This window comes from Haloarcula sp. HT12, from assembly GCF_055271655.1.
On record NZ_JBUXKW010000006.1, the window covers coordinates 1 to 57476 of the forward strand.

The following is a 57476-nucleotide window of genomic DNA, read 5'->3' on the forward strand; positions in this document are numbered from 1 at the left end:
AGGATTCTGCCAACAATCCTGTTCATGAAACTGATCGGTTCGAGCATATGCATTGAGATTGCCAGTCTCAACTACTGATGGTGTCTCAACAGGCACAGGTTCGGAGGATGGCAGAATACAAAGCACTAGCGGAGCGATACGACGGATTATCGTCACACTCAGTCGGGAGCGGCGTCGGCATTCCGTATGCCGACGCCACAGACGGACGTCGCGGTGGATGCCCTGGTTGAACAGGCTGAGGAACTATGCACGCTCCACGACCACATTACGCGCGTAATCGCCGCCCTTGACGTCTCGCAAGGATCGTTTTCCGATCGGTATGGACGGACTAGCACGACCGACTTCGCCTTCGAGTCGGTCGTGCGGATGTTCATCTACCAGTACGCGCGCGGATTCAATGACAGCGAACTCCACCGCCGACTGAAAGGAACAGCCTACGTCTTCATCCGGTTCGAACTCGGCCGAGCACCGACCCAGCAGGCGATCAACTACATGTGGCGACGCCGGTTAACTCTGGGTGACCGCCAATCGATTGAGGCCACCGCCCGCGAGATACGGGCGGTGGCCGCCGACCACGACATCATCTCAGATGGAGAGCCACGTCTCGATCCCGGCGAAGTCAGTGACGAGGGCGTCACTGACGAGCACATCATGCAGGCGATCCGGACTGCCCGTGACCGCGGACTCGACGCTTTCGAGACCGACCGCGCAGCCAACGCACGGTATCCCGATGACCTCTTCTTCGAACGTCAGGCGTACCTCAACCTTGCCGACGTGGGGACGACGACCCCACGTCGGCGGTTCGATCGGCTCAGCGACTGGGACAAAACACCTCACGGCGATACACACCTCCGCACGATGAAACAGATTTCAGCACCCGCCGAACAGACGACGCTCCCCGACTTTGCAGACGGTAAGCGGCCCCGCGACTGGCAGCGCATCCGTGAGGCAATCCTCGAACCGTTTCACACCGGACTGGAGTGTCTGCTCGAAGAAATCGACGCGACTGACGGGCTCCGCGAGCCCGTCATCGCTGCGGTCGATATCACTCACTGGAGCTTCTACTCCTCACCCTACAAAGACGATGAGGACGTCGAACCAGACGACAACGTCGTCATCGTCAACGACCAGGAGAAAGTTCCAAAGGAGGAGTTCCCGGAGATGGTCAGCGGCGATAAGGAGGGACGCAGCTACAAGTTCGCGACGCTAACGATCATCGGCCAAGACACGCCGATCGTCCTGGGAATCGAGCCCGTTCGGGAGGCGTCGGCCTGGGAAGGCGACGCCTCCCAGATCGAGAACCACTCGAAAGCTGATCTTGTCCAAGGGTTGCTCGAACAGGCTGAACAGCACGTCGAGATCCACAAGCTCTTCGCCGACCGGGAGTTCGATGCCATGGAAGTCCGCGATGTGATCGACCGCCACGACATCACCTATCTCATTCCGCGGCCGGTCTACGCAGCCGATATCGACCAGATCGAGAAACTTGAGGATCACCCGCTCGCCGACGTAGCCGTCGAGCGAGCGGTTACCCTCTCGGTGGACGGTCGCTCACACGAACTCAGCTTCATGTACGTCCCTTCGACCGAAGAAGACGGCAAGTATGCTGTCTTCACCACGAACCGTGACGTAACGCCAGATCAGGTGATAGGACTCACCGCCCAATACAGCTGGCGCTGGCAGATCGAAAGCGAATACAAGACTATCAAACACAACTTCCTCCCGACCACAGCCTCCACCGATTACCGCGTCCGACTACTGTACTTCACTCTGGGCGTCGTCATGTACAACGTCTGGCGCCTCACGAACCTCCTGCTTCGTGAGGCGCTGTCGGTCAACCTCGGCGAAAAGCCACCACTCCGTGCTGGCGAAATTGTCGAACTCGTCGGCTTCTGCCTCGCTCCCCCAGACTGACCGCCGAACAACCAAATCGAACCGACCGGACCGCGGGACTCGGGAGTGACAACGCCCTCCCGAGTCCCGCTCTCTCACTCCAACTCTCCAGCTTCTAGGGTGTCCAACCGACCCATGCATTGATCCTGTCGAACCATCACTCCTCTCAACCTCAAACAACGACTCTCGCCACCATCTCGCTTGTATTTTCGACATCCTCCGAACCTGTGAACAGGAGCCCGAGTACGAGCCAAATACTGTACTTGACAGAGACTCCAGTAAGAATTGAGTGACCTGCATCGTACAAGAGTTTGAGTCCGAGAAGAACGAGGACGCCGCCAACGAAGAGCGCAGAGAGCGGTTCGAACCGATTGTGTCCATGCGGATGTGAGTCGTCAGCATCGTCGAAGGCGGATCGGCCCCAGATCAAGACGACACCGCTTGCGAGAAGATCGGCGACAGAGTGCGCTGCGTCAGCAGTGAGTGCGAGGCTCCCGGTGAGCAGTCCGAGTGTGCCCTCGACACCGATTTTGAGAGCATTTAACAGAACATTTGCCCAAGAGACTTTGAGAAAGGCTACCCGTGAATCCGCCATAATATAGTGGTACTGCTACATCCACATAAGAGGCCTCATTAGGCGCGTATAATCGAGTTTTTGATTCAATCTAAACTTTTCACGGTGCGCTGAGAGTCAACGGGTAACCAAGAGGCTCTTTATATAACTGTACCTACCTATGCAATAGATAGTTGACCCAACGTATCCAAACGAGAGCCCACTGTGACCTTGAGCGACTGCACCGCTCTCCCCGAACAGCATTAATATCGATGCATCTGTACCCCCAGTAATGGCCGTTCGACTGAGGTCGGTATCCACGTTCCGCGGCCGAGGCTGTCCCTCTTCTCGCCGGTGGTGATCAGCAATGTCTCCATCTCATTCATCACCTGCCACGTGCGCGCTCTGTGGTGGCGCTGTCCCCAATGACCGAGTCGCGGATGAAGACGGCGGCGTCTACTGTTCTACCGGGTGTCGGGACGTCCTGCGCGTCCTCGGTGACGAGGAGCATTCCAGTCGCCCGAAGACGACACACGGACCCACGGGCGGGGCCGGCGCTGACGATGACGCTGGTGAATGCGAAACAGACATCCACGGGGAGCGGGCCGAGTCACGGGTTTTTCTCCAAGTAGAAGGGATGCACTGTGCGACGTGTGAAGCTTTTCTGGAGTCGATTGCCGAAGACTGTGCAGGAGTCACCGACGCTGCAGCGAGCTACGTAACCGAGACGATTTGCGTTGAGTACGATCCCACGAGCATCTCGGCGGACGCCCTCTGTAACGCGCTGAGTCCGCTCGGCTATACGGCAACGCCTCGTGACGGTGGCAGTGATGGGGCAGCGACTGCCGTCGGCCAGTCGCGGCGGCAAGACGAGACGGGTGGCCGAGACATCGACGAGGTGCTCGGGTTTCGCTACGCTGCGGGCGTTATTTTCGGGACGTTCATGCTCCTGCCGTACGCGGTGCTCCTCTATCCAGCGCAGCTCTCGTCGTTCTTCGGCGATGGGACGCTGGACATGTACGCGAGTGCGTCCGGGATCGGCGGTGGAGATGGCCTGTTGATCCTGCCGCTCTTTCTCGTCCTGACGGGTGTTGTCTTGGTGTTTACCGGCCTTCCACTGTTACAAGGTGCGTATGTCAGTCTGAGGATGCGACAGCCGAACACCGACCTGCTCGTCGCACTCCCCGTTGTGAGTGCCTACGTGTACAGCACGATCGCGTTTCTCCTCGGGCGGATCGACGTCTTCTACGACCTGACGATCGTGGTTGCCGCGAGTGTGGTGGCTGCGATCTTCTACGAATCACTGAGCAAGCAGCGGGCGATGGACCGCCTGACGGACCTCACCATCTCGCGGGTTACTGACGCCCGACGATATGACGCCGATGGGACCACGACGACGGTCGACGTGAGTGATCTCGAACCAGGAGAGAGCGTGCTCGTCCGCGAGGGCGAACGTATCCCGGTCGATGGAGTCCTTGCCGAGGGCGAGTGTACGGTAGACGAGGCAGTCGTGACGGGCGAATCGCTCCCGGTGCTGAAGCGAGCGGGCGATGACCTCGTCGGCGGCGCTGTCGTCACGAACGGCGCCGCTGTCCTCACGGTGAGTGACAGTGCATCCAGCAGTATCGACCGCCTCATCACGTCGGTCTGGAATCTCCAGAGTGGGGACCACGGCGTCCAGCGACAGGCCGACCGGTTCGCGTCGTTCGTCATTCCAGTCGTCGTGGGTGGGGCTGTTCTCGCCGGCGGCTGGTCACTCGTGGAGGGGGCTGGCGTCCCGCTCGCCGTCCTGACGGCGTTGTCAGTGCTCTTGGTCGGGTGTCCATGGGCACTCGGACTCGCAACGCCGCTTTCCGTCGCAACGAGTATCGAGGAAGCAGTAGACCGCGGCATCGTCGTGTTCGACGAAACCATCTTCGAGCGCCTTCGGAACGTCGACGTCGTCGTCTTCGACAAGACGGGCACCATCACGACCGGTCGGATGGAAGTTCTTGAGGCGGATGCACCGGCAGATCTGTTGGCCGCCGTCGCAGACCTGGAGCAGCGAGCATCGCATCCGGCGGCGGACGCGATAGTGACCGCATTCGCTCAAGAGGGGCAGGCTGGCGAGGGTCCCAGAGCCGATGGTGGGGTCGCGAATGAAGACGACCGCGAGCGAGCACGTAACGTCTCCGAGTTCACGAGCCACGCGACCGGCGTCGAAGGGGTTGTTGACGACACGCGAGTTCTCGCGGGCAATCTCGATCTCTTTGCGGATCTAGAGTGGTCGGTGAGCGACGCCCTCGAAACTCGGGCGACAGCGGCCCGTGACGTCGGGCAGCTTCCGGTTATCGTCGGTCGTGATGGTCGTGCGGAGGGTGTCATCGTCGTGGGCGACGAGCCACGAGCGGGCTGGGACGACACGCTCACGCAGTTGAGTGCCCGTGATATGGAGATCGTCGTCCCGACCGGCGATGACGAGGCCGCCACTGACTTCCTCGGTACTCACCCCGGAGTCGACCACGTGTTTGCAGGGGTTCCGCCGGCGGGTAAGACTGCGGCGATTCGGCGGCTACAGTCCCGTGGACAGGTCGCGATGGTCGGTGATGGAACGAACGATGCTCCGGCCCTTGCGACGGCCGATCTGGGTATCTCGCTCGGCGGTGGGACCGCGCTTGCGTCCGATGCCGCGGATATTTCTATCGTCGATGACGACCTTGCGGCGGTGGAGACGACGTTCGACCTCGCAGATGCAGCACGTCGGCGTGTCAAACAGAACAACGGGCTAGCGCTGCTCTATAATGGGATCACGATCCCCCTCGCGGCGACGGGGTTGCTGAATCCAGTGTTCGCGATGGGAGCGGTCGTGGCGACTGGTGGTCTTCTCGCGGCGAATTCGTTTCGAGCCCTGCTTACCGAGTAGCGACTCCAACCCCGCAAAGGGGTAGATACCTGCTGTAGCCGGGTGAAGACGGTTCCTATCGAATCATTCGAGAAATTCGAAGGCACCGAGGCCCGCGTACCCGACCGCAAAGCCCGCGACGATGGTGCCTCCAGAGAGGATCTGGTAGAACGGGGTCGACGGGAGGAAGCCGGTTCCGAGTGTGCCGACAACGATCAGTACCGCTGCTAGTCCCAAAAACACGTACTGTCGACGTTGCCCCTTCATATCTTGAGACGTTCGCTCAAACTGTGTTCTCACGGCAGATCCGTCATTTCAGTCGGCCGGGATGATGGCAGCCGATTGATCGGGCTGTCGGGCTGTTTGGACCGAGTAGAGCAGACTGCCAGTAAACAGAAGCAGGCTCCCGACGATGAATACTGCACTGAGCGGCGAGGCCGAATCGACGAACACCCAGTAGAGGGGGGCAGCAATCGATGGCCCGGCAGCAAGTACCACGATCTTCGCGACGAGTGGCCCGCAGCACCCACAGGTACACGTCCCGACGATTGCAGCACTTCCGGCGGTCCCTTCGGTCATGCCGGCTCGTTCCTCGACGCGCCAGTGACGGGCTATGAGAGCGGCGTTTAACCCGATGAGTGCGCTCAGCATCCCGACGACGATGACCTGGCCAGGTGACAGGGCCAGGAAGAACGGGATATGTATGAACGGGAGATGCGGAATCGCGATTTCGAGCGTCGGCCACGATACGAGCTGATAGATTGCGGGCAGAACGACGACCGTCACCTCCTCGGGGAAGCCTTCTTCGGGGAAAAACGAGAGGTAGCCCGTCACGGTAACAAAAAAGAGTGCTAACACGACACCGACGCCGATGCCGAAGCGACGCGCAACCGGATCACGCATGACTGCGCGAATGACACTCCCAGCATCCTTCCAGATGACATAGCCGATCAGGATTGGCGTGCCAAGGACGATAGCGTACCCGAGTGGATGCGTATCGCTTGCCAGACCTGGAAGGAGATAGGGGTACGAGATCCACAATCCCATGAGAATGCCGAGGAATGTGTACCGTGGTCGCGATGGCCAGCGAAGCCACCCAACGACGAAGCTCGCGACCATGATGCCCAAGCCACTCAGCAGCGCCAGTGGCTGATACCACGCACGGGGAAACGGCATCGAGCTCGCGGTATATGTCGGATCCGGCGAGAGTCCTTCGAAGAGAACAGCTCCGAGTGCAGTGATTGCGATCCCGACGAATACACCGTAAAGAGCGGTTGTCGGCGTGACTCGATCGAACCGTTTGAGGAGGACGAATCCGCCGAGGATAACGGCACCGACGAGAGCAAGAATGAAACCGTGTCCTTGCGAGAGTCCACCGCTTCCGGTTGTCCCGTGGGCGGACGCAACGGGAACCTGAGTGAGCGTAACAATCACTGCGAGAAGTACAGAGAGTGGCCGAATAGATCCGATTCGAGAGGTCTGTCCACGGGGGGTTTCCTCCCGAGGTGGACGCTCTTCCGGAGACATTATTCAGTCTTGGACAGGGAGCCACTTCTACCTGACTGATTCACCTCTCTATCCTGGATTTGACTGTCGTTGGATCATGCTGGGTGTGGAAATATCCTCCTCCGAACGTATGACCGGCACGGTGAATTCACTCGCCGTCCAGAAACACGAGGAACTGTATATGCTTGAGGAACCAGACTGGAAGAACGGCCCCAACCCCTACAGCGAGTAGGAGATTATTCGACACTGTCCACACGATTTGCCCGAGGACGGTGCCAATAATCAAGACGCCGTTGTATGCGATCGCATTCACCGCTAAATCGCCTCTCGACTCAGGCCGGGGCCACTTGATGAGACTGGGCTTGACTGCTGATTTCCGTCCGGAAGCTACTGCGACAAGCAGTCCGAGTAAACCGGATACAAACCATCCGAGGACAGCCGGTGGCCAGCTGTATACGACCGTTGCGGTGGCAAGAATAATCAGACACGGGCTGGTGATTGCACAGATCTCCACGGAGACATAGCGGGTTAAAATGTGTTCCTCGGTTTCTCCTTGTGCGGTGGCCATCTGTGTAGGGTATGAGTGGAGCAGTGGAACGGATGGGGAATGCTCCGTCGAGGATTTGAACCTCGGTCCTCGACGTGAGATGCCGAGATGATTGGCCGAGCTACACCAACGGAACATCCTGTAGTTGCTAGCGAACCCAGTTAAGCCTACACACTTCGCGAAACTGAACTCGACACACACACCGACACTACGTGGTGTCTCCATCGGGAGCAACCCACTGTTTGATGAGTTCGTTCACGTTGTAGAAGAGGATTCCAACTGAGACGAGGGTTGTAATGAAATAAATAATCAACCCTGGTGGACCACCGATCGATGTACCAATTGCACCTCCTCCAAACCCGACAACCGTGAGTTCAACCCACGTCACTACGATTCGGGACAGCAATCGGGGTTCCGAATTTGACTGTGTTGATGTCACCGTCTCAGATCACCATATTCACGAATCGATGTTGATTTTCCATTTGGCTCTGTCCCTGCAACCTAACGACACGCTGTTGTCTGATGATGTGTCTCATCCGTAGGTTTCCTCAGTATCGACTGGACCGCTGAACGCGGAATAGAGCACGACAAAGTACACGAGCACGATTGGGAGCAGCACGCTTGCCATAATCGACATGAGATTGAGCGGAAGCGTCGAGATGATCGCCTCTCGGATGGTGAGTCCTGCGGTCCGATCGACGAAGGGGAATAGAAGGATCGCGACGAGTCCTACGAATCCGAAGACGAGTGCGGCTGTCGCCGCGAACGCGGCGTAGTACCGATGTCTGCGAAGCGCGACGACATAGATTCCCGTCCAGGTTGCAGTGAGCATCACAAGTGCGACGATGAAGGGTGATCGGAACGAGGAGCGCAGCCCTGGTTCGGTCACGTATATCGCCCCGAGAGTACTGATCGCCACCCCAAGATAGCCCACAGCAGCTCGGATACCGTAGTTTCGCATTTCGCCTCGGAGCGTGCCGCGGGTTTTCAATCCAAGGAACGCCGCACCGTCGACGATCGTGAGGATAAGGACTGTGATACCCCCGAGGGCCCCCACGGGAGTGATTAGGTTGGTCGATCCGACTAGCCAGTTCGTGACGAACAACCCCAGCAGAAACGGCGTAACGGTGCTCCCGATGACGAACGAGTAGCCCCAGAGTGTCCGCCAGCGGCTGTCTTCACGCTCCTCGTACATTTCTGGGGCGAGCCCCCGGAGACCGAGTGCGGCCAGAATCGCGAACATCAACAGATAGTACCGGCTGAAGAGGTTCGCATAGACTGACGGAAACGCCGCAAAGAGTGCCCCACCGAAGACAACGAGCCAGACCTCGTTCCCGTCCCAGAACGGCCTGACAGCCGCCAACAGCTGTTCCTTCTCGTGGTCTTTGTCACGAGTGGCAAACAGGACGCCCACACCGAAATCGAAGCCGTCGAGAAAGAGGAACATCCCGAAGATGAAAAACAGCAACGCGAACCAGAGTTCGGCGAGCGGCAATCCGAATAGCGGCTTTGTGGCCAGCGATTCGACGCTAGTCACCGGACGTCACCTCTGACTCTGTAACGCGGGCAGGATCAGTCTTCGTGAGTTCGTCTTTCGATGGCGGCCCCGCGCGGATGATACGACCGACCACGTACGTGTAGAGGCTCAATAACAGGATGTATCCGGTAACGAACCCGAGGAGCGTGAACGTCGCTTCGGCGCCTGTGAGACTCGGAGAGACGCCGGCACTCGTCTTCATTACCCCCTGAATGACCCACGGTTGTCTCCCGACCTCGGTGACGATCCAGCCGACCTCAACGGCGACGAATCCTAAGAGAGACGACGCCATCAACGCTTTGTGCAGCAGGTCGTCCTCGAAAAGTTCCCCACGCCACCATCGATAGACGCCCCAGACGGCCAGCAGAATGAACCAGAAGCCGAGCGCGACCATAATTCGGAACGCCCAGAAGACGATCGCCACTGGTGGGGCTTTCGTCGAGAAGGATTCGAGGCCGCGTATAGTCGCCTGTGGGTTTCCGCCACTCGCGAGCCAGGATGCTCCTCCTGGGATACCGATGCCAAAGAGATCTTTCGTGCGCGGGTTCAGGAGGTCGTTGACGTCTGTCGGGAACGCAACGATATACTCGGGGACGTAGGAGTCTGTCTCCCAGACGGCTTCCATCGCGGCGAATTTCTGCGGTTGGGTTTCAGAGACGTGCCTGGCATATTCGTCACCCTGAATCACCTGTAGTGGGGCCGTGATGAGCAAAACGACGAGCGCAATTTTGAGCGTCTTCTCCCAGACATCGATGTGTTCGATCGGGTAGCCCCAGACGTGGTGCCGGAACACGTAGTAGGCGGCAACGCCGGCCATGAAGAGCGCGACCGACTCGACAGCGGCGTTCTGCATGTGGATGAACATATAGGGGAACCTCGGATTGAGATAGGCCGCAAGCGGGTCGGTGAGCTTCACGATTCGCTGGCCGTTCTCCACGACGATTTCGAACCCACGCGGCGTTTGCATCCAGGAGTTCGCGATGAGGATCCAGACGGCCGAGAGCCACGTGCCGAGTCCGACGGCGATACTCGACAGGAAGTACAGCCGGTTCGACACACGCTCACGGCCGAAGACGAAGATGCCGAGGAACGTCGCTTCCAGCATGAACGCCATCATCCCCTCAAGGGCGAGTGGACCACCGAACAGTTCTCCGGCGGTCGTCGAGAACGCGGCGAAGTTCGTTCCAAATTCGAACTCAAGAACGAGCCCGGTCACGGTCCCGACGACGAAACTCACCGCAAATATTCGTGTCCAGAACCGACGGAGCTGTTCGTACACCGGCTGTTTGGTCCGAATCTCTTTCCATGTGAAATAGATGAGAAACGGTGCAAGGCCCATACTCATCACTGGGAAGATGATATGAACGATCGTGGTGAGCGCAAACTGGAGTCGGCTCGCAAGAACGGGATCAACCACCGGTCTCACCTCGACAGATGTCGCTATTGGTCTGAACGATGATTCGCAGATCGGGTAAAAAATGGACCCCTGTCGGATAGAATGCCATCACTCCGACTTTGCGACTTCGGTACGTCAAATGAAGGCGGTGTCCTATGTATTGGGAATCCGCCTTCGACCCTTATACCGGGGGATTTGATTAGTGAGTATGGAGCGTCGACAGGTCCTCAAGACAGCCGGAATTCTCGCAACAGGTGGCGTAACCAGTCTCGCAGGTTGTAGTTCTGGAAACGGTGATGGTAGCGGTGAGCCGACTACGACCGATACAGAGGAGACGACCGGCGGTTCGGGAGGAGAAACGGCCGACGGCTCGGGGGGCTCGAACACGGTTATGATGGTCACCGAAGGGAGCGAGTATTATTTCGATCCCATCGGTCTGTTCGTCGAATCCGGGGAGACAGTCACGTTCGAAATCCAGAGTGGGAGTCACTCGGCAACTGCCTACAAACAAGGAACGAGTTCAGCAGAGGTGACGCGGATTCCCGAGGGAGCTGAAACGTTCAATAGCGAAATCCTGAGTGAACAGGGCGCAACGTTCGAGCACACGTTTGAGACCACGGGCACGTACGATTATTTCTGTATCCCGCACAAGTCCCTGGGGATGGTTGGTCGGATTGTCGTTGGCGAACCCGGCGGTCCTGCGGAGGGGAGTATGCCGCCGGACGGAGACGTTCCCGAAAGCCAGACCATTGTCGATCAAGGCAGCGTTTCGTACAGTTCCTTCTCTGGGTAGGCGGCCGCGTACACTGCGAGCTGTGCGCTCTGGAATCACTTGTACACCATATGGCCGACACTGACTGTGCTTCGGACCGACAGTATGGAGACATACGCTGTCGATGACGTTCGCACAAGGCTCGTGGCCGACATACACGGATGCTGCCCTCGATAGGGTTCGGCGAGAACGACGCGAGATCGAACGCGAATGTCAAGCTTTCCAACGGTTTCGCCAGCGTATTCAGACCGTCGACACACAGACTCCTCGGTTCGAACGGTCCGTTGTTGGAGTGAATCAGAACCTTACATCTGAAGAGAAGTCGATCCGTGATACGATCGAGCCGTGGTATCAGGATACTGTGATGGCGGTCGACCACTACGGCGACGTGTACGGTGGTTCGTTCGAGGCGAGCCTCAGTGCCGAATTCGGGGTCGATGTGCTGGTTCTAATTTCAGAAGGGACTACGTTCTCACCGCTCATCAAACAACGACTCCTCGAGGCCGCACAGCAGTGTATTGACAACCGCCGGGTCTTTTTGGAGACGCTCAAGGATGAATTCACTACCCTCAAAGACGCGCAATCTACAGTTCAAGAGAGTCGAGAGGCGATTGCAGAACTTGATTCTACGGAATTACAGGGATTCTCAGATACCGAACTGACCGACCGATACGAAACGCTTCACACGTTGAATAATGAATGTAAGAGTTGGATTCAGCAACGCCAGAAGGAAATCCACACACATCGAATAGAGCGGTCGGCAGACTGGGATTCCTACACCGATCTTTGTTCGTATCTCTATGAGGATCTGGGGGTTGATTATCCGGTATTGGCGACGTTTGTCGACATCTTGGATATCATCTCCCACTATGAGTAGTTCTCTCTTTCACCTCCTACTCAGTCTTGACGTCTTCCCATGGCTGAGCCGTAGTTGCTGATTTGGCAGCGATTGGTGCTGGCAAACTCGGCGATGGAATCGAAGAACCCCGTGCACCGGGTGCACGGCTCTCAGAATCGGCGTGAGTGGGCGTCGAACACATCAGCTAATCGACTTCAGCAGCTACTATGAAAGGGTGGGCTTCCGCTCGCACCGTGTCAGTGCCGGCTTCCAGCAAATCTACTTTGTTAACGGTTTTGTCTATCCGGTCACAACTGTACATATGGAATTCGACTTTGTGCGCTCGGTGGCCCCCCTCGTCGTAATTGTCGCCGTCGCGGCGATTGCGCTCACGACCGTGATGACCTCCTCGACGGTCTTTATGATGGTTCTGCCCTCGATGATTATCTTCTCGGTCATCGCGTTCTTCCTGGGAATGAAACATGGCGAGTTCCGCGCCAGTCCATAATAGGCCGACTCAGTAGCCGAAGTCCGCTGGGTTGCGGTCCATGCTAGCCCCCAGCTGTGTTGATTCAGATTTATTTCGATGCAACAGGAGTCCACCAGAGCCGGGTAACCCCTATCGTTCAGTTAGATCCAGTCCTAGTCGTCGCGTAGAGGGTCTCTACGTGGAGTAGCCGGCGTACTCCATAAGCTGGTTGAAGATGTCTGTATCCATGACGGACCGATAGACCACGCCGGTGAGCATCCCGCCGGGATAGAACGTGCCGTTCATCACGTGGTTGACCTTGTGGCAGTGCATCAGGTAGATGCCGGGGTCTGCATCGGCAGTAAATTCAATCGTGTGTCGTTCAGCGGGGGCGACGTTCGTGACGTCCATATCGTGGCGGGCAGCCTCCGGAATCGTCCCGCCGTCCTTTTCGACACGCTGGAAGCGGTGGTTATGGATATGCATCGGGTGCGACATGTATCCGCCGTTGACGAGGTGGATGCGAACTGAGTCGCCCTCGTCGACGATGATCGGTGACCCTTCTTCGGGGTGCAGCGTTCGGGGTGCGCTCTTCCCGTTGACGGTGAACACGTCCGGATTGCGGCTGGCCGAATTGTAGGTAAAGTCAGCCTCACCGGCCCACTTCCGCGGAACCCGCGAATCCCAGTCTTTGACCGTCATGAAGTATTCGCGGTCCGCTGGTTCGTAGCCTTCGGGATCGACTCGGTAGATCCCGTACATGCCCATGTCGATATGCCGGTGGGTCTGGAAGTGACAATGGTAGAAATGCGTCCCAGGGACGTTAGCGGGGATCTCGTAGGTGTGTGTCTCCCCTGGCGGAACCTGAATGCCGGTCGTCGTCGGGACGCCGTCGTTCTCCCACGTCTTGCGAACCCCGTGGAAGTGAATCGTGTGGGGACGTCGGCCATCTGTGTTGTCGAGTGTCACCTCCATCGCGTTACCCTCGGTCGTTCTGAGAATTGGGCCGGGGACGCTGGGGTCGTTGTCGTCGGCCTGGAACGCCCAGACGCGGGGGAATTCGACGGGCCCACCCATTGTATCGAGTGGGTGGACGGCGTGGCGGGCCTGCTGAGTCCGCATCGTCACTTCGCCACCCTGCTCGTCGACGTTGACGACTGTTGGAGGGCTGGTGTAGGGGAGATCAGGCGAGTCAGTTTGTGTCTGCGTGGGCGTATCGCTCGTTGCTGCTGGCTCGTTGGCTCCGCCCGCAGAACACCCTGCTAACGAAGCGATACCGGTTGCGCCAGTTGCCGCGAGAAACTCCCGCCGGGACAGTCCGGTTCCGGGTGCGCCGAAACGTGTAGTCATGGTACACTCGGCATTTTGGTTGGCCTAAACATAGGCCGACTGCGGTGTCCCAATTCACGGGACAGCACGTGGATATGTTCGGCAAAAAGCGAATGGAGATGGCGGCTTTTCACCGATACTTGGTCGCCGTTAGGAGTCAAAAATTGAGGCGACAAAGTGGTCAGTTTTTCAGAATCCGCCCGTCGCCGTCAGATAAGCCCCTGCGAACTGCACCGCGTTATACGTCCCGTGAATCACAGCTGGCACTGTGAGATTATCCGTATACTCGTACGCTGCTCCCAGTACTAAGGCTAGGACGAATGCGATACCGATGTACACCAGTTTGCCTTCCCCTGACAACGAGAAGAGATGGATCGATGCGAACAGAGCGCTTGCAAGGATAATTGCACGAGCCGGATGGAGACTTTCACGGAGGGTACCCTGGACGAGCCCCCGGAACAACAGTTCTTCTCCCGGACCGACCAATAGGAATTGGAGGGGGATGAGAAGAAGGAATACACTCGGATTTTGTCGCCCGACTTCGACGATCTGATTCTGAGCCGAGTTCAGACCGAGGGCTGTGATTACTGAGGACGCTACAAAGAGCAACCCTAAAATCGTTATACTCCCGCCAACAATCACCGCCCCATCACGCTTGCCGGGTAGACGAACTGGAACGAATCCAAATCCGAGATCACGGCCTTTGAGGTAGAGGACGGCGATGCCCCCAAACGTCACTCCTTGGAGGAAGAACGTACTCACAACCAGTCTGAGGGCTGGACGTGACGTGAGGTCGACTCCGAACAACCCGACGACCGTCGCGACGGCAAGGATTACGATAGCCCCCGCGACGTATGATCCATACGTGAGACCAATCGCCGAGGCGACAGACCGGAAACGAGATATCGACGACATTAATCAGATGTGAGCGTAGGGCTCCACCCTACAAGCTGGCTTCGATAGGTCGATTCCGGTGCTATTCATTCCAAGACATCCCATGATAGTGATTTTGTTCATAGCTGACGTTCAGGTTCGACGAGGTTTGATCCAGCGAGGACGGTAATCGTCACGAGCACGAACGCGATGAGTGAGAGATTCGGAATCGTGAGTCCGAGTACTGGTGCCTGCCACTGGACGACTGCACAGGGGCCAGCAAAGGTGCATGAGGCCGTTGTTGCTTGGAGTACGGAGTGATATCCCGCGATTGAAGCTCCCACCACGGATAGTGGCACGACTGTTCGCCAGATTGTGTTGTGGCTCTCGAGGGCGGCAACGCCGAGAACGACGACAAGCGGATACATGAGGATACGTTGGTACCAGCAGAGGGTACACGGAACGAGACCGAGGCCGAGACTGAACCAGAGGCTTCCGAGGGTCGCAACCGCCGCGACGCCTGCCCCGCCTGCAAGCCAGAATCGTCCTTCGGACAGCCATGACTCAGTTTGATCCAGCTGCATCATCGATCAACTGTTTTGTTCGCTCTTCGTTTCCGAGTGGATTGACCGTCGTGCCATTGATGAGGAGCGTGGGTGTGGCGTCGACACCGGCATCGCTCGCAGCCCTGTCAGTCGCCCGAAGCGCGTCGTCGTACTGATTTTCTTGGATCGCCGTGCGGATCGACGCTGTCTCGGAGACGCCTGCTGCCTGAGCAAACTCGACCAGCCTATCGGCGGTCGCCCACTGGTCGCTTTCGGGCGGCTGATTCTGGAACATGTATTCGTGAAACGGCCAGTACGAGGCTGGGTCGGTGTTCCAGACGGCTAATCCGGCCTGCCCGGCTGCCGGTGCATCGGGGCCCAAAAACGGGTCGCCACCGATATATGCGAGATTGCGGAACTCAAGCGCGATTGTTCCTGGTTTCACGTAGTCCGTCACGAGCTGTGAAAGCATCTCCGTACTGAACTTGGCGCAGTAGGGACACTTCCAGCTCCCGAAGTACGTAACCGTGACATCGGCCTCAGCGGATCCCATCGTCGCATAGCGGAAGTCTCCAGGCGAGTCGGGAATCGGGGCAGTGGTGACGGCACCCGCATCACCTCCAGCATTCGTGCCGTCATCCGGTTCAGTACTCGTATTGTTAGAGAGAGCGGTGGCGCCGATCACGAGACCGGCAGTGGCGGCACCACCACCGGCGAGGAGAAGTTGTCGGCGGGTCGCTCCTCCGACAGCAGCTCCAACACCTCCCTCGGAGAGCCGCTCTGAGAACGTGAGTGAATCAACGGCTGTCTCAGCCCGTTTGTAATCCACACGTGAGAGGTCGTCGGGGTGCGCGACGAGCCAGTGTCTATAGAGCTGCTCGTCAGTTTCGTCACCGAATTGTTCACCACAATAGTGGCATGCGCTGTGAGCGTTCCATGTGTGGTCGCGCGCTGCTCCCGCTGTTTCGAATTGATCTGTACAGATCGGGCAGGTATGGGCAGTCATTCGTGATCACTACTCCAAGTGTAGATTTCATAGGCTCCGTGTTCTGCTCTCATAGTGAGCTGAATCGTCGGTATCTGTGGCATTGTGTTATACGCAAGGGGTCATCAGCGGCGGAGATATGCGACGAGGCAGGTCGTCAGGAGACAGAGGAGAATAAGAATTGCCACGCCGAGATGGGTCGTCACGATGATCGGTTGGAGATCTTCTGTGACGGTCAATCCTCCGAGGATAACCTGTAATGGAAGGAGGACGAGAGCGGCCGTGGCCGACCATTTGATAATCGGGGTATTACGGTATGTCACCCACGCTCCAAGGGTCGTGGCGACGATTAGAACTCCGGCGGTCATCGCTAGCCCACGGTGAGCCCACTCCGCGAAGATTTGGAGTGCAGAGTATGGCGAGTTAGCAATGATATCGGATTGGAGGAAGGGAACCCACGTCCCGTAGCAGGTCGGCCAATCGGGACAGGAAAGTCCAGCACCGATTGCACTAGTGTAGGCTCCGAGAAGCATCACGATATACGTCACTAGTAGCGTGAAACCGGCAATATGCCTGTACCTGACCGGAGTCTTTGAAATCGTGGTTCGCAAGTAGTGCCAGCGAGCTCGGGATTGAGACATAATATTGGGTAGGGACTCCGATTCGCGGTGTGATGAGTTGATGACTTAGAGACAAAGTGTTAGGCCGGATTCCCAGTGAGTGGGACACCGCCTGCTATTCATTGAGGAGCCGTCTCATGATAGTGTTAAGAAGACCCACGGTTTGTAGGGAAAATCCCTATACGCCGATATTATGATGTCTCAAGAACATACCCAGCAACGGTCGATAGATGAACGAGACCGTGAGGTGAAGTCTGCTAACGACAACACCTGTCCCGAGTGTCAGGGCCGTGTTACCCGGAATGGCGATAGCGGTGAGGCGACCTGCGAAAGCTGTGGGTTGGTTTTTGAGGATAATCCAATCGACCACGGCCCGGAGTGGCGTGCATTCACGTCGAACGAACGCGATGAAAAGAGTCGGGTCGGTGCTCCGACGACGCAGCTGATGCACGATAAGGGTCTGAGTACGACTATCGGCTGGCAGGATAAGGACGCCTACGGACAGGCTGTCTCCGGTCGCAAACGTGCTCAATTACAGCGCCTCCGAACGTGGGACGAGCGGTTCCGAACGAAGGATGCCCACGAGCGGAATCTCAAGCAAGCGCTCGGAGAGATCAGCCGTATGGCGTCCGCCCTGGGACTTCCGGAATCGGTTCGGGAAACTGCAGGCGTCCTGTACCGGCGTGCTGTAGAGCAGAACCTGCTCCCCGGTCGCTCGATCGAAGGAATGTCGACGGCGTCGTTGTACGCGGCTGCCCGACAGCACGGAATGCCACGGCCGCTGACTGAGTTCGCCGACGTCAGCCGTGTCGAAAAAATCCGGATCCAGCGAGCGTACCGGTATCTGTCCCGAGAACTCGGGCTGGAGATCAAGCCGGAGGACCCCACGCAATATATCCCGCAATTTGCGTCATCGCTTGACGTGAGCGACGAAGCAGAACGGCGCTCTCGAGAACTGCTTGAGGTAGCTACAGATAATGCCGTCCACAGTGGGAAAAGTCCAGCCGGGTTGGCGGCTGCCGCGCTGTATGCTGCGACCCACCTCACGAACGAGCAGCTCACACAGGAGACGGTGAGTGAGGTCGCCCACGTGAGTCGAGTCACGATCCGGAATCGATACCAAGAGCTTCTCGAGGTGTACGCGCAGCATGACTGATCGGTCGGCCTTTGCGGGCGCAATACAGCTACGAATATACCAATGACACGTTATCTACTATGACCGAGTTCTCAATACAGACCGAGAACGAAGTATTGGAGGTGCTCGTTGACGAGTCACCTTGCCATGTGATGGAGATCACTAATATCGTCGATGGGCACCCGATCACTATCGATCAAGCGTGTGCTCATCTCCACAGTGAGGGCTGTATTGTTCCGCGCGGGAGGGGTCTCTACGAGATTACCGACGCCGGCGAACAACGACTCGAAACTCAGCCCGAATCATAACTCGTCATAACTGTGTCACTATGTTTGCCCTCATTGGATGGATCAGCCATCATCACTTCCCAGCCCGGATCCGCAATGAATACGGGGTGCCGATGGAGCCTCTCGTCCATAATCGGACTCCATTTCCCGACGAACACGTATTCTCGAATAATGGGAGATAATTCAGTGTCTTCCGAGGACCCTCCGGAGCTGCAGGATGTCCTCGATGCGCTGGCTGATCCCGCGTGTCGGACTATTCTCCGGGAAACTATCGAACCAATGACTGCGAACGAACTCCTCGACGCATGTGACATCCCCAAGTCGACGCTGTATCGAAAGTTAGAACTACTCAGTTCCGCTTCCCTCGTTCGAGAACAAGAGACGATCAACCCTGGAGGTGGACGGGTTACCTACTACGAACGGTCGTTCGAGGACGTCACGATCTCTATGGATGACACAGGTACGTTTTCAGTGAATGTCGATCGGCCGCCGCAATCTACCGACGAACGGCTTGCAGATATCTGGTCGATGATGGGGGACGAAGTATGAACGGCGTCATCACGGCGATTGCAGTCGTCAAGTTCGTAATCCTGCTTCTCGGTGGCGGGATTACCTACATTGCATTTAAAGCCTATCGACGTACGGGTGCGGACTCGCTCCGCGTCCTTGGTGTCGGGTTCGGTATCATCACACTCGGGGCAATCCTGACTGGCGTGGCCAACCAGTTCTTTTCTGTCGGATTGGCCCTCGGCGTGCTCATCAACAGCCTGTTCGTCGCCCTTGGCCTCGCGGTCATCATGTACTCGCTGTATATCCAGAAATAAACCCCGTTCCTGATCTCCGTCGGGGTAGCTATCTGATCCTTTTTCGCGTGGTCTCAGTGAGGTTCTCGTTCGTCTCGTCCAACATCTCGAACATTCGATTGGGTGCTGTGTGGGACATCGTTAGTGGGAGTGATTCGTAGTACCGACAGGGGCAGTATCGGGGTCGGTACGTCCGACAAGCTCGACGGTTGCGTGGTCGATTCCTCGATCCGTGAGATGGTCGTGGACCCGCGACTGGATCGTCCGTTGCTCCTCAAGTGTGGTCGCCGTATCTGTCAGCCGGACGGTTGCCACGGTGAGTTGACTACAGACTTGCCAGACGTGGAGATCCTCGATCTGGTCGACACCATCGAGTGTCGTCAATTCATCCCGGAGTTCTTCGGACGACACCGGGCTCCGTTCCAACAGAATTGAGGTGCTTTCCCGGAGGACGTTCCCAGCCGAGGCGAGCACCAGCAGCCCGATAAGTACGGCCGCCACAGGGTCTGCGATGGGGAGGTCGAACACTGCGACAGTGGCTGTCGAGACGATTACCGCAACAGAGCCACCGGCGTCACCGAGCAGGTGGTAGAACGCTCCGCGCTCGTTGAGACTCATCTCACCACCCTGTAACACGTACACGGAGCCGAGGTTCACCAGCAGGCCACCCGTAGCGATGATCAGCGTCAACTCTGGATTGATCGCCACTGGTTCAAGGAACCGCTGGTAGGCCTCCCAGACGATGTATCCGACCATTGGAAGGAGCAAGACTCCGTTCAGGAAGGCCGCAACCGGCTCCAGCCGGTGGAGACCGTACGACCACGCCTCGCCACCCTCGAACCGTTCAGCGGTGTAGCTCGCGCCGAACGCCATCGCGTATGCAAGCATATCGAACAGCATATGGAGTGCATCGCTGATGAGAGCGACTGACCCGAACAGGAGACCACCAGCCAATTCGACGACGAATCCAAGGAAATTGACGACCGCGACGAGTGCAAGCCGGCGCGTACTGCCACCTGTTGCAGACGCGGGTTCGTGTTCTGCCGTATCTTCTTGTGTATGCTCGTGGGGGCTCATACATTCACTTTGGAGGGAGAGCTATTTCGAATCTGAGGACTCTGGGTTTTCTTTAGTAGATTCCTTCGACCTATCTTCGGTCGCCAACGGCGAATCCTCCGCCGATGATTCAGTACCGTCCGAGGGTTCGGTCTCGCTATCGCCTTCTTCAGGTGCTGTGTCGGACTGTTCCGATTCCTCGGTGAGCGATGTATCCTGGGCGGAGGAGCCACTGAAGTCGAGCGGACGCAGCCAGATGAACCAAACGACAAATATGGTTGTGCCATAGCCGACGATCCACACGAGATCAGCTACGGCAGAGAGGTTCGCCTGTTCGAGAGTGTATACCAATAAACCGGGGCCGATGAGCCCAATGAGCACTACGAGGACGGCAAACTGCGGAGACGAGAGTCCGAACGGGTATTCTCGCTGGTCGGCCTCCATATGGGAATTTACAGTTTCCTCGTTCTCTGTCCCCATATTATCCCTCCAGAGCGATAGTTTCGGTGTCTGTCTCCGGCGTGATTCGAGAGAGTCGCATCGCATTCCCGGTGACGGCCGTCGTCATCCCGGCGTCGCCAGCGAGGACAGCGAGCCAGATAGGGACGTATCCGAACGGGACTGCCATTGCCAGCCCGGCTTTTACAGCGAGACTCGACCAGATGTTCTGCCGGATGACGCCGTTCGCATCGTTTGCGAGTTCGTAGAGGTACGGGAGCTTTGCGAGGTCATCGCCCATCAGAGCGATATCTGCAGTCTCCAGCGCCGTGTCGGTCCCGGCTGCTCCCATCGCCACGCCGACTGTGGCGGTGGCGAGCGCCGGCGCGTCGTTGATGCCGTCCCCGACCATCGCAACGCCGTCGTACTCGTCGACGAGCTCCTCGATCGCGGTCACCTTCTCTTCGGGGAGCAATTCGGCTTGGTACTCGTCGACGCCGACCTGTTCGGCGATCGCGCGTGCAGTCCGCTCGTTGTCACCCGTCAGCATCACCGTTCGGGAGACGCCGAGTTGCTTGAGTCGCGTGACCGTTCGCTTTGCCTCCGGGCGGATCTCGTCGGCGACTGCGATGACGCCCTCGAGCTCGTCTTCGGTTCCAACGAGGACGACAGTCTTCCCTTCAGCCTGGAGTTCGGGGACGGTCTCTTTGAGGAGGTCGAGACAGTTATTCCGGTCACACATCTGCCGGGCTGTCTGTGTCACGACGCCACCGTCGGTCGTCGCGTGAACGTGCGAAAGGTCGAACTCTAACTCCTCAAACAGACCCGGTTTGCCTGCGAAGTGAGGAGTCCCATCGAGATCGGCACGAACACCCTTTCCGGTGATGCTCTCGAAGTCATCGACCTCGCGCTCGGTGACCCCTGCGCTGCCGGCTTCGGCGACGATCGCCTCGCCGATGGGGTGTTCACTCCGTTGTTCGAGTCCCCGTGCACACCGGAGCACGTCCTCCTCCGAGTTCCCGTTCAACGGAACGACGTCGGTGACGGTGAGCTCACCTTTGGTGAGGGTCCCCGTCTTGTCGAAGGCGACGACGTCGACGGCCCCCATCGCTTCGAGGTGGTTGCCCCCTTTGATCAGGACGCCATTCTTTGCGGCACTCGTAATTCCCGACACGACGGACACGGGTGTCGAGATGACGAACGCACACGGGCAGGCTAGGACCAGTAACGTCAACCCGTAGACGACGGCCGTGGGCCAGGTCGTGCCGAGAACGTACGGGCTTCCCACTGTCGTCAAAATGGCGAAGGCAACGACGACTGGCGTGTAGTACGTTGAGAAGCGTTCGACGAATTGCTCGCGCTCGGTCTTGTTCGACTGGGCATCCTCGACCATCTCCACGATTCGCGAGAGCGTGTTATCACCGGCTTCAGAGGTAACTTCCACCTCGAGATAGCCCTCTTCGTTGATCGTGCCGGCGTACACCTCATCTCCCATCGTCTTGTCGACGGGTACGCTTTCGCCCGTGATAGGTGCCTGATTGACGGCGCTTTCACCGTCGACGACGGTTCCGTCCATCGGGATCTTCTCCCCCGGTTTGACGACGACCACGTCGCCGACAGCGACCTCATCGACAGGAACTGTCTCCGTGCTATCGTCCCGCTTGACAGTCGCCTCATCGGGTGAGAGGTCCATCAGCTCTCGTAGCGAGTTCCGGGCGCGATCCATCGAGTACCGCTCGAGCAGCTCGGCGATACTGAACAGGAACGCGAGGGTGGCCGCCTCGAAGTAGAGCGCCTCACCGAAGGCGAGGCTCGCAACGAGTGCTCCGAGGATAGCCACCGACATCAGGAAGTCGATATCGAGGTTCAGATTCCGAGCGGAGTAGTAGCCGTTGCGGAAGATCTCCTGACCACCGGAAGCGACGGCAACGAGGAACAGTACGTCGGCGACGAGCAGCTCCGTACCGAGAAGGCTTGCAAGCTGTACATTCTGCCCGGTCAGGAAGAACTCGAAGAGCAAGCCGAGAGCGACGAATCCACCGCTGATCCACGTCTTGAGTGCTCGTGGACTCGTCCAGATGCTCTCGCGTTCCTCAGTCGGTTCCTGCTGTCCTGATTCGTCGCTCGACGTGTCTGTAACCTCGTACCCGGCACGTTCGATAGCGCCGATGATATCGGCTTCTCCAGCCCTCGAAGAATCGTACGTGACGATGACGGTTCCGGTCGTCGGCTGGGTTTCGTATGTTGTAATTCCCTCGATCCTCTCCAGAGCGTTCTCGATTTTGCCAGCACACGACGGGCAATCCATTTCCGGAACCGTGAATTTCGAGGACACTTCGCCGGTGTCCTCCACGGTATACCCGGCCTTTTCAACCCGGTCAGATATCGCGTTGGCACTCGTTTGCTCGCCGTCGTACGAGACGGTCAACGTCCCTGTCGTCACTTGCGGGTCGACGCTACGGATTCCGTCCAGTTTTTCGACGCTGTTTTCGACCTTTCCTGCACAGGATGGGCAATCCATCTCCGGGACCGCGAACTGTGCAACGTCCCCTTGGTCTATGGGTGGAGAAACGTCGTCGACGCCCTGTTCTGCGTGTTGAGCGTGTTCGTGATCGCTGTGGTCGTGGTCATGCGTGTGACTATGCTCGTGGGACCCCTCTTCGTGTTCGTGGGTACGATCCGGTGGTTCACCACTCCTGTTGTGGGAATCGTCGTCAGGTGAGGTCATCACTCTACCCTAGCCACTACATATTTATTAAATCGGCTGCTATAAAACGCCCCTTTTATGCTAATACCTAATAAAAAACCCAGCCTATATTATTAACTCGGGCGTTGCCTCAGCTCAAACGCAGACCTAGGAACGGTTTGCTCGATACTCACCGTGTTTGATCTCGAGGAAGGGCGTAAGGACTCCAAACACAAGGAGGCCGACGCTCACCACCATGACTGTACTTGTGCTCATCGGACTCATCATCGTCCCACCAATTATGATGGCGAGCAGGACCACGAACGCGATTACCGTTTTCGTGTTATCGAATTCCATCGCTAGTTTGTTACTGAAACTCAATCAGATGTTGTTTCCGAGGTCTCCGCCGTCGACACCGTGGCGCGAATCTTCTTCCGGACGAAGCCAACCCAAAGAAGTGCGCCAACAAGACAGAGGGTGCCAGCGATTGCAATCGATTGACCACGGATCGTCGTCCCGGTCTGGTTCTGTGTGATCAGCAAGATACCGATGCCGACGAGGACGAATCCTTGAACACCTGTTGCTTTCGCTGGTCCAGCCATATACCCCGCCTCTGTGAGAATGCCAGCAACAGACCCTACGAACAACAAGAGTCCCGCCACAGATACGGGACGGAGGCCGAGAACGACACCGACCTCCGAGAGAGCAAATCCAATAGCGACAAAGAGTGGCCATGGACTCGCTCCCGTGAAGGTTGAGTCCGAGTCTGATGAATCGCTCATTATCTCGACTTGAGGACCGGGTTATAATAAATCGGCTGCTATTAATCCCCCAATTTTTAATAGAATATGCCAGTCTCACAGCAGTCAGTTAATACTCTCGCGGTATGGAGCACTCTCCTGAGCCGAGGGGGCGCTCTTCAAATATTGAACCAGAACGGTTTCAACGCTGACTGGCTTACGGCCGAGTAACAGACTTCGAGTTTATGTCATACGAAGGCACTACGATTCCACGGAGTGACGCACCCGCAGGTAAGTGTGATTACTGTGGGCATCCGTTTCCAACGACCGACCGGCTCGTTCTCCACAAAGGCTTAGAACATCCCCAACAGCTGGATGACGACGAGGAGGACGCATTCCTCTCTGCTCGAGAGGACGAAGAAGACGAGTTGCGTACATTACGTCTGAAAGCCCTTGGAGCCCTCGTGCTCCTGTACTTCGGTTTCTTGATGCTATATGCCATCGTTGCCTAACTCAGATACGAACACCGAGACAAGCGAAGAGGAACACACAGAGTCATATTCCAGGTCGAGGCTTCGTAATTGGGTCGTATCGAACACGAAGCTCAGACTCTTGATTCAGTTTGTAACCTGGGTCTCGATACTGACACTGTTTACTGAAACAGTCGCTGCCGGGAACGGAATGACGCTCTCGAAGCAGCCTCGGGATACCCTAGCCGTCCCTCGGTGGCTGTATCTTGCCACTGGCGGCGCCACGATCGGCGCCTCCGCCCTGCTTGCGAGCTTCGTCACCGACCGGGCGTTTATCCGTTATCTCCACAACTGGTCCCTCCCCGGTCCGGCGGTAGACGACTGGTGGACACCGCTTCGATGGGGCGGACGGAGTCTTGGAGTTGTCGTCCTTGGACTGGCAGTATATCTCGGGCTGACCGGACCGCAGCTCCCGACGGCAAGCTTCACCATCCTCGTCACCTTCGTCGTCGTTCGAGCGGGCCTGCCGATGCTTACGTATCTCGGAGGGAACGTCTGGCCAGCACTGAACCCTTGGCGAGGGATCGCTTCACTACTGCCGACCGGATACCGGATCTACCCGGAAAAGTTAGCGCGGTGGCCGGCTGTCGGTGGCCTACTCCTCCTCGTCTGGGTCGAGGTTGTGTTCCCTGTCAGTACGATTCCAAGAGTACTTTCGATAGCGATTTTCGGTTACAGCGCGCTCACCGTCGCGGGCGCTGTCCTCTTCGGGCCCGACGCGTGGTTCGAGAACGGCGATCCGTTGTCTGTTCTGTTCCGGTTCTTTGGGGCCGTCGCCCCCGTCCAACGACGGGATCAAACGCTTTCCGTAAAACTCCCCGGTAGCGACCTAACGGACTCTGATTTGATCACTGATACGTCCGATGTCGCGTTTGTCATCGCGCTCATTTGGGAGCTCACGTACAGCGGGTTTATCACGACACAGACGGGCGCAGCGACTATCGAGACACTCGTCAACCTCACCAATATTGGCGTCGGAGCTGTACAGATCCGCGCGATTCTCGTCTACACACTGCTGTTCGTCGGTGGCTACGTTGTTTTCTTCATCGCGTACTGGTATGCGGGCATTCGCTCTCGTCGGCGGACTGGGACATACATCACCGCACAGCGAATCGCCTTTCGATTTGCACCCTCGTTATTGGCCATCGCAGCGGGATACCACCTCGCTCACTACACCGGGTTGGCCGTGTCTCTCAGTCCGGCTCTGGGGATGGCGATTGCATCCCCACTCTCGCCACCGGCTAATCCATTGACGCTGTCTCCACCTGGATGGTTCGATGGGTTGAGTATCGCGTTCGTACTCATCGGGCATCTTCTCGCAATTTGGGCAGCGCACGCGACCGCCTACGAACTCTTCTCGAGCCGACTCGTCGCAATCCGAAGCCAATACCCGTTCATCGCCGTGATGATTGGCTACACCGTCATTAGCCTCTGGATTCTCTCTCTGCCAGGTGCGACGCCCCCATATCTCCCCTAACTGTGTATTGATTTTGAGAAAAATAATCGATGACGCCCAAAATACGCGATCTGACCACGAGAGGAGTCACTCGACAGTGAACTCTATTGGGTCCATATCGATAAACGCGGTTTCGTAGCCATCGTGACGTGCCAGTTGTGGTGGCGTCTCAACGGTGATTCTGACCGTGTCGCCCGACCTAAGTTCATCAAGCGCCATCCCATAGATGCTCCCGATATTCGGGTCAAGGGTCGCTTGAAGTGGTCCTTGGGCGATTGTGTCCCCGCCTCGATTGATTGTTGCTGACAACGCCATCCGCGGGAGCATCACGCGGTTGTACGGCGTTCGTGGGGAAACGAACAGGTAGGGACCCACTGCATCGCTAAACCGATGGTCACCCTCGACGAGAGTCACGGGCATCGTCGCATCACCAGACTGTCCCTCGTGGAGTAGTCGACCTGGAAGCTCAGATGTTGGTGGGACCACCGGTTCAGGAACCATCTCCATGTCCATGAGATCGACCGTCCCCCGGGTGCCCGCCTTCTCGCCCAGTCGACGGATTTCCAAGTTGTACGTTTCACTCGTATCGAACGTGAACTGCATCGTCGCTGACTGTCCCTGTGTAAATCGGTCTTTGAGCGGGTCAGTACGGGCCGTATGCAGCGGGCCGACCTGAAGCGTCACATCATACTGGCCTTCCCCTGGAAGGGCAATATTGTCGCCGTAGTGGAATCCCATATTTGGCGAAATCATCGGCCAGAGGTTGGTAGAAGACACCTGGCTGCCGCTGTTGCTGATTTCGACAGAGATGTCGACCGGGAGAATCGTCTCCGTCTCGGTGTCCCAGACACTCGCCATCAGATGCACCGAATCATCTGATCCAACGACGACTTTCGTCTTGCGTGATCCGGTGAGGTTCCAGAAGCGGTGCGGGAAGGAATGCATCAGCGCAAATCCAATGTCGCCGGCCGTCGTCGTTCCGTACATCCCCATCCCTTCGATGATAGCGGGATAGTAGACGGCTTCAGGCCGATCCTCCACAAGCGGTGGATCACGCCACGCAGATTGCGTCTCGAATCCGAGCCGCCCCAGGCAACCAGACAGCAGCAGGCCACCTGAGAGTGCGGCCCCCTGTTTGAGAAACGTTCGTCGATTCATTGTCTCATCTGAGGTGCTGTGTTTGGTTGGTTCATATTGATTCGACTCCGCTGTCGTCAACCGGAGGTATCTGTAACTGCCAGCCTCGGATTCCCGGTGAACCCTTACACCAAGCGAACGACGAATCCGGTGAGTACCAGTAGCGAGACAACGCCGAGTAACGCCGCCAGTAGGAGGTGCTTCTCTTCCATGGGTTTGGCTTTGATTGGAATTCTAAAGACACCTTTGGAACTACAACGTCACCTGCACGTCCGGCATATCAACGAAGGCTGTCTCGTATCCTTCATGGCGAGCCGTTTGTGGGGGCGAATCGACCGTGATCGTCAGCTCATCTCCCGTCTGTACGTCTGCGACCATCGTCCCGTAGTGATAGCGGAGATCTGGATCGATGGTTGCCTGCAGAATTTCGTCGAACACCGACGTACCGTCGCGTTGCAGTGTTGCCGACAGTGACATCATCGGCAGCATCGTTCGGTTGTAGGGCGTGCGTGGAGAAACAGCGAGATACTTCTGCTCCTCGTCACCACCGAAACGTGATGCATCATCGAGGACCGTAACCACGAACTTCGCGTCCCCACTCGTCCCCGATCCACGAACGTCCCCGGGGAGCGCGTCCGGTGTCGGCACTTGCGAGTTCGATAACATCTCCATGTCCATCAGGGCGACAGCACCCTTCGTGCCTTCCCTGTCGTCGGGGATGTCCGTGTACGAGATCTCGTTAAGCGTCGATTCGCTGAACTCGAAGTCGAATGTGAACGATGCGTTCCCCTGATTCTCGGCCAACGATCCCGTCCGTCGTGTTGACGGCCCGCCAATGCTGACCTCGATAGTGTATGTGCCGTCGCCCTGGAGTTGTGCGTTATCGCCGAAGTGAAAGCCCATCGGCTGGGAGAGCATCGGCCACGGCGCGAACTGGTCGACTGATTCACCGTCCTGCGTGATTGTGAGTTGCGGGTTGACGTCGGGTGGGATAATTCCCGTCTGTGTCTCCCAAACGACCGGCATGAGATGGATCGAATCCTCCGGTTGAATCTCGACCTTCGTGATCCCGTTTGGCTTCATCAACCAGAAGCGGTGCGCATACGAGTACGTGAGTGCACACTTGTACCCGCCCTGTTCCTTCATCCCGGGCATTTTCATACCCTCATAGTGAGTCGGATAGTAGACGGCGTCCGGGCGGTTCTCGGGAAGCGGTGGTGCCTGCGCTGATCGCGTCTCGAACAGGCTGGTACACCCCGCAAGTACAACGAGTGAACTGCCCCCGACCATCCGAAGCACGTCACGACGATTCATGCGTCACCTTCTGGGCGTTTTCGACCGGTCGCGCAGGCGGCAGCGAACGCAACGACCGTGGGGGGACAAGGAAATTACCGCGACGTTCCGTACGGATGTACTGCAGGATGCCGTTGTTGTTTCGCTGACCGACGGCCGACTGCTCGGTGACATCAGTGCCGTTCATCGCTTCTCTTGTCTCGACGAAATCGGTGATCTGTCGCTGGAGCGCTAAAAAGTGAAGACTAGCGGTTCCATCGTCGGTAGAATCGAAGTCGCGCCGAAGGATGAGAGGCGAGTCATCGTCATCGCGAGCACGGGCGGATTTCTGGGAGTGGCCGACGACGCCCATCTCGCGGGCCGTTTCATCCGTCGGCTGACAGTCGTCGACTTTGCTGCTGGTACCGAGATTGTCTCCAGCGCCCTCGATTACGTCGTTCTCGGCGTGGTACGGACAGAACATTTTCGCCTCACGCTGCCAGCGATCGTCCTGATTGTACCACTGATTGAGATTGAGCTGGATCTTGGAGATGTGCTGGGTCGTTCCACCGGCGAACGGTCCCGACCGGATCGTAACGCGGTCTTCACTGGCCTGGTTCTTTTTGAACCCCGACTTGAATCCCATAAACAGCGGCGCGTCTTCGGGGACCTTATCGGCCGGAACACCCTCCGCATCGTTTGCATTCTTCGCCGGGAGTCCATCCCCGATAAATCCCGTTCGCCGGTCGGCGATTGAGAAGACATCGGTCAGCGTAGCATCAGGCTGATCAACACCGTTGAGCGTCGATTTGTTTCCTTTGAGGGCTTCTTCGGCACCGAGCACCACCTGTGCTGTGTTACTCGCGAGATGGACGACTGCATCGGGCGTATCGAACTCGGGATCCTCGAATGGCGCAAGTGCTTCCGGATCAGGGAGGTCAACGTCTTCGGGAAGCGATTCGTCGAATCGGTCGAAGTATGCTGGGGAATAACTCACCGTGAGCAATAACCCGCCCCCGCTTCGCTCGTAGGCGTGTTCGATCCCACGGAGAGCTGTTTCAACTTGGTCACGGTCGTCTTCGTTCGGGGGCCCGTCTCGTCGGTAATTCAAATAGAGGAGCACACGATGGCTCGGAGCGATGACGTTCCCATGGTCGTCCCGTGGGAGGACCTCATTCCAAGCGTGTTGACGTTGTGAATACGACGAGAGATCATCCGGGCCCGTCGGGACATCGACCTCTTCACGGCCTAGACAGGCACTAAATGCCGCTGCTCCTCCGATAGCGACGGCCGACTTGAGGAATTCTCTGCGAGGAATCCCTCGCTCGTCAGTCATTACCCGGTAGTTAGGAAGTCAATTGAAAAGCGGTTCTGGTAGAGTTCTCGAATCCCCGCTCAAGGTCGATAGCGGACTATCTAGTGATGAGCTTCTTTACCAAGTCCCTCCCGATAAATCGGGGGGTCCGTTCGCGGTATTGCTCATATTCCTGGCCATACTGCTCTCGTAGCCACGGTTCTTCGGCAAACGGGAACAGTGCGTACACGAGGATGGTCAAGATGCCGTGTACAGCCAGTTTTCGGGAGTTCACTGCGATGATCGCGCCGACGATGAACGTAATGAATCCTACACTCTGTGGGTTGCGCGTGTACTGGTAAATACCGTCCGTCCGAAGCTCCCCTTCTCTTCCACTGCTTTCCATCCAGCCAAGTTCGAAGAGTGCTGAGAGGGCAAATCCCATCCCGAGTGCGGCGATACCGCTCCCTGCGAGTTTGCTCCATCGTTCGGTGACAATGAATGAGTCCCGATCGAGCGCGGCAAGCACGGGAAATCCAGCGAACACCACGGAGAGCGCTGACCAATTGAACCACCACCGCCAGGAGCTGTCGCCGATGGGCCACACTCGACGGTCGGGATGAACCGCGCTGATGATGTACCCTAGAATCAGTGTAACATCCGCGGCGACAGTCGCCAGGAGCGCACGATCTGAGAACGAGGACATACGTGTATGTCGTGATAGTGAAGGACAAAAAAGTGAGACAATCGTGGTTCGCACCTGGAGCCTCCTCCCTCTGAAGAGGTTTGGAACCACCGACCACTCTCTACAATTCTAACATCCGGGGTAACTCGAATCGACGTTGTCAGGTAACTGCGTTTCAAATTCAGCCCACATGGCGGGATTTGTCCCACTCCATAGCGAGTTTACCGGTGCGCAGTCCCTTCCGTTGCTCGCGGTGATCACCGCCGCGGCTGCGGGTACAGCGGTACTTCTGGGACTTGCGATCGGCGCGTTCGTTCAGCGCCAATCCCGTCCATATCTGTTAATCGTCGCTGCGCTGGCTGCCCTTCTTGGACGCTCTGCGGTTGCAGGGATCACCATCGTAGGTGTGTTCTCACAAGCCGAGCATCACCTCCTCGAACACGGACTTGATGTCATTCTTGTCGCGCTCGTCATCGCTGCGGTCTATCACTCCCGAACCATTTCGAACGAGACCAAATTCGATACATGACACACCAACGTGACCGGATTCACGAGTATATTGCCACCCACCCTGGAGAACACTTCAACGCACTCACGCGGAGACTTGACCTCGCACCGGGACAGGTACAGTACCATCTCAGGGAACTCCAGAACCAAGGGAGGGTGGTCGAACTGCCTCTCTATGGTAGGACCCACTATTACACACCTGAATATGATGCGTGGGAGCGGGGAGCAATCGCTGTCCTTCGCCGGGAAACAGCACGCGACATTTTATTCTATGTTCTCGAACAGGGGCCATCCAGACCGAACGCTGTCACAGAGTCCCTCGGGATTGCTCGGGGGACCCTCGAGTGGCATTTGAATCATTTGACGGAGCAGAACCTCATCGAGAAACACCGAGATGCCAATAATCACGTGACGCTGGTCGCAGCCGAGCCGACTGAGACCGCTCGTCTCCTCGAAGAGATTACACCCTCGCTGTCCGATCGGATGATCGACCGGTTCACCCGCCTCGTCGATAGTCTACTGGCGGACGGGTCCTAACGAGTTTGCGGATGTGTTGCGTCGGAACGAGAACTTGCTTGTTCGATTACTTCACTCGAACAGTCCCGGTCATTCCAGAACTCTCGTGGGGGATACAAAAGTACCCGTACGTGCCTGGTTCCTCGAACGTGTGCTTGTAGTCCTCGCCCGGGGCGATGAGCCCTTCGGTGACCCGGTTCCTCGCAGCCCGCTCTGATTCGAAGCCACCACTTGCGAAGTACGCGGCCTCGTCTGGAAGCTCGTCTTCATACGCTGTGACTGTGTGGTCGATGTCGCTCTCGTTCGTCCACGTTACCGTCTCCCCTGTTTCGATCGTCGTAGTCTCCGGCTCAAACGTGAGGTCGTCGGGCATCGTGACGGTCTGGATTGACGATGGCTGTCCGCTCAAACATCCCGCGGTGCCGACAGTAGCCAGGGTGGCACTGCTAAGTCGCAACACCGCCCGTCGATCGTAGAATTCGAGTGACATTGTAACAGAAATGGGTGGTACCTATTAGAGCGCCACGAAGAGGTCGGTCAGGTACATAACGCCGAGACCGAGCAGGAACGCAAGCAGATTCGTGGCGCTGGCCACGCGACCGCCTGCATCCCGAACCATTCGCGCAATCTCCCAGTTGACCTGCAGGATTGCACCCACCCCGATTGCGAGGAAGAACGCACCGATCGTCGGCGAGTAGGCGAGACTGCCAATCCAACCACCGAGGATGACGGGTGCGCCGGCGATGACGCCGAGCGCGATGAAGTGCTTGAGCGACGGGCGTTCTCCCCGGGCGACCGGCGCAACGACAGCCGGGCCTTCCGTCACGTTGTGGAGCATGAATCCGATTACGAGGAATGCGCCGAGTGACACACGCCCGAGTGCAAACGAACTTCCGATCGCCAGCCCCTCTGCGAGGTTGTGCAGGCCGATTCCGACTGCGACCAGATAGGCGATCCAGAGACCGCTACTCGCCCGACTATCGCCAGCGGCGACACGCCCCTCACGCCACGCGCTAATCGCCTGGACGAGGAGGAGTGCGCCGAAGATCCCGAAGACGACAAGGAGGTTGCCCTCGTATGCGCCGGGAACCCGCTCGGCGAGTTCGAATGCTTCGAACCCGGCGTCGAACGCCAAGAATCCCAGGACACCGGCCGCGAATATGAGCACGGCATGCAGCCAGCGATCGCTCATCGTCTTGATGTAGGGGAACCACAGCATCCCTAATGCGACCGGGATCACGCCGACGAACAGCCCGATGACTGCAAGCGTCCCAAGCAGACTGAGGCTAAATCCAGGTGACTGACTCGGAGCGACGATCGTATTATGGAACGTCGCTCCGTCAGAGAGGACAAGAGCGACTTCGAGATCCCACCCTGGATTCCAGTGATAGGGGATCACGATCTGTGCGCTTTCCATCGGGGCTAGTGTTCGGTCACCACCTGCCCCTTCGACACGGAAATCCCAGTAGGCTTCATCGACCAGGACCTGGGATATCGTCACGGATTCGGGCCCATTGTTCGTCACGTGCAACACGACCGTTTCGTCGCTTGGAAGCGTCGTGTGCGTGACCGTCACGTCGGGAAGCGGTTCACCACTCTGGACGCCGGCGAGCGGTGACGTGAACGCGAACACGCCCAAGACGAGCACAAGCAACACGATCGGGAGTACCGCGCTAACCCATCGCGGAAGCCCGAGTGGTCGTGTGATTTCGTTCTCGGCTGTTACACCACCGTCCGTCGTCGTGTCTTGTGTCTTGTCCGCCATGTTAAACCACCTCGAAGAAGCTCATCCAGCCGAGTTCAGCGAACTCCGACTGATGGGCGTGGAACATATACAGCCCCGGCTCATGGTCAGAGTAGTCGATCTCAATGATACCCCGCTGGGCTTGACACTGCATGATAGTGTCCACAGTCTTGTTCGTCGGCGTCAGCGTCGTCCCGTGGTCGTAGTAGTCGAAGAACTGCGAGTGCGTGTGGAACGAATTGATAAGGTCGAACTCTGTCGCATTGGAGAGGTACACGCGCTGGCGTTCGTTTTTGTCGATCTGGATGGGGCGTTTCGTCTCGCCCGCCGTCCAGTTGCCGTTGCCGTCAGTCTCGCCGACGCCGTACGCGAACGCCCGCGTGTTCGCCGCGTAGACCTCATTGCCACCGTCGAAGTTGGTATCGAACGAGTTCATCACCATAACCATCTCGTTGACGGCGTCGTTTTCGGCGTACTCGTGGTTCCGGCTCTTCGCCTCCTCGACGAGTTGCGCTCGAAAGTCGTCGGTAATCGGGCCCGGGTAGTTGACGTAATCGCGTGGATTTTCCCTGACACGTTCGGGATCCGGATCGACGATGATCGTCCCGTAGAGCCCACGATGGATGTGCTCTTTCAGCGGTAGCGAGTGGCAGTGATAGAAGTGCGTACCAGCGGGTTGGGCGAGCCATTCATAGGTAAAGGATTCACCCGTATCAAGGACGCCCGGCCCGTTCTGGGGGATCCCATCCATTCGCGGGTTGAGGTTCTTCAGGTGCGGATGAATCGTGTGCGCGTGCCGCCCCAGGTTGGTGAATTTGACGCGGATCAGGTCGCCTTCAACGGCGCGGATCGTCGGACCCGGCACCTGGCCGTTGTACGCCCACGCCTGGAACTCGACGCCCGGCGCGATTGCTATCGTGGTGTCGACGGCAGTGAACTCGAACTCCCGCACGGTCCGGCCATCCTCCTCGTAGACCTGCTGGGGAACGTTATCCTGGCCGCTGTCCCCGGTATTGAACGCGGTGAGGAACTCGTGGGGGTCGAAATCCAAATCCCGGTATTCGCCAACCGCACCGAAGTTACCGTGTTCATCCTCATCGTCGTGATCGGAGGCGGCACTTGCCCGAGAACTCCCGAGTCCGACGGCTGCACTCCCGGCGACACCGAGACCGCCGAGTACCGTGCGGCGACTGACGCTCGTCTCACCAGTGAGTGAGTCGACCAGTCGCTCTTCGAGCTGTTTTGTGATGTCTGCTGCACTCTCGTAATCTATCGATGGCATAATCTCCTCCGCTGGCCGGATCTTCGGATACCCATATGCGCTAGTTGAGACACCCAATATATAAATTAGACCCATCTAAACTTTGAGTGAGTCTAAACTAATCAGGGGTGGTGGGGGCTTTCGAGCTACTTAGTTAGTACTCTTAGCCAGAGATTGGGTAGAAATAGAATGTGCAACTTCTTCGGGTAGTGCAACCAGGTCGTCTCCACTACCAGGGTCAAGTGTGACCATTCCAAATGAAGTTGTCTCGACAATGGTCACGACAATTCCGGGGTGAATCCCGTGCTCGGATAAGTACCGAAGTAGATCTGGATCTTTGTCCGGTACCCGTTCGATTCGAACGCTTTCGCCCATTTGGTGATCAGCAAGTGTGTCACCAGGTTTTGCTTCCGAAACGTCCAGATCCGCCGTAGGAATCGGGTCACCATGCGGATCAATCGCTGGATCACCTAGTTGCTCTGCAATGCGGTCGGCGAACTGGCTACTGATATGATGTTCGAGACGATCTGCTTCGTCGTGTACCTCTGCCCAATCATACTCAAGGTGGTCCGTCAGATACCGTTCTAAGAGCCGGTGGTGGCGAATGATTTCGAGAGCGACAGGAATTCCAGTATCGGTGAGTTCGACCCCCTGATAGGGTTCGTAATGTACGAACCCACGCTCTGACAGCTTTTTCATCATACTGGTAACCGTCGGTTGCTCTACATCCATATACTCAGCGAGAGGTGAGGTTCGTACCCGGTCGTCCGTTTCGTTCTGGAGATAATAGACCGCTTTGAGATAGTCCTCCATGATCGTACTCAGCATTGGAGAGAGATTAGACGTGGCTAAATTTATAATTTGCTATAGCCGAGTTTCCTACATATCGCGTTGGAGAGCGTCTTTCCGCTGTTCCTACTCTTTGCCTTGGAAATGATACGCAGGTACGAGAAGACCACCGTTGGATAGTTGACCTGCCGTCTGCAATCCGGGCTGGGGTGCCAGACAAATCAAGCGCCCTTCTTAAACTCGCAACGATATCAGCGATCAGACATGAGTGATCTGCCCCCTTACGGCGGAATCCAGCTCGTGTGGTCGCGGAGCGTTGTCTCGGGAGTCTCCATTGTCGCGCCGCACTTGGGGCAGTAATCTTCGATCGCATCCTCGTCGTAGAGGTAGTGATCGCACTCGGGAGGGCTGGCCTGGAAATACACGTCGTCCCAGTCGAGATCAGGCTCTCGACCGTAGAGACAGAATGTACTGTGTCCTGAGCGTCCTCGATGGTTCGTTACTAACCGAACGGGGCAGTACATACACTCACGGAGTTCAATTAACGGCTGGTCGGAATGGTTCGTCCAGAGCGTTTCTCGCCGCCCCCATTCATGAAACCCCTTCGGCCCCCGACAGCGCTCTATCTCAGGCCGTGTCGCAAGCAGCTTCTCCACCTGCGCGAAATGGTACTGGCTTCCTGCCCACTTCCAGAACGGGTCCCGGTCGTATTCTCGTACAATCGCATTCTTGAGCGCTTTCAGGGGAAAGTCGGGGCCGTACTCCTCGCTCTCGGTATAGGTGTAACTGCCGTCGGGTTCGTGAAGCCGGCGTAGCTCGCAACCCTGGCCAGCGCAGATATCGTACGTGATCAGGTCATCCTGCCCGCGGGGGTGGGCATAGGACGGCACCCGCTCCCACGCGTGCTCGCCGTTGTACAGGAGCGCTTGACAGTTCGTAAATCGGCTAGCTTTGCTCGTGCGTTGGGCGTATCCAGAACCGTCGTCTTGCTCAAATTCGGTACCGATCGTGTCGTAGTCAAACATATCGAGAAGGACTGTTGCCGCGCGTATCCAGACGACCGAGTACCCAGCGGCCAAGTAGTCATGCGTCACCTGATGGACGTCCTTGTCCTCGTGGCTGTGCTGTACCTCAACGGCGAGGCCTTCCCCGAAGTAAGGGTTCCAATCGTCAAAGGCCGCGAGTGCGTCGGCCCGGCGTTCGGTCACAGGTGTCGGCACCTCGGACAGGTCGACGTCTACCTCTGTCTCGATGCGGGCGTTTTCTCCGAATTGCTGGTGCAGAGCGACCTCGACACGGGCGACTGCGCGTTCGTGTGTCTCTGACTCGCCGCCATTCGAGCAGCGCTGGCCGGCGTCGTCTGATACGTGGTAGAAGTGTCGAGACTTGCCCGGCGCCGATCGCGGGTACATCGTCCCACCGCATACCGGACAGGTGACGGCTTCTCCATCGTCGATAATGGCGGGGACGACCGGGCGACCGTCACGACGACCGCGGAAGGGCATATCGGCAAAGAACATCTCGGTAAGCAAATAATCTCTCCCAGCTGTAGGTCAGTGCAAGACGGAACTGGTTAGAGCGGGTCCTCAATTCCGCAGGAGATACACTTCATGCATCCGTCCTCACGTTCCCAAATGTGGTCGCAGTACTGGGGGTCTGTGGTCGTCATCTCAGAGAAGTCCTCGAACGGATCATTTGAGATGATCTCCTCTCCGTTGTGCTTTTTGAGACGGGCCCCACACCGGCACCGATAGCGGTTCTCTCCTCGCGGTTCCCAGACGTGTTGATGGTCTTCTTTCTTCTCCTCCTTTTCTCGCTGTTCAAACGCTGCTTGAGCAGCTCTGTCAGCAAGATCTGAGCTCGTCTTGATGGTCGACTCATCAAAGATATAGGCATCAACAGCTCTCTCTTTCCAGCGCTCAAGCCGACAGTGTTTACAGAAATCCCGGTCGTGGAGGTCACTCCCTCCGTATTTCCAGGTATGATCACAGTCCGGATTCGGGTCGGAGAATGTTAGGGAATCAGCGTTCACGAACCGCTCGAGATACTCCTCAGGTGGATCTACCTCTGGAGGGTCTGCCCACGAAGCTGCGAAGGCGGCCTCAGCCCGTTTGTCGAATGCGACGACCATCTCCTCAATACAGAATCGGTCGTTCGTAAAATCCTCAGGGCTGGCCCAGTAGACGCTATATCCGGCCGAGAGATAGTCGTGCGTGACCGCGTTGAGGTCTTTGTCTTCGTTTGCGTATTGTACCTCAACGATCAATCCACGCCCAAGGTAGTCGTTTGTGTCATCAGCGGGAAATTCGACGAGGGCATCTGCCCGGCGGGAATTAGCAAGCGTCGGCGTATTGGGGGACGTCGACGGTGACCTCGGGTCCGCAACGGACGTATTGGTCAAACCGCTGCCGCAACGCCGAGACTGCGAGGGATTTCATCTTTCGGTGGGGATCCGACTCTCCTCCGGAGCAACTGACCGTCAAGGTCTTCGAGCCCGCAGTGACGTGGTAGAAATGGCGGGCACGGCCATCATCAAATGGGCCCCGTGGTCGCATCGTTCCGCCACAGGCTGGGCACACGACGTCAGTACCATCCTCTACCTCTTCAGGAAGGACTGTCTCTCCCTCCTCGTCTGTAGAAGACTGTGCGAAAAATAGCATCTAGGTCGGCGTAGTGACCTCTTCTGTAGACTCGATATATTCGTCTTCCCACTCTCGACGTGCCTCAATTTCGCGGGAGCCTCGTTGCGTTAGCGAGTACAGATTGGTCCGCTTGTCGAGTTCGCCTTTCTTGAGGAGCCCTTTCTCGACGAGGTCGTCGAGATTCGGATAGAGCCGGCCGTGGTTGATCTCCTGTTCGTAGTAGTCGTCGAGTTCGGCCTTTACTGCGAGCCCGTGCGGTTCCTCGAGCCCGGCGATCACGTACAAGATGTCCCGCTGGAACCCAGTTAGATCGTGCATCCGTCCGTTCCCTATTTTTGAGGGGTGGCATATGTTCTCTCTGGTGCGCAAAGGCCATTATTCGATACGACGAGGTGAGAACCCGGCGTGAGAACTTCGAACCTTTATATGGTGGACAAGAGAAGTCCGCGATGGAATGTCTGACCTAATCGTCAAAGCAGCCGTGAAGGATGCACTCTCGGACCACAACGTCTCGGCAGATTTCTACGACGCTCTCAACGAAGAGGTCGCCGAACTGCTCGACGATGCCGCAGAGCGTGCCGAGGCCAACGACCGGAAGACGGTCCAGCCGCGCGACCTGTAGGCCTGCGTAACGCAGCCAACCCTGTCACTCGAACGTAGCTTTTTGAGGTTCCTGTTCAGAAGTTAGGAAACGGAGATGGCGGACGCACCGGATACCGAACGGCAGGCGGTCGAACCCGATGCGAGAGAGGTCCTTAGCGTGTCCCAGCTGAACGATCGGATTGCGTCGGTCGTCCAGGACACGCCTGCCCTCAACGGCGTCCGCTGTATCGGGGAGGTCACTGACCTCCACAAGAACAGTACGGCGCTCTACTTCACGCTCACCGACGGCGACGCCGAGCTCCCCTGTATGATCTGGGCGAACCGTTACCGGGAGATGGACGCCGACTTCGAGGACGGGACCGAAGTCATCCTTGAGGGCGATATCGACTACTGGGTCGAAGGTGGGAAGATCGACCTCAAACCGTGGGAGGTGATCGTCGTCGGCGACGGCGACCAGGCGGCCGCCGTCGAGCGACTGCGAAGCGAACTCGAAGAGCGTGGCTGGTTCGAGGACGAACAGAAACAGCAACCGCCGGCGTTCCCGGAGCGGGTCGGCGTCGTCACGTCCCTTCGAGGAGACGCCCGGTACGACATCCAGAACGCGATTCACGGACAGGACCCCACCGTCGACATCCTGGTGAAAGACGCAACCGTCCAGGGGTCGAACGCGCCGACGTCCATCGCGAACGGAATTCACCATCTCGACCGCTCGGAGGACGTCGACGCCATCATCGTCGGCCGCGGCGGTGGGAGTGATTCGAACCTCCAAGCCTTCAACACCGAACGGGTCGCGGAGGCGATCTTCACCGCCAATACCCCGGTGGTCACCGCGATTGGACACACCGATGACCGGCTCATCGCAGATCAGGTGGCAGACGTCGCGACGATCACGCCGACAGCCGCCGGCGAGTATATCGTAAACTCTCGCCAAGAGTTCCTTGGGAGTAAGATCGAGCCGCTGGAGCAACAGCTCGACGCCGCGTACGAGACCTTCCAGCAGGAACACGAACACGAACAGGAGCTCGCTGAAGCAGTCGATGAAGCGACCGCACCCGAGGGCCTCCCACCGATTTACTACAAGGTCGCCATCGCTGTGCTGCTATTGCTGTTGTTGGTCATCACCGGGCTTTGGCTGGGGGTGATCTAACCGTGGCTAAAGATGCCGAAATCTACGATCGGGTGAGTCGCGTCGAGGAGATTATCCAGCAGCTCGACGCGGACGAGTGCGACCTCGATGAAGGTACTGCACTCCACGAGGAAGGTGAGGAACTCTTGGCCGAAGTGCGAGAGATCCTCGACGAGGGGAGCGGCGAAGTTGTGGAGCTCGAGTAAGCGAGCTGATTCTCGGTCTTAACCAACAGACTCCCCACCGCACTCGGCAGGTGTTGGTTAAGTCTTTTCTACGAGGGCAACAAGTAATTTGGTTATAATTTACTCAACAAATTTGCAGTTATTGCTGGCCAGAAAGCATTTAGGTATCATCCAGCTACCGCGCCAATATGTACCGGGACTCAGCCGGTGCATACCCATACCCGCATGTATGATCACGAGGTCAGTCACCATCGAGGACATCGATGACCTGTACTTGATGTGGAACGACCACATCAACGCCTCCGCCCTCTATCGCCGCGCCCTCCGCGAGGAAATGGAAGTCCGCGGTGTTGATCCAGATGAACTCCGCGACCTCCTCGAACGGGCCCGCGAGCAGGGCTACACGCTCGAAGAGATCGCAGAGGACACCAACCGATTCGACGACCTCCAGTCGCTCGTCGAAGAGCAGCAAAACCAGCCGACGGCTGGAGACGCCACCGATGATTAACCCGCTATGTCACAGGACCAAACTCCCTCCGACCCTGAGCGTAGCGTCGAAAACCAGTCACCGCTGACCGGGAAGATCCCTCGACAGGCAGCGCTCACCGTCGTCCTCCTGAGCCTGTTCGCTGTCCAGCCGGTCGCCGCCCAGAGTAACGCGGTCTGTAGCGCAGACAACCTCCCGAGCATGATTGAGGGGTTCTTCCAGCTGACCACCGCGCTGGGGATCGTCGGCCTCGCCATCGTCTGGCAGGCAGACTCCCTCATCGAGATGTTCACCCTCAATCCCGAGCAGAAGAAGGGCCTCAAGCGCCACAAACGGTCGGCGATGAAGTCCGCGGTCGTCCTCGTCGTGCTCGGCCCGCTCTATACGGTTGCCGGGTCAATGATGGGCCTCCCGCTGGCGCAGTGCGTCGACCTCGTCCCCTGGTAACCACTCCGCAGTCCCCGTTGTGAGCCCTATGAACCATCGAGAGCTCTCCGTGCTCATGGCCGGCTTGCTCGCGACGAGCCTAGTCACGGGTATCGTCGCCGCTGACCCGCCGCGACCGGGTACGGAGGGGAACGGGCTCACGGAAAACGAGTCGGCGACACTGTGGTCACGTGATGCGGACAACTACATCACGCAAGCGGAGTACCGCCAGCGCTACGGCGAGAACCGCTCCGCTGTCCATCAAGTCGCAAACGGGACGGACATTACGTTCAAACGGCCGCCCGCGACAGCGGCGACGTGGACGCGGAACGACTTCGAGGACCTCGACGCCGGCGGCCCAGATACGTCCGTACATCCACCGCACGCAGACCTCGAGGACGGCGTCTTCATCGAGGATGCTCACGCGACGATCTTCGCGGTCCAGCCCTCTACTCGTGGACACCTCGAGTCCGGTGAAACCCCACTGTACATCGCACCGAATGGGACGATGCGCGGGTTCGTTGATTACCGCGTTCGCGTCCCCAACGGGAGTTCCTCCGGGAACACGACTATCTCGTGGTCGCTCACGGAGCACGAGATCGAAGAAGTCCGGTTGAAGAAGGACGGCGAGACCATCGCCGAGCGTGACGGAGCCCATACGCCAGCCCTCGACTACCAGATCGAGGACGACTGGAGTGCGAATCTCACGCTGGAAGCGGAGATTAGCGTCCGGCTGAAGAAAACCGTCAGGACCGACCTGGGTGACCGAACGGACGTCGACGTCACCTATCGGACGGAAACACGGAACGTCTCCGATTCGATCGCCGTCGAGATCTACGACCTCTCGGCGTACCCCTACTACGCCGAGTATCCGAACGGCGATGCCGGCGTGGCCATCTTCCAGTCGCGGCCGTGGCAGGGGTACACGCTCACGGAGGACGGTGAGGCACGGGTCCGTGGAATCTGGCGGTTCTACACCGCTCGGAACACCAACTGGGACATGCTCGTTCGGTCGAATCGCACGGATAGCGCCACCGTCGAGTCAGACGCGATTCCGGTGTACGTCCACGCCTATCCCTCGCGGATCGGACCGCGTGCCGAGCCGGTTCGAGACGGACCGGAACTCATCGAGACCTGGGGGACTGACCGCCCGTCACCAGTCGGCACCATCGGTGAGAACATCAATATCGACATCGTCAACCAGTCGTACACGACGACGTACGGCGTCGCCGTTCGAGCTGAGAACGTCGATCGAGAGGCGCTGCACGTTGCGGGAATCGTCCGGGGCGTGAATGCGTCAATCGTCGAGCCGGACGCCGGCTCCGAGCGGCAGCTCCGCCGCAGCAATCTTACTGTTGAGGTCATCCATCAGAATCAGTCGCAAGCGACGCTTAGGGTCGAACTGCGGGATAATCAGACCGGCGCGCCGATCGGGCTCGACGATAGCCGTCAGTATCCAATCGGCGGCACCACCCGAAACGGGTACATCACGGTCGCGGATCAGCGCGTTGAGACCAACGCCTCGGGGGTGGCGATCGTGACCATCGACGAACCGGGCATCTACACGGCTCGGTACCATCCGGGCTCGTGGCTCGGTCACGACCCGGCGTACGTGAGTGATACCGCGACGGCCCGGTGGCACCCACTCGGGACGATCGACGGCTGGTTTGCGCTGGTGTTCGAGGTCGGCTGGCAGCTCCTGCCCTTCTTCGTGATGTTCTACGCTGGCAAGCGCCTCCTGCGGATGCTCGGCCCAGAAGACATCTTCGGACAGAAACCATGACTCAGGACAATCCCCACCTCAGTAGACGGACCGCCCTCCGAACAGTTGCCGGCGCCGCTCTCGTGAGCGTGGCCGGCTGTCTGGATGGCAACGGAAGCACCGGTCCTAACGGTAGTTCAAGTCCAGGAGACGGATCTGGTGTGTTCCAGCAGGTGACTGTCGAAGGAACAGAACTCATCGTCCAGTTCGATTCGGACTCGGAGTTCGACCAGATCAACCTCATCCAACCGGACGGCGAACTGTTCGGACAGCGGGAGGTCGCTGCAGGTTCCCAGCAAGTCTCATTTGACCTCGGCACAGCGTACGCTCCTGGCGAGTACGAAATAGTAGCCCTCAGCGGTGAGGAAACAGTCGGTGAAAGCTCGCATTCTGTCCAGCCAAACCTCGGGATCATCGAGATGGGCATCGGTAGAAACCAGCCTGAAGAGATGTGGGATGGACCAGAAAGCGAAATCGAAGAGGAGGCCTTCGTCACCCTCGAAAACCAGGGGACTGGCCCTGATGCGGTTACAAAATTGCTCTTCATTGGTGATGTCCCCTATCCGTCCGACGAAGAGGGGACGAACTATGTCGATGATGAAGACGTAAGCGGGATTTACGACCCGGAGTCCGACTCAGAGATTGAGCAGGTCATTATCGACCCGGGGGAACAAATTACGCTCTATAGTTCACGCTCGCCCTTCGCTTTCGTTCCTGGAGCAGGCACGTCTTGTTCGAAGGAGTCGAAGACTGGCGAGTTTGAACTAATACTTGAGACGCGAGTTGGCGGGGACCGGGTCACCAAAACGTACAGTATCCAGTATTCAGGCTCCCAAGAAACCGATAACTGCGATATTTCCATCAGTGAGGCTTAACCATGGTTGATCTAATCGACGTCGTCCTTGAGGGATTCAAAGAGGTCGTCGATTGGATTGTCGGCCTCTTCATGGACGGCCTGCGTTCCGGCTATGAGACCCTCACCGAGGAGATGTTCGGGACACCAACGCCGGAGACGGATGGTGCATTCGTCTTCGGAGAGCCCAGTAATGCTCCTTGGCCGTCAATTCAGGACGCGCTTGTAGGGGGAGAGATCATGTTGATCTCGCTGCTGCTCCTCGTGATGTGCGTTCAGGGCCGTCACACAATCCGTATATTCAATATTGGAAGTGCATACGAGGCCAGGCGCACCAAGAAAACAGCTTGGGTCGGCGCGTTTCTGATTATCAGCTGGTACTGGGTCAGTATTCTTGGACTCTACATCGTGGACGGGTTCACTATCGCCCTGATGCCGAGTCTGGGTTCGCTGGGCAATGCGATGCTCAACTTGCTCGAAGTCTCAATCACAAACCCTGGGCTTTCACTCGTATTCGCACTGATTGGAGGACTCTCAATGTGGGCTTTGGAGGCACTCTACTACATTCGCGAAGTCTTGCTCTACGTCTACGTGTATGGGATGCCGATTGCGTTCGCGCTGGCCTACGGAAACGTCCCCGTGCTCTCGGATATCGCGATGGGGTTCAGTAAGAAATTCGTCCCGTTAGCGGTCCTGCCTCTACCTGCAGCGGTGGTGTTCAAAGGATACGACTTGCTGTACTCTCAGAACGCCATCGCTCCGAGTAGTCCGTTTTTGCGGTATCTAGTCGCGGCATCGCTCCCGCTGATCGCACTCTACCTAACCTGGAAGACGTTCAAATACGCAACCCCACTGACGGCGAAGGTTCTCGGTGGTGCGACGAAAGGAGCGGCCCTCGTCGGCGGTGTCGCCGCTGGGGCCTACATCGGCGGCGCCGGCGTCGCGACGACCGCGGCCCGGTGGGGACCGAAGGCCGCAGCGGGACACGCTGTGGCGCAGAAAGCGGCAGCCCGGGGCGCGAACAGCGACGAAGACAGCGGGACGCCGTCCTACCGGCGGACCGAGAACGACCCTGGAGGCTACTAACAATCCATGTCCATCGACCAAGACGCAGCCGCACGGCGCATCATGGACCAGTTCGGTGAGGAGAGCCGCATCCCCTACCTCAACATCGAGGAAGGCGACGTCGGCGTCCTGATCGCCTTCCCGATCGTCGGCCTGTTCATCGCCGGCCTCACCGGCATCGAATCACTCGCCCTCCCGTTCGTCGCAGGTGGGTTCGGGTTCGGCGTCGCGATCGTCTACGTCTCGCCCGACCACCTCAACGCGTGGACGTGGACGAAAGACGTCTATCGCTACGTCAAACGCCCCCAGATCACGTTCAGCGCCCCGGAGGACGCCGACAGTAGCACCAACGAGACAGAGCGGAACGAGGGCGGGCTCGCGAACTACACACCGTTCAAGCCCGACGAGCGGACGCAGGACCTCACGAACATCGAACGGGCGTGGCCGGGGGCCGGCGCGATCCAGCGCGCCGACGGCACGATGGAGGCGTTCATCGAGATCGATCCCGGAAACATGGACTTCGCGATGTCCGACGACTGGGCACAGCTCCAAGACGCCGGCGAGGAGTTCGCCAACAAGGAACTGGACTCGAAACTCAAACTCCACGCCACGACCCGCTCGTTCCCGGTCGAACAGATCACCGAGAACATCGAAGACCGCCTAAACGACGAGGACGTCAAAGAGAACCCCATCTTCCGGGAACTCCTTGAAGAGTATCGGGAGACGCGACCGAAGGAGATGCGCGAACGGGGCATCCAGCAGATGCGGTACTACATCGGCGTCCAAGTTACCCCGCTGGAGGTCTATGACCGCTTCCGAGACGAGGGGACACCGGCCGAGAAGCTGACGCAGTTCCCCGTCATCGGGTTCCTGTTCAACCCGTTTGTAACCCGCCGCGAGGACCTCACCGACGTCGAGCGCCGCGCACAGATGTTCGAAAAACTCGATAGCCGAGTCAACGACGTGCGGTCGGAGTTCATCCAGCAGGCGTCGGGCTGGTCCGCACGCCGGCTCAGCACGGTCGAGCTCTTCGTGTTGAATATGGACTTCTGGAACGGCCGCGAACACGAGTACGACGACGCAGAGAGCGTCGTTCGCGAACAACCCATCATCGGCCACTCGCGCCGGGAGGATGACCACGATGCGTAACCTCGTCCTCCAGACGGGCAGCGGAGCCGTCGGCCAGCTCACAGAGTGGGTCACGAATCCGACCTCAGCTGAAGGTGCGGCTCTCTACATCCTGCTCGCGGTACTAGTCGGGATCGGCGGGAAACTCCTCTGGGACTGGTACACCGAAGACGACGAGGAAGAGGTCGAGTTCTCGGATCTCCTCGACGAGGAGACCATCGAACAGGGCGCGGCCGAACGCCAACTTCTCGACGACATCGCCGAGTCACACAAAACGGTGACCGCGCCGGCGGCGATTGAGTGGGAAACGCGCGCGGCACGGGTCGGCGAGCAGTGGACGACGACGCTGTACATCGCTGACTACCCCGACTACCCCAACGACGGCTACCTCTCCGAGCTCTTCGAGATGACGGACGTGCAGTTCGATTTGACGGCCCACATCACGCCGAAGAACCAGGAGCGGGCGCGGAACGAACTGCAGGATATCGCTGACGACCTTCAGGTGGACGCTGACCTCGAACAGAGCGTGCGGAGTGCCTACCTACAGGAACGCGCCAACGAGGCCGCAGCGACGTACAAGGCCGTCGAGAACGGCGCGAACGTCTTCGACCAAGGGATGTTCATCACGGTCAGAGCCGACGAGAAGGAGGAACTCCGCGACGCCGTCCAGAAGGTCAAGAGCGCGCTCCGCGACGACCCGGCGAACCTCACGCCGAAGACGGCGATCTGCCGGCAGGATCTCGCCCTTCAGTCCGCCGCACCCATCGGTGACAACGAATTCGGTCGTACGTCAATCGCGCTCGGCGGCGCCGTCGGCGCGCTGCTGTCCTCGCCGCACAACGCGACGATCCTCGAGGAGGGCGGCGTCGAGTTCGGGATTCACAAAGACAACCAGAGCCCGGTCGTCATCGACCCGTTCGCGCGGGACAACGGGTACGCGATGTTCACCGTCGGCGACACCGGCTCCGGGAAGTCGTTCAGTTCGAAACAGAACTTCATCCGGTCGATCGAGCAGAGCAAGGACCGTATCGGCATCATCCTCGAGCCGTTGAACAACTGGGCGGGGGTCGCCGAAGCGCTCGATGCCAAACGCATCACGGTCGGCGGGACGCTGGGACTGAACCCCTTGGAGATTCGGGAGACGCCCGAGCACGTCCAGCGGGCGATGGGCGAGGACGCGAGCCCGTTCAACGAGAAGCTCGACGACGCGATGAGCTTCCTCACCAACTTCTTCGCGCTGCGGGGCATCTCGCTGGGTGACCGCCGGACGACGCTCGAACTCGGGCTCAAGCGAGCGTACAAGCGCAACGGCATCACCGACGACATCTCGACGCACGACAACCCGAGTCCGACGATCCAGGATATGATGGACGTCTTCGAAGAGATGGTCAACGACCCCGAGGAATTCGTCGTCCGGTCCGACGAGGAGGCGGGGAAGATCAAAGAGGACGCGACGTGGCTCCTCGACCAGCTCCGCCCCTTCGAGGACGACGGTCGGCACGCCAACCTCGGCCAGGAGTCCGACTTCGATATCCGCGACGAGAAGGTCATCTACCTCGACCTCGCCCAGCAGGAGGGCAGCGTCGACAGCAGCACGGCGCTGACGATGCAGCTACTCATCTCGCTGGTGTACGAGCGGGCGAAAGTCTCGGAGAAGGAGGTCGTGTTCTACATCGACGAGGCGCGCTACATCATGCAGGACGCCGCGAGCCTGGCGTTCCTCGAGACGGTGTTCCGCCACCACCGGCATCACGACCTCTCGATTCGACTGGTCACGCAGACCGTCGACGAGTTCTTCGAGCACGCCGAGAGCGAGGCCATTCTGGACCAGTGTGCGGTCAAGCAGTTCCACCGCCTCGACGGGATGGACGAGGAGTGGGCCGACGAGTTCGGCCTGAACTACGCACAGATGCGGTTCGTCCAAGATGCCGTGCCGGGCAACGAGGACGCCGGCTTCTCCGAGGCACTCGTGGGCGTCGACGGCGAGTGGCGCGGCATCCAGGTCAAAGCGATGCCCAAGGAGAAGCAGGTCATCGACTTCGACCCGACCTCACAGGTCCGATCCTCACTGCCCGGCGCCGGCGACGAAGCCGTCGATACCGAGATGGAGGAGTTCCAGGAAGAGCTCGAGCATCGAGCAACGAACGGAACGAACGAAACGAGCGAACTGAACGAGGAATCAGACGCCGTCGAAGCTGAGCCAGACGGCGGGTCAACGGAGGAGACCAACGATGGCTGAGTACTTGCGCGTCACGCCGACATCCGAGCGACTTGACCCGGAGAGCATCTCCCGCGTCCTCGACAGTCTCCACAAGCTGACCACGCCCGGCTCGTCGGGCCTCGGGGCGAAGCTGAACCCGCTCCACAGTGAGACACCACCCCGATTCGAGTTCCTCGCAATCAGTGATGGACCCGACGACCCGGTGGAGTTCTTCTACGGGGCCGACGCCCACCTCGATACGGTTGAGAAACGCCTCCGCTCCATCTATCCGGCCACGTTCGACATCGAGCGCGTCGACGTCGACGTCGCCGCTCGTCTCATTCAGCCAGTCGAGTTCACACCGCAGGAATTCGTCGACCACTACGAGGCCGGGCGGCTGCAGTACGAGTTTGACCCGGCAGAACAGTACGATATCGACGAGGAATCAGTGGATTCCGAGGCAGCCGAAGCAGACCCCGTTGTCGACGGCGGTACGGCAACCACGAGCGTCCCCGATCATCACGTGACTGTTGGGGGCACAGCCCTGGAACTAGCGCCGCCCGATGCACTTCCAGACGACGAGGAAGAGCGACGGGCCATCGAGAAGCCGACGATGACACCGACGGGAACGATTCTGGCTCGCCCGGCACAAGACGCTGTCTCGCCGCTCGGTGTCCGGTGGTGTGGCGCCGCGTCGCGGAAGCAGGACTGGATGACCTCGCTGACGCCGTTCACGGCGGAGGAAACGAACGGCGACCTCTCGTCCGTCGACGAACCGGGCGCGGCGCTGGCGTCGCTGATCGATCACCTGATGGAGGCAACAGCGCCGACCGCGTTCCAAGTCGTCTTCCAACGGCGTGCTAGCTGGCAGTCCGACGCGGAGGTACGGAAAGAGGACCTCGTCGATGGCCGCGACACGTTCTTCCAGGAGGTCGTCGGGTCGTTACTCGAGGTCGAGGAGCAGCGGAGCGACCAGGACGACCGGCAGCTCAGCGAGGCCGTCGAGAAGCGGATCGAGTACATCGATGCGAAGAACGCTAAACGGTCGTTCACGGTCAACATCCGGGCCGTCGGCGTCCCCACCGACGACACCCGCGACGACCTCGATGCCCGGATGGACTCGCTCCTCCCCGTGTTCGACCCGCTTGATGGACCGTTCTACGAGGTCGAGGGGCAACGCCTCCGGGACAGCGGCTTCCGTGAGAAAACGAAGGAGAAGAAGGCACGGGCCGCTCTCCAGCGCCTCCTCAATCGCGAGTTGACGACGGGACGCGGGAAGACCCGCCCCGAGCTGGTCCTCAGCGGGACGGAGCTCGCGAACTTCGTCCTCGTCCCCTCTTCCGAACAGTTGACCGTCGAAGGGACGCGGGGAACGAGGGCCGAACAGCAGAGTCGGAATCCGCTCCCGTGGCCCAATCCGGATCTGATCCAGCAGTTCCAGGACGGGATGGCCATCGGCTACGCGCTCGACGAAAACGGTGAGCCACGGCCGGACCCCATCCGGATCCCACCGGACCTGCTGCCGACGCATTACGGCCGGTTCGCGTCGACTGGTGGCGGGAAGTCGAAGGCCATCATCAACGACGCGCTCTCGCTCCGTGAGACGACTGGTGGCCCCGTCGTCCTCGTCGACCCGAAGGGGGACGGGATGTGTGAGAACTACCTGCGCTGCCACTACGAGCGGTTCAGTGGCCTCGACGACGTCTACCACTTCCGCGTCCCGGAGACAATCCCCGCGTTCTCCTTCTTCGACATCCGACCTGCGCTCGAGGCGGGTCGCAACCGAGAGGACGCGATTCAGGATAAGGTCGACCACTTCCACGACATCCTCCGGATGATTATGGGCCGCGAGCAGTACGGGCAGGCGTTCGTCGCGAACGAGATCCTCAGCTACCTGATTAAGGCGCTGTTCGACGAGGAGTACGGGAGCGACGTGTTCGGCTTGGACGACCTCTTCGCCGCCGCGCTCCGGATGCAGCGCGACCAGACGATTCCCCCGGTCTCAGCGGATAACCAGAACATCGAGGAATCGCTGACGCGCCACTTCGCGAAGGACAACCACCAGTTCCAGGTGTCGATGGACGCCGTCGGGAACCGCCTCGACAAGCTCAAAGAGGACGCGCATCTCCGGCGGATCTTCAGCCACGTCCCCGAGCAGAATGACGCCGGCGAGTACGTCGACAACCGGTTCGACTTCCGCGAGTTCCTCGATGAAGACGCCACCATCATCTTCGACCTCGGCGACCTGCGGCCGGAGGCCCAGCGAGCGATCACCCTACTACTGTTGAGCAATCTCTGGGACGCCGTCCAGGTGCGCCGGCGCGACGGCCAGACCGACTACGAGAAGCTCACGAACCTCATCATCGAGGAGGCGGCACCGGTCGCGTCGACGAAGCTCGTCTCCGAACAGCTCCTGCCGCAGGGCCGGTCGTTCGGCCTGAGTATGGGACTCGTGATGCAGTTCCCCGAACAGGTGCGGAATCGGAACGAGCGGGCCTATGACGAGGTGCTGAACAACATCAAGACGAAGCTCATCGGCAACATCTCGATCGAGCGCGACCTCGCGGAGTCGCTTGCCCACGAGGACCTCAGCCCGACCGAACTCCGCAACCGAATCAACACGCTCCCAAGTGGCGAGTGGATCGCCCAACTCCCGAGTCCGTCGTTCGGAGAGACTGGGCCGCCGCCGTTTTCGCTGAAGCCGCTGCCGATTGCGCCGGGGCATCCAGAAAGCGACCAGCCGCTCACAGAGCCCCAGGAAGACCATTTCGAGTCCGTGTCCCGGCCACGGATGGTCGAGCGGACACAGGCCCAGTACGGGCTGACAGAGCCGACTGAGTCGACCACTTCCCCAGAGGAGACTGGCTGGGGGAGTTCGGGGGGTGAGACGACGGGCTCGGCTGCCGACGGCGATGCAGCGACCGACCCGACGCAATCCGCGTTCATCAGCGAATCGACGACCGAGGACGCATCGACGTCGACCACCCAGCCCGAGACGGACAGCGACCCAGATGCAGACGAGTCAGCGATGAGCCCCCTGTTCGGGCAGGCCACCGAGACGGACGAGGAGTCAGCTGGTGACCAAACAGCGGAGCCGGAGAACGGGGCAACGCCCGTCCAGGAAAGCAGCGTACCCGTTCCCGATGACGAACTCCAACAACGCGGGCTCAGCCGAGACGACGTCCGATTCCTGAATCGGGTCCTCGACGTGATGAACCGAGAGGACGACGAGTACACGCTACTGGACAGGATGAGCCAGCTTCGGGACGAATTCGACGACCTCCATGTGGAGCGGCTCACGGAGCAGGGCCTCCTGGAAGCGGACTCCGCGGCGGGGCGCAAGTACTACACCGTCCTCCCGGACGGTCGAGACCTCCTCGGGAGAGAATTGAAGGCGGGGCCAGGAGCGGGCGATCTCGGCGAGAAAACGCCACACAAGGTGGGCGTCCGGCTCCTCGAGCTCTGGCTCCAGCAGCGGGATAACGTCGTTCGCGTGGAACCGTACTACGAAACCGACGACGGCACCGTACTGGACGTGGCCGGCTTCGACGCGGACGGCGATCTCGTCTGGGCCGGCGAAGCAGAGCTCGCGAGTAACAACCGGCACGCCCCGGTCGAGGATTACGACAAACTCAGCGCGGTGGACGCGGACGCGATCTGGGCCTTCAACAATCGCGAGACGGCGCTCGACGTCCTGGAGAGCCTTGCCGACGCGGAGCGGATCGGCGAGCGGGTCAGCGGCCGGGCGGCACGGTCGTTCGCGACCATCAGAGACGCCGTCGAAGACCTCGATGCTGCGGGACTTACCACTGTACGGGGCTTCAAAAATCTCGATCAAGAACTCAACCAATGACCTGGCGACAGGCGACCCGCGAGGAGATTTACGCCTACTACGCCGAAGAATTCCCCCGCTATCTGGATGACCTGCCCGAATTCATCACGGCGACCGGCCCGAAACAGTACGCCGTCGCCTTCCGCGAGTCCCACCCGGTTCGCAAAGACGAGGTGCCGGACAAGGACTTCATCCGGCGGGATACGTGGCAAACAGATGCGTCGGGCGACCGAACAACGCCCGAGTTCGACGACTTCGAGGACGTCGTTGAGTTCATTCGGCATCCAGCTCGCAACGACCCGCTGGGGCGGAGCGAGTTCGCGCTTGCTGATCCGGAGGTGCTGGAGCAACCGGACCCACGTCCCGACGCCGTCTACTACGCGCTGGATCACTGGGAACGACCCTGGGTCCTCCTCGTCGATATCGACGCCAAAGAGATCGCCCGAGACCGAGCGGACGAGATGGTGTCGGCGGCCGTCGATGATCAGGACAACGATGCGCTCCTCGACGCTGCGGGTATCCTCGACACCGCTCCCGAGGGGTATCCGTACGCCTTCGAAGACGTCGACCGCGCCATCGAGTACGGGTTCGAGGTGCGCGACATCTTTGAGGACGATTTCGACGCCGAGGAGACGATGGTCGTCTACAGCGGGCAGGGGGTCCACGTCTACCTGCTGGATTCCGACCCGGCGCACCGTTACGACGAGCAGAGTCGCGAGGTGTTGAACGACCTCCTTCTCGAGACGTACGACATCCCGATCGACCCCGTCGTGACGGCCGACCGCCGACGTGTCGCTCGCCTGCCTTACTCGCTGCACGCCGACGTCTGTAGCATCGTTCAACCAATCGAGAGCCCGGCGTTCGACGTTCGGTCGGCGACACCCGAGGTGATCGACGAATGAGTCCGAGTACGCCCACCGACGACGAAGACATGGCGTATCGAGTTGCGGCACTCCCGCTGGAGTACGGTGAGACCCGGATCAACCAGCTGTTTACGCGTGGTTACAATCGATACGTCGTCGACGGCGAGGACCAACCCGAGGACCTCGTGAACGACGTCGAGCGGTTCGGGACGGCGGCGTTCAAAGAGCAGGTTCGTGCCGACGCCGCCGAAGAGCCGTTCGTCGACGAGCCGGGGACGCTCTCTGTGCTCGCGACGCTGAGTGCGATCTGTGTGAAAGAGCACCCGAAGTTCGAGCACGCGTCGCCCCGGAACATCCAGGTGCTCTACGACATCCGAGAGCTGTACGTCAACAATCTCGCCTCCCTCATCCGCGCCCACGGCGATGGGTCGCTCCAACAGGACATCGCCGACGTGCTGTACAGCAAGGAGCCCGGTGAAGATGGCCCGCACCCGGGCCGGGTCTGTACGGGCATCACGGAGATGCCGGAGTTCGGGGATGGCCTCTACCTCGAAATCCCGATGGCGGCGGCGTCACGCAAATGTCTCGTTCGGGAGGACGAGTCGTCGACAGGGAATGACGATGGCGGGGAGATACTGACGCGAGTGAAGGACAACAATCTGTACGTCCCGGTCGGTGATTTCGACAGCAAGTATCGGGACTACGCTGAGCGGGCGTTCAAGAAGCTCCTGCGGGTGCAAGAAGACGGGCTCTCCGACGACCAGCTATCGTGGCTGACCACGAACGAGTCGGCAATTACGGAGCGGATCGACCGCTTCCTCGAGACCGGCCATCACGAGCGCATCTGGCGGAACTGGGACCGTGGGGAACGGACGATTCGCGTCCTCCGGCGGGCTCTTAGTGATGCGCCCGACGACGTGGCGCAAAAGGGTGAGTTCCACACGGCGAAGGAGCTCTATCGAGCGGTTACGGCGTACGACGCCGAGGACGAGTGGGAATCCTCTGTAACGGACTGGATATCGAGTCCGAGCAGTCTCGCGAAGACGCTGGCTGACCACGAGTCCCACTCGGCTGTCACCATCGACCGCGACGGGCGCGTCAATACGTACCGAATCGGGCGAGCCGGAACCGGCGCCGAACAGATCGAAGTGCGAGAGATCGAGGACCTCTTTGAACTCCCCTGTATGGCGAATATGGAGGAGCGGCTACACGAGAAGAAGCCTGTTCGAAAGGATCTCTACAACTTCGCGCGGATGGTGATGTGGCTCCCGCAGTACCAGGACAGCAGCCTTGACGAGATCGTCGCGGACCTCAAGGACGTCTTCTCCCGGTGGCCGTGGTACGACGAGCAGGAGACCGAGTACCAGGTTCGCTACGAATTCTCGAACACGATCGACGGCGACACGCCGTTGCCGATGAACTGCGATAACGACGATCTACAGCGCTACTGTATCGGCCAGGACCAGTGTCCCTACTCGATCTGGGGCAGCCTCCCGTTCCCGGACGAGATGTACGAGCAGGTTGAGGAGGAGTCCGCCGGCCCCACTGAGCAATTCTGATTCAGAGAGTGGGGTATGGCAGCAGTCTATCGTTGGCTTCGCACCGGTATAGTCCTATAATCATACAGTCAATGATAGAAACACCACCCTCAGCAACAGCTTATGACGATTGGATCAGCTCGTCCAATTCATCCACAATCCACCCTCCAGTAGCCCCCTTTGCAACAATTTCGTGACGAACTCCATCGTTGTACACTAACTCTAGCTCCCGGTGATATTCCGGCCCAGAGCGCCCCTCAATCATCGCCTCCAGACGCCGTAACATGAACTCACTATACTTCCACGGCAATGATCCCTCTTCATACTCTCTCAAGTCGCTACACCTCGTGAATAGGATTTCCGTGATATACTTCTTGAACTGGTGTGGAATCTCTTCAGTCGTCAGAATCTCCTGGTGACACGACAACATAATCTCTACTGCCGACTTAGGAATGGTCCCACCTCGATCACGCCGATACGATTCTAGCGCTATGAATTCCTCAAAGTCGCCATCCTCATCCTTCACATCATACTCGTCGTTTTTAACCAGCCGTTCCATAATCCGGAGTAAATCTCCCATGTTACTGATCATCTCATACATAAATCGGGAGTAGTCGTTCGGCCATTCGCTATCTGGATCAGTTTCCTCCGTATTCTCGTAGTTCTCGCACATTAGGCGCGTCATCGATTCGTAATAATACAACCACATATGCCAGTCAATTCGCTGGTAGAACGCCTCACGCACCATAATATCAAGGAAACTGATGGCGATGAAGAGCGGGTCGTTAAACACGTAGTCCTTCGAGCGATTCACGGATGTCAACCGCTGAGCGTTGTACTTATCGTAGTCCTTCGTTCCCTGATCGCGCAGCATCTCTTTGGCCGTATCCCCGACCGGCTTGTACGCATCTAATTCCTCAGCACGAGAGCAATCCGAGAACAACGCATGCAACAACCGATTATCGGGATCAACTCGATATCGGTAGATCCCGGCCATCGACATATTATTCGAGATTTCTTGATACAGCAAGCTGTTTTCTTCTCGAAGGAGCGTTGTGAGGTACTGGTGCGTAACGTCTCGACGCCGAAACCCGTCGAGGTCGGTGTCTAAGATGATGTCAATCCCGAGCCCAGGGTCAAGAATTGGGTGTTTAGCGCCGAATTCAGGGTCCAACAGCAGAGTTTCTGTGTAACTGGAGGCGTCTTCTGCCGAGTCTGCAAGCCGGTACCGTAGCGCTGCGAGGTAGTATGTTGCTTGCCGACGCTTCAGTTCAAAGATGTCTCGTACACGCTCACGAGCAGTTTGCTCTGCGTTATCTTCCTCTACATATTCGATCAAAGGCGAAGAGTCATCGAGTTCTTCTGCTTCTTCTTCAGTCTCGATAAGGGTGTGTGTGACTGTAATATCGATGTCTCGCCATTGTTGTTCACTCGGTGGAGTGGGTTTCTTCGGGTGGTCGATAAGGGGTGTATAGTTGTCCCGAAGTACTTCCACGAGCGTAGCGTATTCGCCCCGGTTGTAGAGGTCTCGAAGTGTGGATAAGAGCATTTGTTCGTTGCGAATACGCACGCTTTTGCTTAGGAAGACTCCGAGGAATATGCCCATGATCGTGATGGCCGCAGCTAACTGGATGAATTCGATTTCGAGAGCAGTGATTTCGATAGGGGATTGTGTGTAAGAGGTAGTCAGGCTCCAAAGTGTGGTTTTGTCGGTGTTCTGTAAGTAGATGCTTCCGGCGTAGCTCGCTAGAACGGTCAGTCCGAGAGCTGTGAGAAGGGCTGCAAAAGGTTTGTTCCAGAGTGTATAGGTAACTCGGAGCTGTCGATAACGCGGTAGAACGCTGTAGATGGCGACAATGGTGGCGAAAAGTGTGAATATAAATAATTCCGCCATTTTCCAGGGAGTGGTTCTCGAGGTTTATTAACTGTAAGTATTTGCACAGCCGTCTATCCAGCAACAATCAGATGGAACATCAAGCAAGATACGCGCCCCGTGTTCAGCACGTCAGCTGAAACCCATCAAAACAGATGAATTATAAGAATTTACTAGATAGTAGAAACAGATTCCACTATAACCCCGTCGAGCAATTTTCAGCGGCTAACACGGCCGGAATCGAGGGAATCGGGGATATTCCACAATTCGAAGTGCCGAGTCGGAGGATCTCGAGAGATTCAGTCCAGGTGAAGCAACGATTCAAAGTTATCCAGATACGGCCGTAATCACCTTCGTTACCCTGCTGTCGAGCAATTTTTGAGATTACGGCATTACTCCGGAACTCGTCGAGGTATTTTCTACCTCCTCAAATCGGCCCGACGGAGTTCTTCTCCGATTTGAGGGCGTCATATTGTCTTGCATATCGCGGTTTTCGTCCAAAGAAAGAGGCGATATGCAGTGTGCGAAGGCCGCCGGCTCTCTCAGGCCGAGGGGCCATCAGAGGGGTAGCGGAACTACGGACGTATCAGAATTAGCGCATAGGTTGACGGGGTGCGTTTCGGTGGGGTCTGTCGCCCCCGCGAGGGGGGTGGCGGGGCGCATCACGTGCCCCCGATAGACGATGGCTTCGGAACAACGCAGCAGGGAACGAGCAGCGGATCACGCAGCAACTACCCCCGACGGTGAGGCGCCGTGGGCGGACCTCGAAATGACGGTTCCGACCGACCGGGATCACGCGTCGGTCGTCGCGCTCGTGGAGTGTGCCCTCGTCGAGCTCACACACGAGGCCGTAGGCGCCGTCTTCGTCGCCCACCAGGTCGGGCGGTCGACGCGGACGCAGTACGTCGCCGCCGACGACGTCGGCGAGCAGTTCCAGAAACGGCACTTCGACGACCGACTGGGCTGGCACGAGACTACCGTCCCTCGACGAACCGTTCGCGACGAACTCATCACCCAGCTCACGCGGTCGGCGTCGACGTCAACGGAGCGGGCAGGTGAGAGAGCAGCCAGCGAGCCAGACACCTTCGTCGTGAAGCCAGTTCGAGAGCTCCGATCGCCGTAGCAGCTAGTCTTAACCAACATTCCGAATCGATACCGACACAGTGTTGGTTAACGCTAGGGCAGGACCCACTCCCTCGCCCCCACCCACCGCCCGACTCTTCGAGTGAGTGAATCCTGGCGACCGGTCGGCTCGAACGGCGGTCGCGACGGGTTTTATCGGGCCGCTACTCCTCGAGAGCGAGTATGGTCGTCGTCGAGGAGGTCACCAAACTAAGCGAGCGCCGTACCCAAACTTCGTCCGAGGCGTTTCCGGACGATGCGCTGGCGTCGATTCGGTCGGCCGTCGAGGCCGTCCCGGCCAGCGTCTTCGACGACTCGACGAAACACACGGAGGTCGGTGGGTTCGATGCCGCCATCGCCGACGGGCTCTCGCAGTACGAGTACGAAGGGGACGCCGCCGGCGGCTACAACCCGAACTGCAAGCTCTGGTCGCATCAGGGGTTTAACTACAGCGTCGATCTCTACGACGCCGACGCCCGCATCGCCATCGAGGTCGAGAAGAGCGAGCGGAAGAACGTCAGCGACGACCTCCTCAAGTTCCAGAAGGGGTACCGCACCCAGAAGGACGGCCGGCCGAAGATCGAGTTCGGCTGTCTGGTGGTGCCGGTGAACTATCTCGGGCGGCATAACCTCTACCAGCACAGCCTGACCAAGCTCGACTTCATGAAGGGCGTCCTGTTCATCGACGACG

At 58.5% G+C, this 57476-nt stretch carries 53 protein-coding genes, 1 tRNA gene and 1 pseudogene (1 of these 55 running past the window's edge); 26 read left to right on the forward strand and 29 right to left on the reverse strand.

What is annotated here, in order from left to right; all coding sequences use genetic code 11:
• Window positions 1-186 precede the first annotated feature (186 nt).
• Window positions 187-1914: a transposase gene (locus ACY9XZ_RS19430; RefSeq protein WP_463458656.1), complete on the forward strand. Its 1728-nt coding sequence runs from the start codon at window positions 187-189 to the stop codon at window positions 1912-1914.
• Between the two features lie 208 nt (window positions 1915-2122).
• Here the strand turns inward: ACY9XZ_RS19430 and ACY9XZ_RS19435 are convergent.
• Window positions 2123-2488, reverse strand: a pseudogene (locus ACY9XZ_RS19435) (cation efflux transmembrane domain-containing protein); the annotation flags it as partial.
• A 325-nt stretch (window positions 2489-2813) separates the two neighbouring features.
• Between ACY9XZ_RS19435 and ACY9XZ_RS19440 the strand changes: the two are divergent.
• Window positions 2814-5348: a heavy metal translocating P-type ATPase gene (locus ACY9XZ_RS19440; protein WP_463458657.1), complete on the forward strand. Its 2535-nt coding sequence runs from the start codon at window positions 2814-2816 to the stop codon at window positions 5346-5348.
• 63 nt (window positions 5349-5411) lie between these two features.
• Here ACY9XZ_RS19440 and ACY9XZ_RS19445 read toward each other — a convergent pair whose 3' ends face one another.
• From ACY9XZ_RS19445 to ACY9XZ_RS19470, 6 genes are all read right to left on the reverse strand, one after another.
• On the reverse strand, window positions 5412-5594 hold the full coding sequence (locus ACY9XZ_RS19445; protein ID WP_233340763.1) for a hypothetical protein: 183 nt from the start codon (window positions 5592-5594) through the stop codon (window positions 5412-5414).
• Between the two features lie 48 nt (window positions 5595-5642).
• Window positions 5643-6503 carry a hypothetical protein gene (locus ACY9XZ_RS19450; protein ID WP_463458658.1) on the reverse strand — a complete coding sequence of 287 codons (861 nt, stop codon included), beginning with the start codon at window positions 6501-6503 and terminating at the stop codon, window positions 5643-5645.
• Between the two features lie 478 nt (window positions 6504-6981).
• A complete protein-coding gene (locus ACY9XZ_RS19455; protein WP_233340767.1) occupies window positions 6982-7401 on the reverse strand; it encodes a hypothetical protein in 420 nt (139 codons plus the stop codon).
• 40 nt (window positions 7402-7441) lie between these two features.
• Window positions 7442-7516 (reverse strand) — tRNA-Glu (locus tag ACY9XZ_RS19460).
• Window positions 7517-7912: 396 nt separating this feature from the next.
• Window positions 7913-8917: a cytochrome d ubiquinol oxidase subunit II gene (cydB, locus tag ACY9XZ_RS19465; RefSeq protein WP_463458659.1), complete on the reverse strand. Its 1005-nt coding sequence runs from the start codon at window positions 8915-8917 to the stop codon at window positions 7913-7915.
• Entirely contained in the window at window positions 8910-10334 is a 1425-nt protein-coding gene (locus tag ACY9XZ_RS19470; protein WP_233340778.1) for a cytochrome ubiquinol oxidase subunit I, read from the reverse strand. Before ACY9XZ_RS19470 ends, cydB begins: the two co-directional genes overlap by 8 nt.
• Window positions 10335-10521: 187 nt before the next feature.
• Here ACY9XZ_RS19470 and ACY9XZ_RS19475 point away from each other — a divergent pair, with 187 nt between their 5' ends.
• The 3 genes from ACY9XZ_RS19475 to ACY9XZ_RS19485 all read left to right on the forward strand — a co-directional run bounded on the left by ACY9XZ_RS19475 (window position 10522) and on the right by ACY9XZ_RS19485 (window position 12431).
• Window positions 10522-11106 carry a plastocyanin/azurin family copper-binding protein gene (locus tag ACY9XZ_RS19475; RefSeq protein ID WP_233340780.1) on the forward strand — a complete coding sequence of 195 codons (585 nt, stop codon included), beginning with the start codon at window positions 10522-10524 and terminating at the stop codon, window positions 11104-11106.
• A gap of 103 nt (window positions 11107-11209) precedes the next feature.
• The gene (locus ACY9XZ_RS19480) at window positions 11210-11962 is read left to right on the forward strand and encodes a DUF7260 family protein (protein ID WP_463458660.1); all 753 of its coding nucleotides are present in this window, start codon (window positions 11210-11212) and stop codon (window positions 11960-11962) included.
• Between the two features lie 283 nt (window positions 11963-12245).
• Entirely contained in the window at window positions 12246-12431 is a 186-nt protein-coding gene (locus ACY9XZ_RS19485) for a DUF7333 family protein (protein WP_137685088.1), read from the forward strand.
• Window positions 12432-12587: 156 nt separating this feature from the next.
• Here ACY9XZ_RS19485 and ACY9XZ_RS19490 read toward each other — a convergent pair whose 3' ends face one another.
• The 5 genes from ACY9XZ_RS19490 to ACY9XZ_RS19510 form a co-directional block, all read right to left on the reverse strand.
• Entirely contained in the window at window positions 12588-13742 is a 1155-nt protein-coding gene (locus ACY9XZ_RS19490; RefSeq protein WP_233340784.1) for a multicopper oxidase domain-containing protein, read from the reverse strand.
• A 168-nt stretch (window positions 13743-13910) separates the two neighbouring features.
• Window positions 13911-14636 carry a lysostaphin resistance A-like protein gene (locus ACY9XZ_RS19495; RefSeq protein WP_463458661.1) on the reverse strand — a complete coding sequence of 242 codons (726 nt, stop codon included), beginning with the start codon at window positions 14634-14636 and terminating at the stop codon, window positions 13911-13913.
• A 98-nt stretch (window positions 14637-14734) separates the two neighbouring features.
• The gene (locus ACY9XZ_RS19500) at window positions 14735-15178 is read right to left on the reverse strand and encodes a disulfide bond formation protein B (RefSeq protein WP_233340892.1); all 444 of its coding nucleotides are present in this window, start codon (window positions 15176-15178) and stop codon (window positions 14735-14737) included.
• Complete coding sequence (locus tag ACY9XZ_RS19505; RefSeq protein ID WP_463458662.1) at window positions 15159-15968, reverse strand: DsbA family protein; 810 nt, start codon at window positions 15966-15968, stop codon at window positions 15159-15161. Before ACY9XZ_RS19505 ends, ACY9XZ_RS19500 begins: the two co-directional genes overlap by 20 nt.
• A gap of 281 nt (window positions 15969-16249) precedes the next feature.
• Window positions 16250-16765: a COX15/CtaA family protein gene (locus tag ACY9XZ_RS19510; RefSeq protein ID WP_463458663.1), complete on the reverse strand. Its 516-nt coding sequence runs from the start codon at window positions 16763-16765 to the stop codon at window positions 16250-16252.
• Between the two features lie 172 nt (window positions 16766-16937).
• On the opposite strand from ACY9XZ_RS19510, the gene ACY9XZ_RS19515 reads away from it, so the two are divergent.
• From ACY9XZ_RS19515 to ACY9XZ_RS19525, 3 genes are all read left to right on the forward strand, one after another.
• Window positions 16938-17900, forward strand: coding sequence for a transcription initiation factor IIB (locus ACY9XZ_RS19515; protein ID WP_233340791.1), 963 nt, complete (start codon window positions 16938-16940; stop codon window positions 17898-17900).
• Window positions 17901-18337: 437 nt separating this feature from the next.
• On the forward strand, window positions 18338-18715 hold the full coding sequence (locus ACY9XZ_RS19520; RefSeq protein ID WP_463458664.1) for a helix-turn-helix domain-containing protein: 378 nt from the start codon (window positions 18338-18340) through the stop codon (window positions 18713-18715).
• Window positions 18712-18990 (forward strand): DUF7521 family protein, encoded by a 279-nt coding sequence (locus tag ACY9XZ_RS19525; RefSeq protein WP_004594563.1) that lies wholly within the window; start codon window positions 18712-18714, stop codon window positions 18988-18990. The genes ACY9XZ_RS19520 and ACY9XZ_RS19525 overlap by 4 nt, the downstream gene beginning before the upstream one ends.
• Before the next feature lie 120 nt (window positions 18991-19110).
• On the opposite strand, the gene ACY9XZ_RS19530 is transcribed toward ACY9XZ_RS19525, so the two are convergent.
• The 5 genes from ACY9XZ_RS19530 to ACY9XZ_RS19550 all read right to left on the reverse strand — a co-directional run bounded on the left by ACY9XZ_RS19530 (window position 19111) and on the right by ACY9XZ_RS19550 (window position 23931).
• A complete protein-coding gene (locus ACY9XZ_RS19530; protein ID WP_463458665.1) occupies window positions 19111-20046 on the reverse strand; it encodes a cation diffusion facilitator family transporter in 936 nt (311 codons plus the stop codon).
• Between the two features lie 21 nt (window positions 20047-20067).
• Complete coding sequence (locus ACY9XZ_RS19535) at window positions 20068-20505, reverse strand: hypothetical protein (RefSeq protein ID WP_463458666.1); 438 nt, start codon at window positions 20503-20505, stop codon at window positions 20068-20070.
• Between the two features lies 1 nt (window position 20506).
• Window positions 20507-23191: a heavy metal translocating P-type ATPase gene (locus ACY9XZ_RS19540; RefSeq protein ID WP_463458667.1), complete on the reverse strand. Its 2685-nt coding sequence runs from the start codon at window positions 23189-23191 to the stop codon at window positions 20507-20509.
• 126 nt (window positions 23192-23317) lie between these two features.
• Window positions 23318-23506 (reverse strand): DUF7333 family protein, encoded by a 189-nt coding sequence (locus ACY9XZ_RS19545; RefSeq protein ID WP_233340800.1) that lies wholly within the window; start codon window positions 23504-23506, stop codon window positions 23318-23320.
• Window positions 23507-23526: 20 nt separating this feature from the next.
• The gene (locus ACY9XZ_RS19550; RefSeq protein WP_345778286.1) at window positions 23527-23931 is read right to left on the reverse strand and encodes a DUF7541 family protein; all 405 of its coding nucleotides are present in this window, start codon (window positions 23929-23931) and stop codon (window positions 23527-23529) included.
• A 639-nt stretch (window positions 23932-24570) separates the two neighbouring features.
• Here ACY9XZ_RS19550 and ACY9XZ_RS19555 point away from each other — a divergent pair.
• Window positions 24571-25896 carry a hypothetical protein gene (locus ACY9XZ_RS19555; protein WP_463458668.1) on the forward strand — a complete coding sequence of 442 codons (1326 nt, stop codon included), beginning with the start codon at window positions 24571-24573 and terminating at the stop codon, window positions 25894-25896.
• A 66-nt stretch (window positions 25897-25962) separates the two neighbouring features.
• Here ACY9XZ_RS19555 and ACY9XZ_RS19560 read toward each other — a convergent pair whose 3' ends face one another.
• The 4 genes from ACY9XZ_RS19560 to ACY9XZ_RS19575 all read right to left on the reverse strand — a co-directional run bounded on the left by ACY9XZ_RS19560 (window position 25963) and on the right by ACY9XZ_RS19575 (window position 30284).
• On the reverse strand, window positions 25963-27033 hold the full coding sequence (locus tag ACY9XZ_RS19560) for an iron transporter (protein WP_463458669.1): 1071 nt from the start codon (window positions 27031-27033) through the stop codon (window positions 25963-25965).
• A 231-nt stretch (window positions 27034-27264) separates the two neighbouring features.
• Window positions 27265-28326 (reverse strand): iron transporter, encoded by a 1062-nt coding sequence (locus tag ACY9XZ_RS19565; RefSeq protein ID WP_463458670.1) that lies wholly within the window; start codon window positions 28324-28326, stop codon window positions 27265-27267.
• On the reverse strand, window positions 28313-29620 hold the full coding sequence (locus tag ACY9XZ_RS19570) for a DUF7405 family protein (protein ID WP_463458671.1): 1308 nt from the start codon (window positions 29618-29620) through the stop codon (window positions 28313-28315). The genes ACY9XZ_RS19565 and ACY9XZ_RS19570 overlap by 14 nt, the downstream gene beginning before the upstream one ends.
• A 76-nt stretch (window positions 29621-29696) precedes the next feature.
• Window positions 29697-30284, reverse strand: a complete 588-nt coding sequence (locus tag ACY9XZ_RS19575) for a methyltransferase family protein (protein ID WP_463458672.1) — start codon at window positions 30282-30284, stop codon at window positions 29697-29699.
• A gap of 169 nt (window positions 30285-30453) precedes the next feature.
• On the opposite strand from ACY9XZ_RS19575, the gene ACY9XZ_RS19580 reads away from it, so the two are divergent.
• Complete coding sequence (locus ACY9XZ_RS19580; protein WP_463458673.1) at window positions 30454-30792, forward strand: DUF7471 family protein; 339 nt, start codon at window positions 30454-30456, stop codon at window positions 30790-30792.
• Window positions 30789-31307, forward strand: a complete 519-nt coding sequence (locus tag ACY9XZ_RS19585; protein WP_233340818.1) for a winged helix-turn-helix transcriptional regulator — start codon at window positions 30789-30791, stop codon at window positions 31305-31307. The genes ACY9XZ_RS19580 and ACY9XZ_RS19585 overlap by 4 nt, the downstream gene beginning before the upstream one ends.
• 46 nt (window positions 31308-31353) lie before the next feature.
• On the opposite strand, the gene ACY9XZ_RS19590 is transcribed toward ACY9XZ_RS19585, so the two are convergent.
• From ACY9XZ_RS19590 to ACY9XZ_RS19620, 7 genes are all read right to left on the reverse strand, one after another.
• Entirely contained in the window at window positions 31354-31776 is a 423-nt protein-coding gene (locus ACY9XZ_RS19590) for a cupredoxin domain-containing protein (RefSeq protein ID WP_233340820.1), read from the reverse strand.
• Window positions 31777-31800: 24 nt separating this feature from the next.
• A complete protein-coding gene (locus ACY9XZ_RS19595) occupies window positions 31801-33051 on the reverse strand; it encodes a ZIP family metal transporter (protein WP_463458674.1) in 1251 nt (416 codons plus the stop codon).
• 1 nt (window position 33052) lies between these two features.
• Window positions 33053-34312, reverse strand: a complete 1260-nt coding sequence (locus tag ACY9XZ_RS19600; RefSeq protein WP_233340824.1) for a multicopper oxidase domain-containing protein — start codon at window positions 34310-34312, stop codon at window positions 33053-33055.
• Between the two features lie 129 nt (window positions 34313-34441).
• Window positions 34442-35119: a metal-dependent transcriptional regulator gene (locus tag ACY9XZ_RS19605; RefSeq protein ID WP_463458675.1), complete on the reverse strand. Its 678-nt coding sequence runs from the start codon at window positions 35117-35119 to the stop codon at window positions 34442-34444.
• A gap of 242 nt (window positions 35120-35361) precedes the next feature.
• A complete protein-coding gene (locus ACY9XZ_RS19610) occupies window positions 35362-36585 on the reverse strand; it encodes a competence protein CoiA (RefSeq protein ID WP_463458676.1) in 1224 nt (407 codons plus the stop codon).
• Between the two features lie 68 nt (window positions 36586-36653).
• The gene (locus ACY9XZ_RS19615) at window positions 36654-37481 is read right to left on the reverse strand and encodes a hypothetical protein (RefSeq protein ID WP_463458677.1); all 828 of its coding nucleotides are present in this window, start codon (window positions 37479-37481) and stop codon (window positions 36654-36656) included.
• 259 nt (window positions 37482-37740) lie between these two features.
• Entirely contained in the window at window positions 37741-38040 is a 300-nt protein-coding gene (locus tag ACY9XZ_RS19620; protein ID WP_463458678.1) for a helix-turn-helix transcriptional regulator, read from the reverse strand.
• A gap of 136 nt (window positions 38041-38176) precedes the next feature.
• Between ACY9XZ_RS19620 and ACY9XZ_RS19625 the strand changes: the two genes are divergently transcribed.
• The 13 genes from ACY9XZ_RS19625 (at window position 38177) to ACY9XZ_RS19685 (ending at window position 53811) form a co-directional block, all read left to right on the forward strand.
• Window positions 38177-38344, forward strand: a complete 168-nt coding sequence (locus ACY9XZ_RS19625; protein WP_004048632.1) for a DNA-binding protein — start codon at window positions 38177-38179, stop codon at window positions 38342-38344.
• A gap of 75 nt (window positions 38345-38419) precedes the next feature.
• Window positions 38420-39472: an exodeoxyribonuclease VII large subunit gene (xseA, locus tag ACY9XZ_RS19630; RefSeq protein ID WP_463458679.1), complete on the forward strand. Its 1053-nt coding sequence runs from the start codon at window positions 38420-38422 to the stop codon at window positions 39470-39472.
• Window positions 39473-39474: 2 nt separating this feature from the next.
• Window positions 39475-39657 carry an exodeoxyribonuclease VII small subunit gene (gene xseB / locus ACY9XZ_RS19635; protein ID WP_463458680.1) on the forward strand — a complete coding sequence of 61 codons (183 nt, stop codon included), beginning with the start codon at window positions 39475-39477 and terminating at the stop codon, window positions 39655-39657.
• Between the two features lie 208 nt (window positions 39658-39865).
• Complete coding sequence (locus ACY9XZ_RS19640) at window positions 39866-40144, forward strand: hypothetical protein (RefSeq protein WP_008364407.1); 279 nt, start codon at window positions 39866-39868, stop codon at window positions 40142-40144.
• A gap of 6 nt (window positions 40145-40150) precedes the next feature.
• The gene (locus ACY9XZ_RS19645; protein ID WP_008364408.1) at window positions 40151-40570 is read left to right on the forward strand and encodes a hypothetical protein; all 420 of its coding nucleotides are present in this window, start codon (window positions 40151-40153) and stop codon (window positions 40568-40570) included.
• 28 nt (window positions 40571-40598) lie between these two features.
• On the forward strand, window positions 40599-42332 hold the full coding sequence (locus tag ACY9XZ_RS19650) for a hypothetical protein (RefSeq protein ID WP_463458681.1): 1734 nt from the start codon (window positions 40599-40601) through the stop codon (window positions 42330-42332).
• Window positions 42329-43186: a hypothetical protein gene (locus ACY9XZ_RS19655; protein ID WP_463458682.1), complete on the forward strand. Its 858-nt coding sequence runs from the start codon at window positions 42329-42331 to the stop codon at window positions 43184-43186. Before ACY9XZ_RS19650 ends, ACY9XZ_RS19655 begins: the two co-directional genes overlap by 4 nt.
• A 2-nt stretch (window positions 43187-43188) precedes the next feature.
• The gene (locus ACY9XZ_RS19660; RefSeq protein WP_463458683.1) at window positions 43189-44250 is read left to right on the forward strand and encodes a hypothetical protein; all 1062 of its coding nucleotides are present in this window, start codon (window positions 43189-43191) and stop codon (window positions 44248-44250) included.
• 6 nt (window positions 44251-44256) lie between these two features.
• Window positions 44257-45378, forward strand: coding sequence for a hypothetical protein (locus ACY9XZ_RS19665; protein ID WP_463458684.1), 1122 nt, complete (start codon window positions 44257-44259; stop codon window positions 45376-45378).
• A complete protein-coding gene (locus ACY9XZ_RS19670) occupies window positions 45362-47596 on the forward strand; it encodes a VirB4 family type IV secretion system protein (RefSeq protein ID WP_463458685.1) in 2235 nt (744 codons plus the stop codon). The genes ACY9XZ_RS19665 and ACY9XZ_RS19670 overlap by 17 nt, the downstream gene beginning before the upstream one ends.
• Entirely contained in the window at window positions 47589-51410 is a 3822-nt protein-coding gene (locus ACY9XZ_RS19675) for an ATP-binding protein (protein WP_463458686.1), read from the forward strand. The genes ACY9XZ_RS19670 and ACY9XZ_RS19675 overlap by 8 nt, the downstream gene beginning before the upstream one ends.
• Window positions 51407-52291: a bifunctional DNA primase/polymerase gene (locus tag ACY9XZ_RS19680; protein ID WP_463458687.1), complete on the forward strand. Its 885-nt coding sequence runs from the start codon at window positions 51407-51409 to the stop codon at window positions 52289-52291. The genes ACY9XZ_RS19675 and ACY9XZ_RS19680 overlap by 4 nt, the downstream gene beginning before the upstream one ends.
• Window positions 52288-53811 carry a primase-associated protein gene (locus ACY9XZ_RS19685; RefSeq protein ID WP_463458688.1) on the forward strand — a complete coding sequence of 508 codons (1524 nt, stop codon included), beginning with the start codon at window positions 52288-52290 and terminating at the stop codon, window positions 53809-53811. Before ACY9XZ_RS19680 ends, ACY9XZ_RS19685 begins: the two co-directional genes overlap by 4 nt.
• A gap of 100 nt (window positions 53812-53911) precedes the next feature.
• On the opposite strand, the gene ACY9XZ_RS19690 is transcribed toward ACY9XZ_RS19685, so the two are convergent.
• Window positions 53912-55684 (reverse strand): hypothetical protein, encoded by a 1773-nt coding sequence (locus ACY9XZ_RS19690; protein WP_463458689.1) that lies wholly within the window; start codon window positions 55682-55684, stop codon window positions 53912-53914.
• 661 nt (window positions 55685-56345) lie between these two features.
• Between ACY9XZ_RS19690 and ACY9XZ_RS19695 the strand changes: the two genes are divergently transcribed.
• Together ACY9XZ_RS19695 and ACY9XZ_RS19700 are read left to right on the forward strand one after the other, a co-directional pair.
• Window positions 56346-56786: a hypothetical protein gene (locus tag ACY9XZ_RS19695; protein ID WP_463458690.1), complete on the forward strand. Its 441-nt coding sequence runs from the start codon at window positions 56346-56348 to the stop codon at window positions 56784-56786.
• A gap of 182 nt (window positions 56787-56968) precedes the next feature.
• A protein-coding gene (locus ACY9XZ_RS19700) for a hypothetical protein (protein ID WP_463458691.1) crosses the window boundary here: on the forward strand, window positions 56969-57476 show its 5' portion. 38 nt of this gene lie beyond the right edge of the window; the window shows 508 of its 546 coding nt (coding positions 1-508); it begins with the start codon at window positions 56969-56971; its stop codon lies beyond the right edge, outside the window.

Bases quoted from the DNA above. Each gene is read 5' to 3' on its own strand.
- ACY9XZ_RS19685 (WP_463458688.1), top strand. From the start codon at position 52,288: ATGAGTCCGAGTACGCCCACCGACGACGAAGACATGGCGTATCGAGTT.
- ACY9XZ_RS19570 (WP_463458671.1), bottom strand. From the start codon at position 29,620: ATGACTGACGAGCGAGGGATTCCTCGCAGAGAATTCCTCAAGTCGGCC.
- ACY9XZ_RS19610 (WP_463458676.1), bottom strand. From the start codon at position 36,585: ATGCCCTTCCGCGGTCGTCGTGACGGTCGCCCGGTCGTCCCCGCCATT.
- ACY9XZ_RS19450 (WP_463458658.1), bottom strand. From the start codon at position 6,503: ATGCCGTTTCCCCGTGCGTGGTATCAGCCACTGGCGCTGCTGAGTGGC.
- ACY9XZ_RS19495 (WP_463458661.1), bottom strand. From the start codon at position 14,636: ATGTCGTCGATATCTCGTTTCCGGTCTGTCGCCTCGGCGATTGGTCTC.
- ACY9XZ_RS19455 (WP_233340767.1), bottom strand. From the start codon at position 7,401: ATGGCCACCGCACAAGGAGAAACCGAGGAACACATTTTAACCCGCTAT.
- ACY9XZ_RS19640 (WP_008364407.1), top strand. From the start codon at position 39,866: ATGATCACGAGGTCAGTCACCATCGAGGACATCGATGACCTGTACTTG.
- ACY9XZ_RS19580 (WP_463458673.1), top strand. From the start codon at position 30,454: ATGGCGGGATTTGTCCCACTCCATAGCGAGTTTACCGGTGCGCAGTCC.
- ACY9XZ_RS19680 (WP_463458687.1), top strand. From the start codon at position 51,407: ATGACCTGGCGACAGGCGACCCGCGAGGAGATTTACGCCTACTACGCC.
- xseA (WP_463458679.1), top strand. From the start codon at position 38,420: ATGGCGGACGCACCGGATACCGAACGGCAGGCGGTCGAACCCGATGCG.
- ACY9XZ_RS19590 (WP_233340820.1), bottom strand. From the start codon at position 31,776: ATGTCACTCGAATTCTACGATCGACGGGCGGTGTTGCGACTTAGCAGT.
- ACY9XZ_RS19545 (WP_233340800.1), bottom strand. From the start codon at position 23,506: ATGGAATTCGATAACACGAAAACGGTAATCGCGTTCGTGGTCCTGCTC.
- ACY9XZ_RS19645 (WP_008364408.1), top strand. From the start codon at position 40,151: ATGTCACAGGACCAAACTCCCTCCGACCCTGAGCGTAGCGTCGAAAAC.
- ACY9XZ_RS19485 (WP_137685088.1), top strand. From the start codon at position 12,246: ATGGAATTCGACTTTGTGCGCTCGGTGGCCCCCCTCGTCGTAATTGTC.
- ACY9XZ_RS19675 (WP_463458686.1), top strand. From the start codon at position 47,589: ATGGCTGAGTACTTGCGCGTCACGCCGACATCCGAGCGACTTGACCCG.
- ACY9XZ_RS19585 (WP_233340818.1), top strand. From the start codon at position 30,789: ATGACACACCAACGTGACCGGATTCACGAGTATATTGCCACCCACCCT.
- ACY9XZ_RS19540 (WP_463458667.1), bottom strand. From the start codon at position 23,191: ATGACCTCACCTGACGACGATTCCCACAACAGGAGTGGTGAACCACCG.
- ACY9XZ_RS19480 (WP_463458660.1), top strand. From the start codon at position 11,210: ATGACGTTCGCACAAGGCTCGTGGCCGACATACACGGATGCTGCCCTC.
- ACY9XZ_RS19530 (WP_463458665.1), bottom strand. From the start codon at position 20,046: ATGAGCCCCCACGAGCATACACAAGAAGATACGGCAGAACACGAACCC.
- ACY9XZ_RS19690 (WP_463458689.1), bottom strand. From the start codon at position 55,684: ATGGCGGAATTATTTATATTCACACTTTTCGCCACCATTGTCGCCATC.
- ACY9XZ_RS19600 (WP_233340824.1), bottom strand. From the start codon at position 34,312: ATGCCATCGATAGATTACGAGAGTGCAGCAGACATCACAAAACAGCTC.
- ACY9XZ_RS19625 (WP_004048632.1), top strand. From the start codon at position 38,177: ATGTCTGACCTAATCGTCAAAGCAGCCGTGAAGGATGCACTCTCGGAC.
- ACY9XZ_RS19605 (WP_463458675.1), bottom strand. From the start codon at position 35,119: ATGCTGAGTACGATCATGGAGGACTATCTCAAAGCGGTCTATTATCTC.
- ACY9XZ_RS19560 (WP_463458669.1), bottom strand. From the start codon at position 27,033: ATGAATCGACGAACGTTTCTCAAACAGGGGGCCGCACTCTCAGGTGGC.
- ACY9XZ_RS19660 (WP_463458683.1), top strand. From the start codon at position 43,189: ATGGTTGATCTAATCGACGTCGTCCTTGAGGGATTCAAAGAGGTCGTC.
- ACY9XZ_RS19440 (WP_463458657.1), top strand. From the start codon at position 2,814: ATGTCTCCATCTCATTCATCACCTGCCACGTGCGCGCTCTGTGGTGGC.
- ACY9XZ_RS19520 (WP_463458664.1), top strand. From the start codon at position 18,338: ATGGGAGATAATTCAGTGTCTTCCGAGGACCCTCCGGAGCTGCAGGAT.
- ACY9XZ_RS19500 (WP_233340892.1), bottom strand. From the start codon at position 15,178: ATGCAGCTGGATCAAACTGAGTCATGGCTGTCCGAAGGACGATTCTGG.
- ACY9XZ_RS19525 (WP_004594563.1), top strand. From the start codon at position 18,712: ATGAACGGCGTCATCACGGCGATTGCAGTCGTCAAGTTCGTAATCCTG.
- ACY9XZ_RS19535 (WP_463458666.1), bottom strand. From the start codon at position 20,505: ATGGGGACAGAGAACGAGGAAACTGTAAATTCCCATATGGAGGCCGAC.
- ACY9XZ_RS19595 (WP_463458674.1), bottom strand. From the start codon at position 33,051: ATGGCGGACAAGACACAAGACACGACGACGGACGGTGGTGTAACAGCC.
- ACY9XZ_RS19575 (WP_463458672.1), bottom strand. From the start codon at position 30,284: ATGTCCTCGTTCTCAGATCGTGCGCTCCTGGCGACTGTCGCCGCGGAT.
- ACY9XZ_RS19650 (WP_463458681.1), top strand. From the start codon at position 40,599: ATGAACCATCGAGAGCTCTCCGTGCTCATGGCCGGCTTGCTCGCGACG.
- ACY9XZ_RS19510 (WP_463458663.1), bottom strand. From the start codon at position 16,765: ATGTCTCAATCCCGAGCTCGCTGGCACTACTTGCGAACCACGATTTCA.
- ACY9XZ_RS19620 (WP_463458678.1), bottom strand. From the start codon at position 38,040: ATGCACGATCTAACTGGGTTCCAGCGGGACATCTTGTACGTGATCGCC.
- ACY9XZ_RS19665 (WP_463458684.1), top strand. From the start codon at position 44,257: ATGTCCATCGACCAAGACGCAGCCGCACGGCGCATCATGGACCAGTTC.
- ACY9XZ_RS19670 (WP_463458685.1), top strand. From the start codon at position 45,362: ATGACCACGATGCGTAACCTCGTCCTCCAGACGGGCAGCGGAGCCGTC.
- ACY9XZ_RS19515 (WP_233340791.1), top strand. From the start codon at position 16,938: ATGATGTCTCAAGAACATACCCAGCAACGGTCGATAGATGAACGAGAC.
- ACY9XZ_RS19430 (WP_463458656.1), top strand. From the start codon at position 187: ATGCCGACGCCACAGACGGACGTCGCGGTGGATGCCCTGGTTGAACAG.
- ACY9XZ_RS19445 (WP_233340763.1), bottom strand. From the start codon at position 5,594: ATGAAGGGGCAACGTCGACAGTACGTGTTTTTGGGACTAGCAGCGGTA.
- ACY9XZ_RS19695 (WP_463458690.1), top strand. From the start codon at position 56,346: ATGGCTTCGGAACAACGCAGCAGGGAACGAGCAGCGGATCACGCAGCA.
- ACY9XZ_RS19555 (WP_463458668.1), top strand. From the start codon at position 24,571: ATGACGCTCTCGAAGCAGCCTCGGGATACCCTAGCCGTCCCTCGGTGG.
- ACY9XZ_RS19550 (WP_345778286.1), bottom strand. From the start codon at position 23,931: ATGAGCGATTCATCAGACTCGGACTCAACCTTCACGGGAGCGAGTCCA.
- ACY9XZ_RS19565 (WP_463458670.1), bottom strand. From the start codon at position 28,326: ATGAATCGTCGTGACGTGCTTCGGATGGTCGGGGGCAGTTCACTCGTT.
- ACY9XZ_RS19475 (WP_233340780.1), top strand. From the start codon at position 10,522: ATGGAGCGTCGACAGGTCCTCAAGACAGCCGGAATTCTCGCAACAGGT.
- ACY9XZ_RS19490 (WP_233340784.1), bottom strand. From the start codon at position 13,742: ATGACTACACGTTTCGGCGCACCCGGAACCGGACTGTCCCGGCGGGAG.
- ACY9XZ_RS19655 (WP_463458682.1), top strand. From the start codon at position 42,329: ATGACTCAGGACAATCCCCACCTCAGTAGACGGACCGCCCTCCGAACA.